Annotated in this window: 49 protein-coding genes; 9 read left to right on the top strand and 40 right to left on the bottom strand. The window is 58.6% G+C overall.

Annotated features, from left to right (window positions below):
- Nucleotides 1–159 precede the first annotated feature (159 nt).
- Entirely contained in the window at nucleotides 160–1,266 is a 1,107-nt protein-coding gene (locus AACY11_RS23200) for a hypothetical protein (protein ID WP_339495776.1), read from the top strand.
- Nucleotides 1,267–1,300: 34 nt separating this feature from the next.
- Here AACY11_RS23200 and AACY11_RS23205 read toward each other — a convergent pair whose 3' ends face one another.
- Nucleotides 1,301–2,281, bottom strand: coding sequence for a diaminopimelate epimerase (locus tag AACY11_RS23205; RefSeq protein ID WP_339495777.1), 981 nt, complete (start codon nucleotides 2,279–2,281; stop codon nucleotides 1,301–1,303).
- Between the two features lie 166 nt (nucleotides 2,282–2,447).
- On the opposite strand from AACY11_RS23205, the gene AACY11_RS23210 reads away from it, so the two are divergent.
- The gene (locus AACY11_RS23210) at nucleotides 2,448–3,599 is read left to right on the top strand and encodes an MFS transporter (protein WP_339466598.1); all 1,152 of its coding nucleotides are present in this window, start codon (nucleotides 2,448–2,450) and stop codon (nucleotides 3,597–3,599) included.
- 377 nt (nucleotides 3,600–3,976) lie between these two features.
- Nucleotides 3,977–7,870 carry an amino acid adenylation domain-containing protein gene (locus tag AACY11_RS23215; protein ID WP_339495778.1) on the top strand — a complete coding sequence of 1,298 codons (3,894 nt, stop codon included), beginning with the start codon at nucleotides 3,977–3,979 and terminating at the stop codon, nucleotides 7,868–7,870.
- A gap of 80 nt (nucleotides 7,871–7,950) precedes the next feature.
- On the opposite strand, the gene AACY11_RS23220 is transcribed toward AACY11_RS23215, so the two are convergent.
- From AACY11_RS23220 to AACY11_RS23230, 3 genes are all read right to left on the bottom strand, one after another.
- Nucleotides 7,951–12,417, bottom strand: coding sequence for a hemagglutinin repeat-containing protein (locus AACY11_RS23220; RefSeq protein WP_339495779.1), 4,467 nt, complete (start codon nucleotides 12,415–12,417; stop codon nucleotides 7,951–7,953).
- A 112-nt stretch (nucleotides 12,418–12,529) separates the two neighbouring features.
- Nucleotides 12,530–14,257 carry a ShlB/FhaC/HecB family hemolysin secretion/activation protein gene (locus AACY11_RS23225; protein ID WP_339495780.1) on the bottom strand — a complete coding sequence of 576 codons (1,728 nt, stop codon included), beginning with the start codon at nucleotides 14,255–14,257 and terminating at the stop codon, nucleotides 12,530–12,532.
- A 108-nt stretch (nucleotides 14,258–14,365) separates the two neighbouring features.
- A complete protein-coding gene (locus AACY11_RS23230) occupies nucleotides 14,366–15,499 on the bottom strand; it encodes an MFS transporter (RefSeq protein ID WP_339433973.1) in 1,134 nt (377 codons plus the stop codon).
- Between the two features lie 101 nt (nucleotides 15,500–15,600).
- Here AACY11_RS23230 and AACY11_RS23235 point away from each other — a divergent pair, with 101 nt between their 5' ends.
- The gene (locus AACY11_RS23235) at nucleotides 15,601–16,368 is read left to right on the top strand and encodes an AraC family transcriptional regulator (protein ID WP_339433974.1); all 768 of its coding nucleotides are present in this window, start codon (nucleotides 15,601–15,603) and stop codon (nucleotides 16,366–16,368) included.
- A 62-nt stretch (nucleotides 16,369–16,430) separates the two neighbouring features.
- Here AACY11_RS23235 and AACY11_RS23240 read toward each other — a convergent pair whose 3' ends face one another.
- The 13 genes from AACY11_RS23240 to AACY11_RS23300 all read right to left on the bottom strand — a co-directional run bounded on the left by AACY11_RS23240 (nucleotide 16,431) and on the right by AACY11_RS23300 (nucleotide 28,993).
- The gene (locus AACY11_RS23240; RefSeq protein ID WP_339433975.1) at nucleotides 16,431–16,871 is read right to left on the bottom strand and encodes a carboxymuconolactone decarboxylase family protein; all 441 of its coding nucleotides are present in this window, start codon (nucleotides 16,869–16,871) and stop codon (nucleotides 16,431–16,433) included.
- A gap of 133 nt (nucleotides 16,872–17,004) precedes the next feature.
- The gene (locus AACY11_RS23245; RefSeq protein ID WP_339433976.1) at nucleotides 17,005–18,573 is read right to left on the bottom strand and encodes a sensor domain-containing diguanylate cyclase; all 1,569 of its coding nucleotides are present in this window, start codon (nucleotides 18,571–18,573) and stop codon (nucleotides 17,005–17,007) included.
- A gap of 337 nt (nucleotides 18,574–18,910) precedes the next feature.
- The gene (locus AACY11_RS23250; RefSeq protein WP_339433977.1) at nucleotides 18,911–19,705 is read right to left on the bottom strand and encodes a DUF6694 family lipoprotein; all 795 of its coding nucleotides are present in this window, start codon (nucleotides 19,703–19,705) and stop codon (nucleotides 18,911–18,913) included.
- Nucleotides 19,706–20,322: 617 nt separating this feature from the next.
- On the bottom strand, nucleotides 20,323–20,829 hold the full coding sequence (locus AACY11_RS23255; protein WP_445261985.1) for a lysis system i-spanin subunit Rz: 507 nt from the start codon (nucleotides 20,827–20,829) through the stop codon (nucleotides 20,323–20,325).
- Nucleotides 20,826–21,143 (bottom strand): DUF6527 family protein, encoded by a 318-nt coding sequence (locus AACY11_RS23260; protein ID WP_339495782.1) that lies wholly within the window; start codon nucleotides 21,141–21,143, stop codon nucleotides 20,826–20,828. The genes AACY11_RS23255 and AACY11_RS23260 overlap by 4 nt, the downstream gene beginning before the upstream one ends.
- Nucleotides 21,140–21,565: a cell wall hydrolase gene (locus tag AACY11_RS23265; RefSeq protein WP_339495783.1), complete on the bottom strand. Its 426-nt coding sequence runs from the start codon at nucleotides 21,563–21,565 to the stop codon at nucleotides 21,140–21,142. Before AACY11_RS23265 ends, AACY11_RS23260 begins: the two co-directional genes overlap by 4 nt.
- A 72-nt stretch (nucleotides 21,566–21,637) precedes the next feature.
- Complete coding sequence (locus AACY11_RS23270) at nucleotides 21,638–22,057, bottom strand: hypothetical protein (protein WP_339495784.1); 420 nt, start codon at nucleotides 22,055–22,057, stop codon at nucleotides 21,638–21,640.
- Nucleotides 22,057–23,253: a hypothetical protein gene (locus AACY11_RS23275; protein ID WP_339495785.1), complete on the bottom strand. Its 1,197-nt coding sequence runs from the start codon at nucleotides 23,251–23,253 to the stop codon at nucleotides 22,057–22,059. The genes AACY11_RS23270 and AACY11_RS23275 overlap by 1 nt, the downstream gene beginning before the upstream one ends.
- A 25-nt stretch (nucleotides 23,254–23,278) precedes the next feature.
- Nucleotides 23,279–23,941 carry a hypothetical protein gene (locus tag AACY11_RS23280; protein ID WP_339495786.1) on the bottom strand — a complete coding sequence of 221 codons (663 nt, stop codon included), beginning with the start codon at nucleotides 23,939–23,941 and terminating at the stop codon, nucleotides 23,279–23,281.
- Nucleotides 23,938–24,294 (bottom strand): hypothetical protein, encoded by a 357-nt coding sequence (locus tag AACY11_RS23285; protein WP_339495787.1) that lies wholly within the window; start codon nucleotides 24,292–24,294, stop codon nucleotides 23,938–23,940. Before AACY11_RS23285 ends, AACY11_RS23280 begins: the two co-directional genes overlap by 4 nt.
- 3 nt (nucleotides 24,295–24,297) lie before the next feature.
- Nucleotides 24,298–27,861 (bottom strand): host specificity protein J, encoded by a 3,564-nt coding sequence (locus tag AACY11_RS23290; RefSeq protein ID WP_339495788.1) that lies wholly within the window; start codon nucleotides 27,859–27,861, stop codon nucleotides 24,298–24,300.
- 58 nt (nucleotides 27,862–27,919) lie between these two features.
- Nucleotides 27,920–28,528: a tail assembly protein gene (locus AACY11_RS23295; protein ID WP_339495789.1), complete on the bottom strand. Its 609-nt coding sequence runs from the start codon at nucleotides 28,526–28,528 to the stop codon at nucleotides 27,920–27,922.
- Between the two features lie 42 nt (nucleotides 28,529–28,570).
- Nucleotides 28,571–28,993 (bottom strand): hypothetical protein, encoded by a 423-nt coding sequence (locus tag AACY11_RS23300; protein WP_339495790.1) that lies wholly within the window; start codon nucleotides 28,991–28,993, stop codon nucleotides 28,571–28,573.
- A 211-nt stretch (nucleotides 28,994–29,204) separates the two neighbouring features.
- Here AACY11_RS23300 and AACY11_RS23305 point away from each other — a divergent pair, with 211 nt between their 5' ends.
- From AACY11_RS23305 to AACY11_RS23315, 3 genes are all read left to right on the top strand, one after another.
- Nucleotides 29,205–29,642, top strand: a complete 438-nt coding sequence (locus tag AACY11_RS23305; protein ID WP_339495791.1) for a hypothetical protein — start codon at nucleotides 29,205–29,207, stop codon at nucleotides 29,640–29,642.
- Between the two features lie 176 nt (nucleotides 29,643–29,818).
- Nucleotides 29,819–30,073 (top strand): hypothetical protein, encoded by a 255-nt coding sequence (locus AACY11_RS23310; RefSeq protein ID WP_339495792.1) that lies wholly within the window; start codon nucleotides 29,819–29,821, stop codon nucleotides 30,071–30,073.
- An 89-nt stretch (nucleotides 30,074–30,162) separates the two neighbouring features.
- Nucleotides 30,163–30,366 (top strand): hypothetical protein, encoded by a 204-nt coding sequence (locus tag AACY11_RS23315; RefSeq protein ID WP_150650869.1) that lies wholly within the window; start codon nucleotides 30,163–30,165, stop codon nucleotides 30,364–30,366.
- Nucleotides 30,367–30,479: 113 nt separating this feature from the next.
- Here the strand turns inward: AACY11_RS23315 and AACY11_RS23320 are convergent, their stop codons facing one another.
- The 15 genes from AACY11_RS23320 to AACY11_RS23390 form a co-directional block, all read right to left on the bottom strand.
- Nucleotides 30,480–31,274, bottom strand: a complete 795-nt coding sequence (locus AACY11_RS23320; protein WP_339495793.1) for a C40 family peptidase — start codon at nucleotides 31,272–31,274, stop codon at nucleotides 30,480–30,482.
- A gap of 40 nt (nucleotides 31,275–31,314) precedes the next feature.
- A complete protein-coding gene (locus AACY11_RS23325) occupies nucleotides 31,315–31,938 on the bottom strand; it encodes a hypothetical protein (RefSeq protein ID WP_339495794.1) in 624 nt (207 codons plus the stop codon).
- A gap of 99 nt (nucleotides 31,939–32,037) precedes the next feature.
- Nucleotides 32,038–32,787, bottom strand: a complete 750-nt coding sequence (locus AACY11_RS23330) for a phage minor tail protein L (protein ID WP_339495795.1) — start codon at nucleotides 32,785–32,787, stop codon at nucleotides 32,038–32,040.
- Between the two features lie 9 nt (nucleotides 32,788–32,796).
- Nucleotides 32,797–33,135: a phage tail protein gene (locus tag AACY11_RS23335; protein ID WP_339495796.1), complete on the bottom strand. Its 339-nt coding sequence runs from the start codon at nucleotides 33,133–33,135 to the stop codon at nucleotides 32,797–32,799.
- Nucleotides 33,135–36,593 (bottom strand): phage tail tape measure protein, encoded by a 3,459-nt coding sequence (locus AACY11_RS23340; RefSeq protein WP_339495797.1) that lies wholly within the window; start codon nucleotides 36,591–36,593, stop codon nucleotides 33,135–33,137. The genes AACY11_RS23335 and AACY11_RS23340 overlap by 1 nt, the downstream gene beginning before the upstream one ends.
- A gap of 10 nt (nucleotides 36,594–36,603) precedes the next feature.
- Nucleotides 36,604–36,897, bottom strand: a complete 294-nt coding sequence (locus AACY11_RS23345) for a DUF1799 domain-containing protein (RefSeq protein WP_339495798.1) — start codon at nucleotides 36,895–36,897, stop codon at nucleotides 36,604–36,606.
- A 17-nt stretch (nucleotides 36,898–36,914) separates the two neighbouring features.
- Nucleotides 36,915–37,304 carry a phage tail assembly chaperone gene (locus AACY11_RS23350; RefSeq protein WP_339495799.1) on the bottom strand — a complete coding sequence of 130 codons (390 nt, stop codon included), beginning with the start codon at nucleotides 37,302–37,304 and terminating at the stop codon, nucleotides 36,915–36,917.
- Nucleotides 37,305–37,307: 3 nt separating this feature from the next.
- Complete coding sequence (locus tag AACY11_RS23355; protein WP_339495800.1) at nucleotides 37,308–37,964, bottom strand: phage tail protein; 657 nt, start codon at nucleotides 37,962–37,964, stop codon at nucleotides 37,308–37,310.
- A 70-nt stretch (nucleotides 37,965–38,034) separates the two neighbouring features.
- Complete coding sequence (locus AACY11_RS23360) at nucleotides 38,035–38,451, bottom strand: phage tail terminator-like protein (RefSeq protein WP_221729490.1); 417 nt, start codon at nucleotides 38,449–38,451, stop codon at nucleotides 38,035–38,037.
- On the bottom strand, nucleotides 38,448–39,044 hold the full coding sequence (locus AACY11_RS23365; RefSeq protein WP_221729489.1) for a hypothetical protein: 597 nt from the start codon (nucleotides 39,042–39,044) through the stop codon (nucleotides 38,448–38,450). Before AACY11_RS23365 ends, AACY11_RS23360 begins: the two co-directional genes overlap by 4 nt.
- Nucleotides 39,041–39,409: a hypothetical protein gene (locus AACY11_RS23370; protein WP_339495801.1), complete on the bottom strand. Its 369-nt coding sequence runs from the start codon at nucleotides 39,407–39,409 to the stop codon at nucleotides 39,041–39,043. The genes AACY11_RS23365 and AACY11_RS23370 overlap by 4 nt, the downstream gene beginning before the upstream one ends.
- A 16-nt stretch (nucleotides 39,410–39,425) precedes the next feature.
- The gene (locus AACY11_RS23375; protein WP_339495802.1) at nucleotides 39,426–39,929 is read right to left on the bottom strand and encodes a DnaT-like ssDNA-binding protein; all 504 of its coding nucleotides are present in this window, start codon (nucleotides 39,927–39,929) and stop codon (nucleotides 39,426–39,428) included.
- 56 nt (nucleotides 39,930–39,985) lie between these two features.
- The gene (locus tag AACY11_RS23380; RefSeq protein ID WP_339495803.1) at nucleotides 39,986–40,582 is read right to left on the bottom strand and encodes a hypothetical protein; all 597 of its coding nucleotides are present in this window, start codon (nucleotides 40,580–40,582) and stop codon (nucleotides 39,986–39,988) included.
- A gap of 49 nt (nucleotides 40,583–40,631) precedes the next feature.
- Nucleotides 40,632–41,579: a major capsid protein gene (locus AACY11_RS23385; RefSeq protein ID WP_339495804.1), complete on the bottom strand. Its 948-nt coding sequence runs from the start codon at nucleotides 41,577–41,579 to the stop codon at nucleotides 40,632–40,634.
- Nucleotides 41,580–41,590: 11 nt separating this feature from the next.
- Nucleotides 41,591–42,319 carry a hypothetical protein gene (locus tag AACY11_RS23390; RefSeq protein WP_339495805.1) on the bottom strand — a complete coding sequence of 243 codons (729 nt, stop codon included), beginning with the start codon at nucleotides 42,317–42,319 and terminating at the stop codon, nucleotides 41,591–41,593.
- Nucleotides 42,320–42,478: 159 nt separating this feature from the next.
- Here AACY11_RS23390 and AACY11_RS23395 point away from each other — a divergent pair, with 159 nt between their 5' ends.
- On the top strand, nucleotides 42,479–43,054 hold the full coding sequence (locus AACY11_RS23395) for a hypothetical protein (protein ID WP_339495806.1): 576 nt from the start codon (nucleotides 42,479–42,481) through the stop codon (nucleotides 43,052–43,054).
- Between the two features lie 15 nt (nucleotides 43,055–43,069).
- Here AACY11_RS23395 and AACY11_RS23400 read toward each other — a convergent pair whose 3' ends face one another.
- From AACY11_RS23400 to AACY11_RS23420, 5 genes are read right to left on the bottom strand one after another with little or no spacing between them, the layout of a single operon-like run.
- The gene (locus AACY11_RS23400; RefSeq protein WP_339495807.1) at nucleotides 43,070–44,158 is read right to left on the bottom strand and encodes a minor capsid protein; all 1,089 of its coding nucleotides are present in this window, start codon (nucleotides 44,156–44,158) and stop codon (nucleotides 43,070–43,072) included.
- Nucleotides 44,133–45,548: a DUF4055 domain-containing protein gene (locus AACY11_RS23405; protein WP_221729482.1), complete on the bottom strand. Its 1,416-nt coding sequence runs from the start codon at nucleotides 45,546–45,548 to the stop codon at nucleotides 44,133–44,135. Before AACY11_RS23405 ends, AACY11_RS23400 begins: the two co-directional genes overlap by 26 nt.
- Nucleotides 45,545–46,846 (bottom strand): terminase large subunit domain-containing protein, encoded by a 1,302-nt coding sequence (locus AACY11_RS23410; protein ID WP_339495808.1) that lies wholly within the window; start codon nucleotides 46,844–46,846, stop codon nucleotides 45,545–45,547. The genes AACY11_RS23405 and AACY11_RS23410 overlap by 4 nt, the downstream gene beginning before the upstream one ends.
- The gene (locus AACY11_RS23415) at nucleotides 46,833–47,294 is read right to left on the bottom strand and encodes a DUF2280 domain-containing protein (RefSeq protein WP_339495809.1); all 462 of its coding nucleotides are present in this window, start codon (nucleotides 47,292–47,294) and stop codon (nucleotides 46,833–46,835) included. The genes AACY11_RS23410 and AACY11_RS23415 overlap by 14 nt, the downstream gene beginning before the upstream one ends.
- Before the next feature lie 32 nt (nucleotides 47,295–47,326).
- Complete coding sequence (locus AACY11_RS23420) at nucleotides 47,327–47,950, bottom strand: putative metallopeptidase (RefSeq protein ID WP_339495810.1); 624 nt, start codon at nucleotides 47,948–47,950, stop codon at nucleotides 47,327–47,329.
- Nucleotides 47,951–48,221: 271 nt separating this feature from the next.
- On the opposite strand from AACY11_RS23420, the gene AACY11_RS23425 reads away from it, so the two are divergent.
- Entirely contained in the window at nucleotides 48,222–48,482 is a 261-nt protein-coding gene (locus AACY11_RS23425; protein ID WP_339495811.1) for a hypothetical protein, read from the top strand.
- A gap of 20 nt (nucleotides 48,483–48,502) precedes the next feature.
- On the opposite strand, the gene AACY11_RS23430 is transcribed toward AACY11_RS23425, so the two are convergent.
- From AACY11_RS23430 to AACY11_RS23440, 3 genes are all read right to left on the bottom strand, one after another.
- A complete protein-coding gene (locus tag AACY11_RS23430; RefSeq protein ID WP_339495812.1) occupies nucleotides 48,503–48,757 on the bottom strand; it encodes a hypothetical protein in 255 nt (84 codons plus the stop codon).
- A 355-nt stretch (nucleotides 48,758–49,112) separates the two neighbouring features.
- The gene (locus tag AACY11_RS23435) at nucleotides 49,113–49,445 is read right to left on the bottom strand and encodes a phage holin, lambda family (protein ID WP_339495813.1); all 333 of its coding nucleotides are present in this window, start codon (nucleotides 49,443–49,445) and stop codon (nucleotides 49,113–49,115) included.
- A gap of 33 nt (nucleotides 49,446–49,478) precedes the next feature.
- A partial coding sequence (locus AACY11_RS23440) for a transposase domain-containing protein (RefSeq protein WP_142001442.1) occupies nucleotides 49,479–49,571 on the bottom strand: 93 nt, incomplete at its 5' end.

Raw genomic sequence — 49,571 nt, forward strand, 5'->3', positions numbered from 1 at the left:
GTCCGTTGATTGCGGCGCAGATGTTCACCTTTCAAAAAGGCACTGACGGTTTGAAGGACCTGACGCCTGCGCCCGAGGCCGTCATCCCGAAGTTTCTGAAACTGACGCAGAGCATCAGCTCGCAATAGCTGAAATCTCGCTTCGAAATGAGCACAGTTCATGACACGAGTCATCATCACACTCGCCAGCCTTTTACTGGCCGCACAGTCCGTATCTGCTGACGCTACCTTGCGAGAATGCCTGGGACGTACCAAATTCCAGTTACCGGAAGCATTCGAATGGGCAACGTTCCCAATTGAGCGCAGCAATATAAAAGGCGCTGGCGGTCATGTTTTTTCAAAAAATATCCACGCAGTGGGTGACTATGTCAGTTACGACTATGACGAACTGACCATCAGAGTCAGCGATGTCACAACACATGAAAAATTTGATAGGCAACGCAATGCCATTGTTCATGAAACCGAAAGTTTCAAGAAAATATTGCAGGGCGATCTGAAAACAAACGAGCGCCTGCTCGCATCGATCAAGCGAATGAATTACTCCGCCGACATCGTCAAAAACCAAGAAAAAGAAATCACGAAACTCGAAGAGCAGATACAACAAACCAAAAAATACGAACATGACATGGGCATTCCGGACGCCCATGTCTTGGGCACAAAAGAAACTCCCTACGAGTTTCTCCTCTGGCGCAACAACCGGGTGTTTTACTTCCATATGAACAAACCGACCGAGAATGCCGCGCAAAGGATCAAAGATCTCGTCGCCCGATTTGAAGCCCGCGACCTCTACCAAGTACCCAACGGCCCAGGCGTTTGCATGCCCTACGGTTTCATTCACGACGACGGCAACACCGGTTTCAGCGTGAAGAACAGCCTGCGTTTCACCAGCACGCCCAACGTGATCATGAGCCTGATCAATGCCTCGCAAAGCGACCCGACCAAAGCTACCCGAGGCACCTACGACACCGACTACCACCCCGGCTACGACGCGGAAAACTGGAAAAAGTCGAAGATCATGGAAAAGTTCTACATCGGCAAACGCATGACCACCCTCGAAGGCTGGCGCTTGGACCCTCGGCCGGAATCCACCGAGCAGGATCGCGCCTGGTTTGCCATAGCCCATGTCGGCGGTTTGGTCAGTCCGTTGATTGCGGCGCAGATGTTCACCTTTCAAAAAGGCACTGACGGTTTGAAGGACCTGACGCCTGCGCCCGAGGCCGTCATCCCGAAGTTTCTGAAACTGACGCAGAGCATCAGTTCGCAATAGCCGCATCACCCGCCATACAAATGTGGGTAACCGGCTAATCAGTTAACCGTGCCGTTCCGAACAAACGCACGCGGTTCAGTTCTCCCTTGTGTGCTTGCAGCAAAATGGGGGCAGTGCCGCCAGGCATCTCCACGTAAACTTCTGCGGCCGTGACCCAGCCTGCACGCCACGCCGCGCAAGCCACCGCACTGGCACTGGTGCCCGATGACGCCGTCGGCCCTTCGCCGCGTTCGAATACCCGCGCGATGATCCGCTGCGCTGATCCGCGCGCGGCCCATTGCAGGTTCACACCCGCCGGACACGGATTGCCAACGCCGGTCGGCATCGCGTAGGCAATCCGGGTCAGGCCTTCGGTCAGCGGTGAAACGCGCATCTGATCGTTGCTCGGCAAAGCGGCCGCATCGCTGAGCAGCGTCACGCAATGCGGATTGCCGATACGCACGAACTGGCTGTGGCGCCACGCGGGATCGAGTAGCGCCAAGGCAGGAACATGGCTCACGTCCCGCCCATTGAGCTCACGGCTTTCGACATTCTGCGCACCGACTGCCGATGGGCCGAATCCGGGTTGGCCGAGGTCAAGCCAAAAGCCTTTTACGCCTTCGACTTCGGCCGGTTTCACCGAGGTTTCCACCGGTTGGCCCTTGTCGTGATGGACGCGCAGCAGCGCCCCATGTGCCGGCAGCACACCTTGCTCGGTCAGCGCTTGGGAGAAAATCGTCAGGCCGTTGCCGCTGCGTTCGGCGAGTGTGCCGTCGGTGTTGACGATCAAGACATCAAACGGCGGCGCGGCCTGAAACGGGCCAACCAGCAACCCGTCGCTGCGGTGGGATTTGCTGCCCTCAGGTGCCTGCCCCTCGGGCCAGTCGCAACAAAGCGCTACAGCCAGATGACTCCACGCCTGCCGTGATGACGCACAGTCGGCGGCGCTGGCGGGTAACTCAATACCGGCCTCACGCAGCGCTTGGGGCGAAATCACCCCATAGAGGTTGCCTCGGGCATCGTAGAACTGCGTCATCACTGGCTCCTGAATCCGCGTTTGCAAAGCACATCACTTTACCGGCTGGCACGATCCATGTGGGAGCGGGTTAGGATGTGGGCTGCACGTCCCGAAGGCCTGCGATCGAACCTCGACGCCCAGTCACTGTCCTTCGGGGACGCGATGTTTTTTGCCAAGGATCGATATGACCAGCCTCACCCCCCAAGACACCTTCGTCCCCGGACGCCTGCAACAGATCTCCACACGCATCGCGTTCTTCATCGCCGGGCTCGGCATCGCCGCGTGGGCGCCGCTGGTGCCGTACGCCAAGGCTCGGGCCGGACTCGATGAGGGCACGCTGGGACTGTTGTTGTTATGTCTGGGCGTCGGTTCGATCCTGGCGATGCCATTGGCGGGGATTCTCGCGGCGCGGTTCGGCTGTCGCCGCGTGGCAACCGGCGGCACGCTGCTGATCTGCGCGGCGTTGCCGTTGCTGGCGACGGTGTCATCGATACCGGCATTGGTCGCCACGCTGTTCATGTTCGGCGCAGGGCTGGGCACGGTGGATTCGACGGTGAACCTGCAAGCGGTGATCGTCGAACGCGCCAGCGGCAAGCACATGATGTCGGGATTTCACGGCTTGTTCAGCCTCGGCGGGATTGTAGGCGCGGCCGGCGTCAGCGCCCTGCTCGGCCTTGGGCTGACACCGCTGGCGGCAATGCTGGTGGTGGTGGCGGTGCTGATTGCCGCGTTGTGCAAGTGCGTGCCCCACATGCTGCCTTACGGTAGCGAAAGCTGCGGCCCGGCATTTGCCGTACCGCACGGCATCGTGCTGTTTATTGGCGGGATGTGCTTCATCGTGTTTCTCACCGAAGGCGCGGCGTTGGACTGGAGTGCGGTGTTCCTGACGCAGGAGCGCGGGATCGAAACCGCGTACGCCGGTTTGGGTTATGCCGCGTTTGCCCTGACCATGACCGCAGGACGCTTGATGGGTGACCGGATCGTCCGCATTGTCGGCGCCACGCGCATTATCCTGTTCGGCGGTCTATTGGCGGCGGCGGGCCTGTTTCTGGCGACCTTCGCGCCGAGCTGGCAAGCTGCGCTGGTCGGTTATGCGCTGGTCGGCGCCGGCTGCTCGAACATCGTGCCGGTGCTCTACACCGCCGTCGGTAAACAAACCGTGATGCCGGAAAGCATCGCCGTGCCAGCGATCACCACACTGGGCTATGCAGGAATTCTGGCCGGGCCGGCGGTGATTGGTTTTGTTGCCCATGCCAGCAGTTTGAGTTTTGCGTTCGGGTTGATGGCGGTGTTGCTGGTGGCCGTGGCCATGGGTGGCAAAGTGTTGAAGGTCTGAACCGAGTGCACCTACCGGATCAGGAGGACTTTTTGATTGTGCTGTTCTAACGCAAAGGTCAAAAAGTGGCGCCCTCCGTCAGCGCCTGCAAAAAATCCCCCTGTCAAAACTCACAAATCAGTTAGTTGACAGCGGCATTTCCTGCACCTAAGTTAAGTGCCGACGTGTTACCAAATGCGTCAAGCCAACAACAAGAAACACCGCCAAGGATTGGCGTCAAGCAAAGGTTCCAGCCCCGCCTGACTCACCTGGCGCACCCCTGAAAAAACTGAAACGGCGCTTGCCGTCGATTCCGCCTCTGTCGCTTTTGCGCCAAGTGGAATGGGCACGCTATTGCCTGCAAAAAATCCGACGCAACGGAAGAAAGGATGACTCTTATGCGTGACGTACACCCGTGCCCGCTTTCCACGGCGCAACAGGAAGTCTGCCTGGCGATCAGCCAGAGCCACAGCAATCTTAACTACCACTTGTGCGACGTCATTGAATTGCGCGGCGAGCTGAATCTGGAGTGGCTCGAAGCCGCCATCCGCACGCAATTCCTGCAAACCGACACCCTGCGCGCGACCTTCGATATAGACCCGGCTACCGGCACCTACGCACAACACATTCAGCCTACCGATGCCCTTCCCGCCAAGGCGTTCGAAAGCCTGGACGTCAGTGATCAAGCCGATCCTTTGAACGCCTACAAAGATCTGCTCGAGTACCTGCTGCATCAGGAAATGGATTTGCAACACGGGCCGCTGACCCGTTACGTGCTGATCTGCCTCGCACCACAGCACTACCGCATGATCGAGTTGGCTTCACACCTGGTGGTGGACGGTTTCAGCCACGGCATTGTGTTCGGCAACATCACGGCCCATTACAACGCGCTCAGTCGTGGCGAGGCGGTCGAAAAACTCGAACTGGCGCCGCTGTCGAGCGTGTTTGATGCGCAGGAGGGCTATCGCCATAGCGACATGTACACCAAGGATCGTACCTATTGGCGCCAGTACTGCCTGAAGATGCCCGAGCCGACACAACTGGTGCCCGGCGATGCGCCGCTGATCAAACTCAATCGTCTGCGCAAGGTGTTCGGCGGTGAAACCCTGTTACAACTGCGCGCGGCGGCGGGCGAACATAAGCTACGCCTGTCGAGCATTCTGCTGGCGCTGTGCGCGACATACCTGCACCGCATGACCGGGCAAAACGAACTGGCCCTGGGCATGCCGGTGGCGGCGCGTCAGCTCAAGGCATTGCGCAATGTGCCGTCGATGGTCGCTAACATCCTGCCGCTGCACTTGTCGTTCACGCCTCAAAGCACTGTGCTGACGGTGGCGGCGAACGTGCAGCGACAACTGCGCCATCACCTTCTGCACCAAAACTATCGCAGCGAAAGCATGATCCGCGACCTGCACACCGAGCGTGGTAACAAGCCGCTGTTCAACACGCTGCTGAACATCGTTGCGTACGATCAAGGTCCGGGTTTTTCCGGTTGCGACACGACCATCCAGAACGTGGCCAATGGCCCGGCGGATCATTTGGGCATCGATATTTTCGACCGCCACGACGATGGTCGGCTGGAGATCGGATTCAACGCCAATGCCGATCTATATGCTGCCGAGGCTCTTGAACTGCACTATCAGCGCCTGACGGCACTGTTCGAACACTTCGCCAATTCGCCCCAAACCCTTGCGGCCGACTACGACTTGTTCCTGCCCCACGAGCAGCATCGCCATTACGCACTGCCTGCACATCAGGAAAAACTCCCGTTATTCGCCGAGGCCTTTGCCGACGCTGTGCGCGATTACGCCGAGCACCCGGCACTGTCGCAAGGCGCACGGACCTTGAGCTATGCCCGCCTCGACGATGACGCCACGCGCCTTGCGGTACATCTGCGTGAGCGTGGTGTGCAGGCCGGGGACTGCGTGGTGGTGATGTTCTCGCGCAGCCTCGAATGGGCAGTGGCCGCCGTGGCCCTGTTCAAACTTGGCGCCTGTTATGTACCGGTCGATCCGGATCTGCCCGAGGCGCGCATCGAACACATTTTCAGCGATGCCAGCCCGACCGTGGTGATCGTCGCACCGGGCAGTCAACTCAAAGTCGAGATCGCTGCCGAAAAACTGCTATGGCTGACTGCCGAAACCCTCGCGCAACTACCGACGGCGACTGAACCTTTGTCGCCATTCGATGCAGGACTGCCGGGCTATCTGATCTACACCTCAGGTTCCACCGGCAAGCCCAAAGGCGTCGAAGTCACGCAGCGCAATCTGGTGCCGATCGCCCGCACCGCCATCAATGCCGCGCAATTAAAGCCGCACGCGCGAGTCTTGCAATTCATCGCTGCCGGTTTCGACATGTCGGTGCTGGAAATCATGATGACCTTGCTCGCCGGCGCTGAACTGGTGATCACCGACAAAGTCAGCAGTAGCCCCGGAAGAGCTTTGGCCACACTGGTCAAGCGTGAAGGCATCAACCTTTTGGTGATGACCCCGAGCCTGCTTGCCTGCCATCAGACCGAAGACTTTCCGCAGGACACCGTGCTCATGCTCGGCGGTGAGTCGTGTACACCGGCGTTACTCGCGCGCTTCTCGCATTGCCGCCTGCTCAACGTCTATGGCCCGACGGAAACCTCGTTCGCCACCTCGATCAACGCCTGCTATGGCACGGGGGATCTGTCGATCGGGCCGGCCACTGCCAACACGCGCCTGTATGTGCTCGACGGCCAGCAGCGCTTGCTGCCACCCGGCGCCTGGGGTGATCTGTTCATCGGCGGCCCGGGCGTTGCGCGCGGTTATCGCAACCGTCCCGACCTCACCGCCAAAGGCTTTGTTGCCGATCTGCTCGACGGCGCGAGCACGATGTACCGCGCAGGTGACCGGGTGTTCTTCGATCACGCCGGGCGCATTCATTACCTCGGCCGCCAGGACAATCAGATCAAACTGCGCGGTTTGCGCATAGAACTGGACGAGATCAAAAACGTTCTGCTTGGTTGCGCTGGAGTCGACGACGCCGCGGTGATGTTGCGTGAACTTGTCCACGGCCCGGCCATTGTCGGCTATGTCGCCAGCAAGGACTCCAGTCTCGACAGTCAGCAGCTCAAACAGGCACTGGGCCGGCATCTGCCGCAGCACATGGTGCCGAGCGTGATCATGTGCGTCGCCCAATTCCCGCTGACGCCCAACGGTAAATTGGCGATGGATCGTCTGCCCGCGGCGGTACTCTACGACGCCTGTGAACTGTCACCTGCGCAGACGCCAGAAGAAGCGGCGATGTGCAAGCTGTTCGCCGAAGCGCTGGACTGCAACGAAGTGTTCGCCAACCAGAGTTTCTTCGACCTCGGCGGCCATTCGCTGCTAGGGCTGCAACTGATCAGCCGGATCAAGGAGCGGTTTGGTGTTGCTCTGGGCATCGCCGATTTCCTCGCAGCCCCCACCCCGCGACAACTGGCCCAGCGTCTGCAAAACAACAGCGGTGACAGCGATCCATTCGACGCCGTTCTGACGCTGCGCAGCGAAGGTTCACGGCCACCGCTATTCTGCATCCATCCAGGCGGCGGGATTGCCTGGCCCTATGCCGGTCTGCTGCCGTTTCTGCCGGAAAATCAGCCGTTGTACGCGTTGCAATCGCCGATCCTGCGCGATCCGACGCGAGTCATCGAATCACTGGATGATCTGGCCGCGGAATACCTTCAACGCATCGTCGACCTGCATCCCGAGGGGTCGTATCAACTGGCCGGTTGGTCGGTGGGTGGCAACCTCGCGCTGCGTATTGGCGCGATGCTGCAGGCGCGCGGGCGTGAAGTGAGCTTCCTTTGCATGTTCGACAGCTACCCGCTGCAAGGTGGCCAGGCTTCGTTGAAACTTGACGACGCGATGATCATCAGCCGCATGACCCGCGCCATCGTCGGCACGCCCCGTGCAGGGCTCAAGGGGCTGAAAAGTGCGATGGAAGAAGTGCTCGGCAGCCGGCATATCGGCGATGAGTTCCTGACCCGTCTGGTAGACGATTCGAAGCGGATGCTGGAGTTGCTCGCACGTACACAGTACGAGGTGTTCAACGGTGATTTGCTGTTCATCCGCGCCACCACCGACATCCTGCGTCAGGACGAACAGCAGCCAGCCTTGTGGGCGCCGTACATCAGCGGTGAGTTGATCCAGCACGACGTTGAGGCGCCGCATGAATGCCTATTGCAGCGGCAGTATCTGGAACAATTCGGCAAGCAGTTTGTCGAGGCGTTGCTGGAGAGCCAGGTAACGAACACGCATGAGGAACAGCAAATCCTCAGCGTGTAAGGGCTCACTGGACACCATTGCGGTGCCCGGCGAGAACCCCATGCAGGAGCGAGCCTGCTCTTGCATGGGGTGGCGGGTCATTAGCCTTTTTCGTCGATTCCTGCTTGCAGTGTCTGACTGTCCAGATGACCGCTCAGGGTGACCGGGCCGATGTTCAGATTGCCGTTCTCAAAGGACACCTTCGCTGCGTTTTCTTCCTTTTTCTGTGGCAGATCCAGCCCGGCTTTTACGCCGTAATCGAGGTTGCTCAGGTCGATACTGCTGACCTTCGCCCCCCCCAGATCAACCTTGCCTTCACTCGCCGAAATCCGCGCGCCGGTCAGTTGCGTGGCGCCGCGAACAGTCAGATTCACACCTTGGCTAGCACTGATGCCGGAGGCTTGTTTCACGCTGTCCTTGTGCGCGTATTCACCCTGCGCTTTCAGCGTTGGCTTGTAGTCGGTGCCGGCAAGTTTTTCCTTGTCGCTGGGTGGGGTTTTCTTCGCTGTCAGACCCAGATCGACGTCGACCTTGGCGTGGGTCTGCGAGTCCTGACGGCTTTCGACACTCAGATTACCGGCGACTTCACCGCCGACGTTCTTCGCCTCAATCCGCGCCCCCGCCAGTTGCGCATCACCCGCACTATTCAACACCACGCTGTCAGCCTTGATCTGGCTGTTCTGCTGCGTGGTGCCTTGCAGGTAATCCACGCCAAACTTGGCCCCGGCATTAAAACCGTGATCGCTGCTGGCTTTTTCATCGGCTGATGTCGGCGTTTTGCTGCTCAGGTTGCCACCGGCATTCAGCGCCACGTTCCAGTTGTTGCGGCTGTCGGTGGACTGCGCCGACTCCTGCACGTAACCACCCTTCTGCGCGTCGATGCTGACGTGGGGTGCGCTGACTTGAGTGCCTTGCAGATGCACCGCATCACCGCTCAGTGCGACCGAGGTTTGGCTGTTGAGTTGACCACCGGTCAGGGTCTGCGAGTTCTCGTTGACTCGACCGATGTTGAAGTTGCCGCTCAGATTACCACCCTGATCACGGCTCTTCTCGCTGCTGGTTTTGCTACCGCCGCCCTTCAAACCACCGCCCAGATTGCTGCCGGTGGCGGTGTGGGTGTCGCTGGCGGCTTGCAGGTCAAGTTTGCCATCGGCCTGCAAATCGATGGCGCCCGCGCTGTCGATTTTCGTGCCTTGCTGGATCTGATTACCGCCGCTGCTCAGTTGCACGCCGTTGCCACTGATGCTCGCCACGTGGGCCTGAGTGTCAGTGGCTTGCTTGCCGCTGTGATCGAGCTGGAACCCGGTACCGAGATCGACGTTGGTGCCATCGGTGCCCGGCAAGGTACCGACCGTCAGCGAAGCGTTGCCGCGCAGGCTGGAGGTGTCGCTGCTCTGGCGATCATTGGCCTGATTGAGCGCCAGGTTGCCGTCAGTCTTGATGCTGACGCCGCCCTGCCCACCGTCGAAACGGCTGCCTTCGAACTGCGCATCGCCGCCCACCTTGATGTTCACGCCCTGGTTGCCGGCATAAACGCCGACCACGGCGGTGGAGCTGTCCTTGCTGGACACACTGCTGCCCCCCGCCCCGCTGCCGGCAACGTTTACGTCTTCACCGGTTTTGGTGTAGACGCGCACGTCGACCTTGGCGTCCACGGCGTTATCGGTGCTGCTGTGGGTGTCGCTTGCCGCATCGGCGACCAGTTTGTCTGCCGTAATGTTCACCTTGCCGGCAGTGGCGTTGTACTCGGTGCCCTGATCGTGCAGCGCTCCAGCCACGTTGACGTCTACATTACCGCCCTCAAAACGGCTAACCACGGCGCTACTGGTTTGCTCGGTTTTGCTGGCACTGTCGTGGCCGACTGCGACGTCGATACCGACGTTCGGCTGACCGACATTGGCCAATGCATCCTTGTCCGGCAGCTTGCCGCCGAGCACGTCTTTGATGGCGCCGGCAATCGGCCGGGCGATGTCTTTGTATTCGACGTTGGCGCCGATGTCCGCCGACCAGTTGCTCTCGTTGTGGCTGCTGCTTTGGGTGTTGCTGGCGGCGCGGTTGTCGATTTCGTTGGCCGCAACATTCAGGCCGCTGCCAGCCTTCACTTGAGCGCCCTCGGTGGCGAGCTTGTCGGCATTGATCGTCAGGTGGCCGCTGCTGTGCACGCTGCTGGTTTGCGCCGTGGTTTTGCTCGTGGTGTCTTGCGAAGTGCTGTGGGCGAAATCGACGCCACTGCCGGCGCGGTCGAGGCCGCCGGTGTAGTAGAAGCCGCCACCCGTGCTGCTCTTGTCGGTGGAGGTTTTGTGGCTGTCCTGCTCGGCCAGCAACGATACATTCCTGCCGCTGAGGTGGGTGTCGCCCGCAGTGGATTTGACCTCGCCGCCCTTGATCGTCAGATCGCCACCGGCCTTCACCTGCACGCTGCCGCCGCTGAGGCTGGAGCCTTGCTGGGTGACGTCATTACGGGTCACCGTTTGCTGCTTGTCTTCGTAATGAATCCCGGCGCGATATTGCTCTGGCGTTTGCTCTTTCGCGTAAGCGTCGAAGCCGCGGGTCTGCGTGCTATGGGTGCTGTCGTGGGTGTTCTGCGCCGAATGCACGTTCACATCCCCCGCCGCATCGGCCGTCAGCGCGCCGTCAGCCTTGACCGTGGAACCGGCCACTTCGATGTCCTTGGCGCTTTTGAGCTTGAGGTTGCTGTCGGACACCAGTTCACTGCGCACCGTGGTGCTGTCCTTGGCGTTCTGGCGCGACTCGTCCTTGGTGATGCCGAAGAACTTGCTGTCCTTGTCGTGGTTGTTGCTGTGCGAGGTGTCCTGTACGCCGTCGATGACCAGCGAACCCTTGTCACTGATCACACTGGCGTCGGTGCCGCCACGCACCTGGCTGCCGCTGATGCGTACGTCGTGCGCCTTGACGATCAGTTTGCCGGCCGCGTTGATTGTGCTGCCCTGATGCTGGGTCTGGCCCTTGTCGGCGTCGCCGGTCTTGCCGAAGAAACCGCCGCCGACCAGATCGCCGGAGTAGCTATTGTCGCTGCTGCGATGGGTGCGCGTGGCAGTGGCGATTTCCACTTGCTTGCCAGCCAGTTGCAGGTCGCCCGAGCTGTCCAGATCGGCGCCTTCGGAACGCAACAACGCAGCGGTTTTCAAGGCGATGTTGCCAGCCTTCAACTGGGTGGCGACGCTGCGCTGCTCTTCGCTGCTGGTGTTCCAATTGGCTTTCCACAGGTGTTTGCGGTGGTTGCCTTGATCGGTCTGGGTGTGGCTTTCGGTGGCGGCGGTCAGGCGCAGATCGCCGCCGCTTTGCACGCTGAGATTGTTAGCGGCCTCGACCTTGGCGGCCTTCAATTCGGTGTCTTTGCCTGACGACAGTTTGGCGTCACGGCTGGCGATAATCTGGCTGCCATGTTGACGCGAATCAGCGTCGGTCTGGGTGCGGTCGTAGGTTTCCCAAGTGATGCCGATGGTGCTATTGCTCCAGTTCTCGCGCTTTTCCTGGAGCTTGCGGCTCTGGACCGTGGTCAGGGTCAGGTTGCGTTTGGCGTCGACCGTAACGTCACGGCCGCTGACATCGGTGGCGGCGAGGGTCAGATCCTTGCCGCTGTGCAAACCCACGTCGCCAGCGCTGCTGCGGATGCCCGCACGCGTCACTTCGAGGCTGTTGGGTACAGCTTCGCCGCTGACGCTGAGGTCACCGGCCGAACGAATCTGCACAGCGTCGCGCCCCGCAACTTGTACTGCACCAACCCTGACACCCGCACCTTCGGCCGTGCTGACGATATTGATGCGTCCAGCCTGCATCGCGCCGAACAGGCTGGCATCAATGCGTTGATCGCCGGTGTTGCCAGCAGGGTCTACGGTTTTCACTTGGCCGCTGGCGTAATCAACCTGATTGCGCCCGACCGTGAGGTTCAATTGATCGCGGGCATTGATCGCGCCCTGGCTGTCGATACGCGGCGCGATCAGGTTGATCGAGCCCTCGCCGTTACGCAGGCCGCCGCTCTGAATCTGCAACTGACCACTGGCATCACGGGTACTCAAGGCCTGCAGTTTGCCGTCGTTCAATTCCGGGCGACCGACCACCAGATTAGCGTTCGGCGTGTTGATGAAACTGCCGCCATTCACCGAGATGCCGTTAGGGTTGGCCAACACATAGTCGGCAGCGCGACCGAAGATTTCCTGCGCACCGTTGATGGCCGAGGGGTTGCGGCTGATCACTTCGTTGAGGATCACGCTTGCCGCTTGACCCCGCAGTTGCGGGTTGGCTGCCAGTTGCCCGGCGAGTTGTGATTGCCCGGCCTGCAACGCGTTGTTGAGCACCAGGCCCTGACGATCGACGTTGTAGTCGAGGAACTGGTTGTGCGACAGACCCGAGCCGTTGGGTGCAACGATGTTGACGATGGGCACACCGCCCTGGGTTTGCAATTGCGCGGTACCGCCGGGGCCCGGGGCGACCACGACTCCGCCGGCCAATGCGCTTGGCAGGTGGATGGCGAAGAACAGGCTGGCAATCGCCCAGCGCAGTTTGCCCCGAGGAGAAAGATGAAATGCAAAGGTAGGTGCTGGCATAAAAACGTCTCCATGGAAGGACGGCATCACGTCGCGCGATTTTTCCTGGCCGTGGCTGTCGCGCTCAGATCCAACGGCTGTTTGTTCACTGCTTGATTGGTTTAAACAAGGGTCATATCTGCACACCCACACGCATCAGCCAGGTGGGCGGCTCGTGCTGCAAACCGTTGGGAATGTTGAGGGCGCGCTGGTAATCGAGGTCCACTTGCAGGTTCTTCCAGCCCAGATTCAGCCCAACACTGGCGCCGCTCAGGCGTTGGCCCTGTGCGCCGTGATCGGCCTTGATCCAGCCATGGTCGAGACCGACACGCGGGGTAATCTGCACCGGCCATTCGCTGCGCAGCGGCAGGCGCAACGTGTTGCGCCAGATCGCACCGCTGGCACCGGAGGCGCTGCTGACCCGATAACCGCGCACCGCCGAATCGTCGGTGCCGAGCAGTTGTTCGATGGCCGGTAGCGGATCGGGGCTGTACTGCACGTTGAGCTGGCTCTGCCACTGCCAGGCTTGCGCGCCGAGCTGACCGTTGCGCCATTGGCTGAGGCCGGCGCGGTACTTGCGAAACTGCGCCTTGGGCAGGTTGTTGACCTGATGCTGTGAGTCGTCATCGGCGCCGAACCAGCGCAGACCCTGGGCGTAATTGACATCGAGGTTCCACACCGCGCGGTCGAGCCAGAACAGATTCAGTCCGGCCTCGGCCACAGTCAGCGTCGGGCTCTGAATGCCCAGCCGGACGTTTTCCAGATAGCTGTCGACGTCCTTGTGCGCCAGTTGCAGGTTGGCGCTGAGCTGACGACTCTGGTCGCGCCACAACACGCGGTCGGCACGCAGACTGATCTGATCGGTGATGCCGGTGGTGTGAAAGGTCACGCTGGGCAATTTGAACGGCGCACGATATTCGGCATGGCTGGCGAACACGCTGTACGTCCAGTAACCGTAAGGGATCGCGTAGTAGAGGCTGGCGTTACGACTGTAGCGATCACCCTGGTTTAACGTGTCGCTGGCGCTGAGGCTCAACAGATCGTTGAGTTCCAACGGGCTGTCGAGGCTCAGGCTGACGCTGTCGCGATCACGCCCGGTGCTGGCACTGCCAAGGTTGTCGAGCCCGGCATTCAAGGCCCAGCGCGACTGACCAGAGGTGCGCGAACGCAAGATGATCCGCGAGGCGCCAGGCTGACTGCCGGGCGCAATGTCGGCGGTGAGATCGATTGAGCGCAAACGGTTCAACTGATCCAGCCCCTGCTCCAGATCACGCAGGTTCAACGGTCCGCCGAGCATCCCGGGGAAGGCGCCACCCAGCGAAACCGGCAGGCTCTGATCGGCCAGTTCGATCGACTCGATGTAGCCTTCGTCGACCATGATGTCCAGCGACTGCCCCGCTGCCGGGGCGCTGCTCAGGTAGGGGCGACTGGCGATGTAGCCCTTCTCGACGTAGATCGCAGTGATGGTCGCCAGCAGATGATTGATCTGGCCGACGCCCATGCACGGCGACAATAGCGGTTTGAGGCGTGCGTTGAGCTTGGCGCTGTCGATCAGCGTGACGCCGCCGATGCGCGTGCCGCTCAGTGGCCAGCAACGCTCATCGGGGGTAACGGTTTGGGGAATGGCTGGGGTTACCGACGCGGGGCCGAACGCGCCGCGCTCCAGTTGCCGCTTTCTTTGTTCCAGTTGCAGTTGTTGCAAATCGCGCTGTTGCTGTTGTTGCTGGCGCAATACTTCCTGGCCCGGCGCGACAGGTTCGGCAGCTTCAAGCGAGGAGGCACACACGCTCAACACAAAGGCCGACAGCAGCGGGCAAAGCGTGAATCGACGACGATAAACAACGTGGAACGAATACGGCACGCAACTTCCTTGCGATCATCAAATGGCGCAATGCCACCCTATCAATGATCGTGATAGTCGGAGCCCTCCTACACAAATGCAAGACGCTTCCTACATCGCTTACACTTCTTAAACAATTGATTTACTTGCGTTGAATGTCAGCAGCAACGCCACGCCGCTGCACACTATCAGGGTTTCCCCGAGTGCCTGCGACCAACCGGCGAGCATCAATCCCGCGCCAATCAGCAGGTAATAAAGCAGCCCTAACAACGCCCCTGCGGTGCCCAGGCGATCCGTGTAATTGACCAGCGCCGAACCAAGGATATTCGGAATCGCCATACCGAACGCCAGCACCACCAGCAACATGGGCAAGATGAACGCACCGCTGTCCTGCATCGCCCAAACACCTGCACCACCGAGCAAACCGCTCAGTGCGGCGAGTCGAATCAATTGCAGCGCGTTGAAACCGCGGCGCAGCAGACGTTTGTTCAGCCATGCTCCAAAACCTGAGCCAAGCGCAAGAATCACGCCGCTGTAGCCGAACATGCTTGCGCTCAAACCAAGACGTTCAAACACAAAGGGGCCGAGACTGTAATAACTGAACAGTGACACGTTGAACAAGGCGATCCACAAGGCCGAGCGCCAGATCCCAACGTCATGCACCATGCGCCCCAGGGTTTGGAACAGGCCCACGCTGGACAATGGTTGCGCACGAGTTTCCGGCAAGGCGCGCCAACTCCACAGCCACAACGCCACTGCAATCAGCAACAGCGCACCGAGTACGCCGCGATAGCCAAACCCTTGAACCAGCCCCGCTCCGGCGAACAGCCCTAGCGCCGGACTGGCTGCCAGAGCCATGCCCACCAGCGAAAAAACCTGCGCCAGTTCCGCGCCTTGAAAGCGGTCGCGCAACAAGGTTTGGGTCACCACAGAACCGACAGCGGCGCCAAATGCCGCCAAGGCTTGGGCGATCAATAATCCCTGGAAACTCTGCACGCTCAAGCCGATCACGCAAGCCACCGCGTAGATCGCCAAACCGGCAAGCATCGACGGGCGCCGACCAATCCGGTCGCACACCCTCCCCCACGTCACCACGCCAAAGGCAAACGCCAGGAAATACACCGACAAGGTCTGCCCAGCCGCTTGCGGGCCAACGCCAAACGCACGGCCGATATCGCCGAGCGCCGGGCTGTAGAGGGTCTGGGCAATTTGCGGAAACATCAGCAGCGCAATCGCCAACACCAATAAATGTCTGTTGTTCATCTCACCGTTACTCCTCATACAAAAACTGCCGAGGAGTCTAGGGAGCAACGGATGACGTATTATCAAAACTCTGACAACTTATCGTTGATATCGGACAAACCATGGCCTGGCTCAATGCCCACACGAATTTTGACCCTGATCGCTATTGCGCGTCGGTCATCGGCATCGCCTCCAGCCTGGGCGGCGATCACGATTCCGGTCTACACCGCCATCAACGCGGGCAACTGCTTTACACCCGCCAGGGCTGCACCCGTATCACCCTGGCGCAGCAGTTGTGTTTGCTGCCACCGTCGCGGGCCGCCTGGATTCCGCCCGGTGTCGTCCATCGCGCGGTGATGCAACAGAGCGTGGATTACCGCTCCATCTACCTGACTCCCGAACTGTGCAGAGAATTACCGCAAGGGGTGTGCGTGATTGAAGTCAGCCCGCTGCTGCGTGCGGTGCTGGAGCCGATGGCATTGGCAGATTTCGACAGCGATTGGCAGCAAGGCAAATTCGTTCATCTATTGGGTCTGTGCGTGAGCGAGATTCGCGAGGCCGCACAACAACCCATGCTCTTGCCCTTGCCCCGGGACAAGCGCCTGACGGCACTGCTGGCGACACCGGAAAAACTGCCACCGGAACTGCAAATGCTGGAACGCCAGATCGGCGCCAGCAGTCGCACCATTGGCCGGATCTTCCAGCGCGAGACCGGTATGAGCTATCAGCAATGGCGCCAGCAGTGGCGTCTGATGCGTGCCATGGAGTTGCTCGCCACCGGGCGCAGTCTCGGTTATTGCGGTTTTGAACTGGGCTTCGCCAGCGACAGCGCCTTCATCGCGTTTTTCAAAGCCATGACCGGTAGCACGCCCGGCCAATGGCTCAAGTAAGCACCTGAAAATGCCTGGCGCCACGCTCAATGACCGCGCCCACAAGGCATAACGGGCAAGCCTCAGGCCTGCGGGGTTTTACGGAAACCCACCGCCAGACGGTTCCAACTGTTGATGGTGCTGATCGCGACGGTCAGGTCGACCATTTCCTTGGGCGAGAACTGCGCCGCGACGACTTCGTAATCTTCGTCCGGGGCGTGGGTCAGGCTCACTTGAGTCAGCGACTCAGTCCACAGCAGGGCGGCGCGTTCGCGGTCGCTGAAGAACGGCGCTTCACGCCATGCGGTCACGGCGAACAGGCGACGTGGAGTTTCACCCCCCTTGATCGCATCAGCGGTGTGCATGTCGATGCAGAACGCGCAGCCGTTGATTTGCGAAGCACGCAGTTTGACCAGTTCAACCAAAGGCTTTTCCAGCGGCAGCTTGGACACGGCCGTTTCCAGGGCAATCATCGCTTTCAGGGCGTCGGGGGAAGCAGTGTAGAAATCGGTACGAGCTTTCATGGTGGGTTTCCGGGGCGAGTGAATGTGTGACTACGTTAGCCCCGGCGCGTGGTTCGACAAATAGCCAATATTCCAGAAGAACAGGAGGCCACTCAGACGTCAGATGACAACCTACAGCAAGCAGGTGATCGGCTTAGCGGTCGGAGCGCATCAGTTCTGCAACAGCGCCATCCATCGACAGCACGGCCGCACGATTGCGCCCGGCATTTTTCGCCTGATACAACGCCGCGTCCGCTTGCTGAATAAACACTTCAGGGTCGTCATTGCCACTTGGAATGAAGGCGTAACAGCCCAGGCTCACGGTGAGGTATTCGGTCGGTGATCCGCTGTGGATGATGTGTTTGTCGATCACGCTGCGACGAATCTGCCCGGCAATCGCCAATGCACCGTTGATATCGGTGTCCGGTAACAGCACCGCGAACTCTTCACCGCCGTAGCGCACCGCCAGATCGGTCTTGCGCTGACAGCAAGCCTTGAGCACTTGGGCGACTTGTGTCAGGCAATGGTCACCCGCGACATGACCATAGGCATCGTTGTAGCGTTTGAAGAAATCGATATCGAGCATGATCAGGCTTAATGGGCTGCTCTGCCGGGCCCCTCGGGCGAATTCGATCTCCAGCGAGCGCTCGAACAGGCGCCGATTGGCCAGCCCGGTAAGGCTGTCGTGGGTCGCGATCTGCTCCAGCGCCTGTTGCGCCTTGCGCAGGTTTTTCTCGATCCGCTCACCGTCGCGCACCTGGTGGATGAACACCCAGCCGAAAAGACCGACGCCGAGCATTACCAGCGCAATGATCACGCTGGACTGAAACGCCCGATCGTACCAACCCTTGAGAATCGTGTCGCGCGACGTCCCGGCGGCAACCACCAGCGGATACGACGCCAGTTGCCGGTAGCCGTACAAACGCTCCACCCCATCGACCACCGAATTGATCATCGCAGTGCCAGACGGGGCTTGAGGCAGCAATGTCTGATAAATGCTGCCTTGCGCCAACGAAGAACCGATCAGGTTTTCGTCAAACGGTCGACGTGCGAGCAAAGTGCCGTCAGTCAGGCCGAGAAACATGATGCCTTTGTCGTCGAGGCTGAAGCTTTCGAAGAACCGGTCGAAGTACGACATCTTGATCCCGGTCATCAACACACCCTGAAAATGACCGGCCCGATCGTTGACCCGTTTGGAGATCGGGATGATCCACTCACCGTTCTCACGACTGCGAATCGCCCGACCGATGTGCGCCTTCCTCGAGGCATTCTGTTGATGAAAGCGGAAATATTCACGGTCGGCGACGTCCTTGCCAATGGGCAAGTCAGGGTACGAGGTAATCACCCACTGCCCCTTGCTGTCGAACAGGAACATGCCATGCAACTGCTCTAGTTGCTGCACTCGCCGAGCGAACGTTTTCTGCAACCGTGGTTTTTGCGCAGCGCCGTAACCATCGTCCTCGATCCAGTCAACCAGACTGGTCAGCACCAGATCCGCCGCCAGGAACGTGTCCTCGGCCTGCTGCGCCATCGCCCGTGTCAGGTTACTCGACGCCACCTGCGCCACTGCCAGGTCCTGACGCCGCGACTGCTCCAGTTGCAGATACAACAATCCGGACAGGCACAAACACACTGCCACGATAAACAGCACCGCAGCTTTGCGTAACGGCAAGCGCTTGAGCGTGCCGGGGACATGATGCGGGTCGTGAACGGGGATAGGCAAAAGCGTGTCCTGGACAGGTACGACAGGGGCACTAAGCCCGAAATCCTTGTGTTTTGTGAGCGTAGTTCACGGGTATGCACGGGGCAAACACCCCGCTCCCGCTCAGTTGTATCGGCGCACAGTGGATTTGGATGATCGCCGTTCGAATATTTATTAACGAGTTTTTATAGCTGCAACGGTAATGTTCACCAGCCTTGCGGCTAATAGCGCCACGTTGCCAAATGAGCTTTTGGAAGAGTGCCAGCGCGCAAAAGACCTCAGGTAAGAGCACCTGAAGCGTTATGCGGATCAATAGACAGAAAAAACCCGCCGTAGCAGGTTTATGCAAGTCAGGCTATCAAGCGGCGCCATACTGATTTTGCAGGGCATCCAGTCGCGCCTGCTCACTCTCACTCAAACCGCTGGCATCAAAAAGCGCCTTGCCATCCGGGCCATCAAGCCGGTAAACCTCAACGGTGAAAATGGCTCCGGCCGGCGCTTCAATCTTGCCCCACTTGCCGAACTTGTTGGGCAAGAGTTGCCAGGTCGCGCCTTCACCAGACTCCAAGCCACCGCTGATTTCATAATTGAACGCGTCGACAAACCATGGAACGGCTCGTTCAGGACTGACAATGGAGCCCTTGAAGTACGCGCGTGAAATTGGATGCGAAGTGCCATTCTGCACCGTCAACTCGATAACCGGCTGAGCAATCTTCGAGTACTTGTCAGCCTGCTGTTCCAGAAGTCTGGATCTCGATACAGCGAACTTCGCCAGCTCGCTTTTTGCAATCTCGGCAGAAGCAGCCTTGGACTTCAGCTCCTTGATTTCCAGCAACGCCTGCTCTTTTTTCTTCTGCTCGGTCGCTGCGCGAATAGTCGTCGCCATCGCATTCACGTCAGCAGCCGTCTTTCCGTCAAGACTTAAACTGTTGTTCTGCTGTACCCCGACCAGCGATGTATTTCCGAGACTCAAATTGCTCAAGGCAATCAGCATCAGGTCTGCCGTAAACTGTTTCTTCTCGTCAGGAGACAGATTTTCAGCAACTTTTTTAGACGACTCCTGCAAGGATCCTTCGGTGGTTGCGTCCAGTTTTGGATCACCACAACCGGCAAGTAATGCCGCGAACAGCCCGATCAAAAACATCCGTTTCATCTTTTTTCTCCTTCTGATAACAAAGCGAATCCGGGTAAAGAGCGAGGTGATCGAACCGTCGCTTCTTTCGATGCGGTACCCATACTGCCGAATAGAGTGATGATAACGCTTATACATGGATAGAACAGATATTGCCCGGGATGCCCCACCGCGCCTACAGCGCTGCTCGTTGCTGAACGCGCGCCTGCAGTTGCCGCCCCCCCTATTAGAAGCTGCATGCTTACACCTCTTGAACAGTCATGCTGAAGCGAAAGAAGTAGAACGAGATTTCTTCTTCCTCAACACCCCTCAACTCGAGTCTGATTCTGTCGAGACCATCGTCAAAAATGGAGATATCACACAAATATCACGCGCATGAAAAAGGCCAATGCTGTGAACATTGGCCTAAGTCATTGAATAATATGGTCGGGACGGAGTGATTCGAACACTCGACCCCTAGCACCCCATGCTTGTAGGAGTGCTAAAAAGCTATACGGAACAGTCCTTTGGAACGGCGCCCACTGCAATCGATGCCTAACCGTGACTAGCCGTATTTCACGAATCCCCGCAAAAGCCCCTACAGACTTTCGACCAGAGAGTCCTTGTCACCCGGCGTCCTGCCGAACGAACACCAATCCCTATTTATTAAGCTCCCGCACATATGCCTGGCACGCCTGCAGAGCGATCAGTCCCCGGTCACCGGCGTCGGTGATGGCGATAATTCTTTGAGCATGCGCTGGGTCAAGTCGGGCTCGTACCGCTGCATGATCCACGCCGCCGGCACCGGGGGTGGCTGGCACACCAGAGCCTTTGGCAGCGTCGGTTGCGTCGATGAGGACTGACAACCGCAGATCAGAAGTGGCAAGGCGATCGCGCAGGCGATCTTGGTCACGTTGGGCATCAGTCATTTTCCTGAAGTGGGTTTGCTCGCTGGCCGCCAGCCGCTGCTCGAGCGCAAGACGCTTGTCCTGCTCGACCTGCTGCGCGGTGGCGGCGGCCGAGGTCATTTGGTTGAGGGCTTCGGCATGCTGCTTTGCCTGCTCGGCCAGTTGCTGGCCGTAGCGCAACTCCTGAAACTGCCAGGCGCTGCCGAAGCCGGCGAGCACTAGCACCAGAGCGCCGATCAGCTTCCAAGGAATCGCTATTGGCATTGCTCATCCTCCCAGTCAGGTATATCCACGGTCTGCCCCGCCAGCGCGTGCGTACAGTCACCGAGAAATTGAATGCGGCCGTCGGTCACGAACAAATGGCACACTCGCTCCCCGTCAGACCACGAATAGCGCACCAGCACGGAAGGTGTGAACGTTGGGCTCTCCAGACTTCCGTTCCACCCCCAACGCGGTTCTGGGCCTGCCCCGTGCATGATCCTGTGCACCATTTCGCAACCTGGGCACTCGAACCACAGGCTGCCCTCCTCAGTAGTCGCCAGCGCGCGCGACAACCTACGAAAGGCCGTCACGGGACATCCCTGAAGAAGACGTGCCCGCCGAGGAACAGCGTCCGCTTCGCCTTCGCCGCCCACGCTGGCGGCGTCTTCATGCTGAGCGCGTAGTAGTGTGTCGCGCCGCCGGTTGGATCGGGCACCTTGCCGTCGATCACTTGGTCAGCCGCGATCCGTGCCTGAGCCAGTTCGCGGAACGGGATCTGCTTCACGCCGATCAGGAACTGATAGTTCGGGTCGGTCTTGTTCCAGCAGCTGAATTGATACGGCTTCTGGCAGACGCCGGCATAGCCCTCGCCCCACCACGATCTGGTCTTGCCGTCGAACACGCGGTTGCGGATCGTCCAGGCCACGGCAATCTGGCCGGCAGTGCCTTCGCCGCGAGCCTCGCCCCACAGGGTGCGGGCAAGGATGTCGCGGTCTTTTTCACTTACTGCCATCACTTTTCTCCAAGAAAAAAAATACCCGCTCAATGGCGGGTTCTTCGGGGTAACTACCTAAAACGGCTCGGTCTAAGCGCGAGCGACCGTTGTCTCATCGTTGTAGAGCGCTGGTTGATCTGGCCAAGTGGGCGCCGTCGGCCAGATCGGTTGACCGGTCACGCGGCCGAGAAACACCCGGTACTTTTTCCACTCGGCCAGCATTGCCACTCGATGGGGTTTTTCTTCAACCTCCTCCGGCAAAGCGTAATCGCCGTCGATGGCGTCGTTGATCGCATCGACTCGCCCCTGCAGGGCAGTGACCTGGGCGGTCGCAAGGCGAGTCCGCGCATTGAGATCGGCCGTCGTTTCGCGCAGCAGATCTTGAGCGGCAATTGCGTCTATCAACGACTGGGGAATTTCCTCGGCAAGGCTTTCACCCTCAGCCAGGTCGGCATCAGTGAACCCCTCTCCGACAGCTCGCCAGCCGTAGCTTGTGATTGCGTAAGGCATCATCTGTCCATCCCATAGCCGGTAATATCGATTGAAAGCGAACCGCCGGTACCGGAGTTGAAGTACCAGAGGTTCCCCGAATCGTCCAGGGTCGTGTCACAGGACACTTTCCCTCCTGGATCCGCCCCGACCATGGTTACGTTGAAGTTGCCGGGCGCGAGGTTAGCCACGGGGGCGCCGTTGTTGTTCATGTTCAAGCGGACGCTTTTTGTAACGTTGATTGGAGCGATGGCCGAGGTGACAACGATGGTTGGAGCAGTTGCCGCTCCATTGGAAAGAACCCGGTACGGCGCTGCGATCAGGTTGTCTCGATAGTTGATCATCCCGTCGTTGCCCATCGTAAAACCAAGCACCCCGCCGCTCGGTGCAGACCGGAAGGCCCCAATGAAACGCCGAGAAGTGTCGCCGGTTTTGGTGCGTGCCGATCCCATATAGGGTGCGGTCGGGACGGTGGCAACCAACTCCACTGCGGGCACTCCAGAACTTTCATAAAGATAGGCGTAATACCAGGTGTTACTGGCCAGCGCCAATCCACTCAGGGTGATATCTGCCGTTACCGTGATTCGACGACCAAGGCCCGGGATGTAGGCGGTACCAGTGGAAAACGTGAGAGAGGTAGGGCTTGGTCTGGACGGGATTAGACCAGAAATCAACGCGGTATCGATGATAGTGCTCAAGCTCGATGCGTCTGCCTTGGACGCCTGCAATTTCCCAAAGGCCGCCAGCACGGTGTCGGTCGCGACGACCGGTGTCTTCACCGTCAAATCAAGGCCAGTAAGGGTTGTTCCGCGAACACCTGCAGCGGTCATGTACTTGTTGGTCGGCCCCTCCGGCAGTCCGTCGGTATTGGTCAGATTGAGCGCGCTGCGCACCCCTGCCTGCGTCGGCGTTTCGCCGAGCACCGCCAGAACCCCACCGAACTGATTGACCAGTGCACGCAGAGCATCGGCCGAATCCTTGACGTAACCCTGCATCGGAGCCAATGCATAGGCGCCAGTGGCATTGGTCGCACCGATGTAGTTTGGTGCGATCGACAGTGCGGTGTCGCTGGCGATATTTGTCACCTCATACCAACCACCATCAGGGCCACGAAAGGCATCACCGACCCGGCTATTGGCAATGAACGCAGTACCCGTACCGACCACTGCATTGGAATTTTGGACGACAGAAACCGTCCCGGACTTGTACCAGGTCATTGTGTATCTCCAGAAATAACAGGGATCAGGCCAGTAATTTGGCGCAGAGGAAGGGTCGGTGGCCCTGATCGGTCCAAGCCGTGAAGGCAAGGCTGTACATCATGATTCGACCATTTGCGTAATCGACACCTAACGCGCAACCGCCACCGGTGCCGTCGTTGTGACAGTTCATAGTGAAGGGATTGAGCGAAACGTATTCCCCTACTCCGAGGCTTTTATTGATCCCCCAAAAGTACCGACGCCCGACACTCAGCTGCTCGGTTCCGAGGTAAGTCCAGTTGCCGGCGGCGTATGTCACAACAACCGCCGGCGCTCCGCTGTCGTAAACCAGCGCACCGTTTGGCCCCCAGAGACGCATGCCATACGAAGCTGTTCCCATTGATGCCCAAGCGGCGACGAAATACTGACCACTCAAAGTTTCGTTTACCTTTGAGGCGTTCATGGCAAAGCCGGTCCAGTTACCCGGCCCGCCGGTGAACCATACCGATATCGGAACCTGAATCGCGCCGGTTTGGGTTGGACGAATGAATACCAAGGGTGGATCCTGGCTGGTTACCGCCCGTGCAAACGTGCCCGTTGCGGTAGCGACACCTGAGTACGCCCCTTTGGTGAGCAGGCAGAGCCTTGGCGCTTCGGAGTCGATCTGGACAAATGAACTGTCGTTGATGCTTTGAAATCCATATGTCACGTCGAGTACCTGATTGCGTATCCCTTCGCGATAATCCTCGACTCAGTCGTGCCGCTAGGGGATGAAGGGTTTTTAGGTAGAACAACCACTTGGCCGGCGGATGTTGATACATACGGGTACGACTTGCTGTTCCCCAATCCGTCCGTTTCAGACGCCTGTACATCCTGTGCTCGCGTCGGAATAATCATGAACACGCAGTTGGCAGGGTTGAAACCCGGAATATTCAGCGTGTAGCTGGGCACGGATCCACTGAAGTCGATCACGCCCTGCCACAGCACCTGGTAAGTAAAGCTGTTGGTGTCCATGGCGAGCTGACCGCTCTCGTCGAAGACACGAAGGCCAAATAGAGCCATTGATCACCCCAAATAGCCGAGACGAACGCGCAGCACGTTATTGGCGTCATAGACCGAGACGTTCAGCGAATTGATCACCAGCCGCCCCTGTCCAGGCACGATGCCGTTGATCTCCAGCGTTCCGTCTTTATTGAGAATCCAGCCTTGCTGGCCAGCGATGTAGTTGATGGAGCTGATGTAGCTGCCGATCTTGGCGTTGGTGATCGTGCCATCAGCGATGAACGCCGAGTTCATGAACACCTGGCCGCCCTGAACCGCAAACGGCACCGATATGGCACCGCCGGCAATAGTGTTGACGATGGCGAACCGATCCGCGGCGACGAGAAACTGGCTTTGGAAAACCCCGTTCACGTTCTCGATGCCCAGACCAATCCCAGCGGCGATGTACTGCCCGTTAGCCGCGACCTGCATCTTCACCGACCACATCGTTTTCAGATTGCCGTTTACGTCAGCAAAAGCGGTGGCGGTTTCCTGAATAGCGGCCGTGTTCTCGCCAACCTTCGCGGTTACCTGAGTGATCGCCTGCGCAGTCGCCTCTTTGTCCGTGGCAACAGTCCGGCGAAGCTCGGTCACGTTCGCTTCGCTCTCGCCAACCTTGGAATCGAGGGTGGTGAGCTTTTGTGCAGTGGCGAGATTCTCGGAAGAACTTACTCGGTCCTGGTTGGCAATGGCGGACGTACTCCCCCACTCTTTGAGCGCACCATCCAGATCACCCTGCCCATCGTCGTCACGCCAAGAAGCACGCAAAGCGTTGAATGCCGTTGAGGTGGCAGTGACCTCTCCGTCGAGCTCAGTAATCTCGGTCGTGTGGGTGGCTACTTGTTCGGCCAAACCATTAGCTGTCTCGAGAAGGTCGCCCACATCCGCCCAATACGTCAGGTTTGGCGGTGGTGTATCAAGCGGGACGTCCTGCACAGCTTGATAGATATTGCCACCCTCAACGATCAACTGCCCTTTGGTGTAGGGCAGTTCAGGGTCATATCCCTTCAGACCATCGAGCGCATCAAGCTGATCCTGCAGGCCCGGAATTTTGTCGATCTCGTCGAGGATGTCTTGCCCCAACTCGGTACGCCCGATCTCCCCCGCGATCATTTCCAGAATCGCTGCGGCGTCTGAGCTCGATTGCCCTTGCACACCGATGCCGATTGGATACCACGGCCCGATGTTGCCGATCTTGTCGACGATGCGCCCCCAGAAGTAGAAGGTCACGCCGGCGCGCAGGCCGAGCATGGAGAAGTCACTCTGCGGATAGGCCAGATCGGTCAGCTTGGTGGCTGCATCGAGTTGAGTCGTCGGCCCGTACCAGATTTCAGTGCGCTGGCTGTCCTCAGCACCTGGTGGGAAACCCCATTTCAGGTAGATACCGAACAACAGCGGCGTGGCCGTCAGGTAGCTGAGCGCCGGCGGCAGACCCTGCTTACCCTTGAGATTGGTCAGGATCGAGTTCCGCCATATCGACGTAATGTCGAAAGCGCTCACCGCGCGAACCCGGGCCACATAGGCACCGGCGTAGATTCCAACCACGTCGACGTTGGTCATGCCGGTACGCTGTAGCTTGATCCAGTTGCCACTGTCTTTGCGCCATTCGATGTCATAGCCGACGGCACCAGGCACGGCAGGCCAACTGATAGTCATGGTGGCCACGGCCAGCCCTTGGACAATCGCAGAAGTCGATACGACCGTGACGCTCGCCGGCGCCGGAACCACCGTGATCGGAATTACGCTGATCGGACGGTCCTCCAGTCGCGCGCCGGTGTCGATGTAGGCGAACTTGCTCGGCTCGTATTGCAGCGCGCTGATCTCGAAGTCGCCCTCGGTGGTGCGCTTGGTGCGCAGCACGCGATAGAGCGGGATTGCCAAGTCATTGGCATCAAGCGCCCATTGCAACTGCGCGATCGGCGGCTCGCTGTAGTTCGTGGTAACGGTCACGTCTCGGCCGTTGACCTTCTGCACCGTGCGGCCTTCCGCACGGCCACCGGGCAAGTTGATGATCAACCGGTCACCGGCCTTCGCCTCGGTATCACGGTCAAGCGTGACTACTCGGCCAGACGCTGACGAAATGCGACCGCCAACTTCCCGACCGGCCAGCAGCGAATCCGCCACCGGAATGATGTGCCCCGGCAACGGGATGACGCCTTCCATGCCGGTCTTGAAAGACACGGTGCGATCTTGGTTATTGCTGAGGATCGCCCACTTACCGCGACGCTGCGCCTCCGACGCCCGAGTGCAGCCAATGGCGCTCAGCTCGGTCGGCCGATCGCCGTACCGGCGCTGCAATTCCAGATCCGCGAACGGAATGACGTCAGTGTCGTAGTTGTTCGCCGGATTGTCATAACTGACCAATGCCCGGGTGTAGCGCGTCTTCGCCGAGGCGCTGCCATAGGAAAACTTGCCGTCGATGACGTTGGCGCGGGTGAAGACATAATCGAAGTCTTGCGCGCGCGGCATGTCGGCCTGCATCACCAACTGCCCCTGCGCCCAGTACGTCATGCCACGGTAAATGCCGGCGATGTCACGCAGCAGCGACCAGGCATCCGCCTTGCCTTGCAAGTTCATGTCACACAGGAATCGGGGCTCGACACCGCCAAGGCCGTTCGGCACCAACTGATCGCAGTACTGCGCGATCCGGTAAAGCTCCCACTTGTCGACCATGAACGGTTTGATGCGCTTGCCCAGGCCAAAACGGTCTTCGGTGCACACCCCGTAGGTGATCCATGCCGGGTTGTTGGTCCACGCCGACTTCATGCTCCCATCCCACGTACCGGTGTAGGTGCGCAGGATCGGGTCGTAGTTGCTCGGCACCATCCAGCGCCGCGCCTTGCACTTGAGGGTCACGGCAGGAATGTTAGTGAACTGTTCGGCATCGAATTCGATGTAGAGCAGCGCGGTGTTCGGATAGCGCAGCTTTGCGTCGATCACTTCGGTGTAACCGGCGATCAGCATGGTGTCGGCGATCTTGTTGCTGTTCTGGTTCGGCGTCAGGCGGCGCACGCGGATCTGCCAGCCCGTGGTGGCGGCCGGCAAGTCGATGCGGCGCGAGCGCTCGTAGCGCGTGTTGGTCTTGCCGTCGACAGCGTCCACCAGCACTTGCTGGTAAGAGCCACCGTCGGTCGCCACGTCGATGGCGTACTCGATGCGGTAGCCGCCGACGTTACCTTCGTCGTCAGAACGCTGGAGCGCCGGCCAGGCCAGACGCATACGCACTGCCGACAACTGGGTGTCGCTGATCGAGCGCACCCACGGCGAATCGCTGCGCAACTCGATGTTCAGCGACGTCTCGTTCTCGACTGCCGGAATGCCCGGGATGTAGCTCTGATTTACCGAGCCCGGCCGCCAATCCCACTTCACGTTCGGGAAGTTGTAATTGCCGCTGGCATCGCGGATCGGCGTGTTGTCCAGGTAGATGTCGTAATCGGTCGGGACGCTGTCGAACTCCCCCTCGCCCACGGCGATCAGAAGCTTGGCCAGGTTCGTCGAGCGCAGGCTGTCGCTGGCTTCGACCGGCGACTTCGGCTTGCTGCTGCCGCCCTTCTCACCGTGGATATCGATCTGTGCTGCTGCGCCCATGCTTTCCTCCAGGCATAAAAAAACCGCCTTGCGGGCGGTCGTTGTGTTGCTGTGCTGATTACACTTTGTCTTCAGCCAGGATCGAGGCCGAGATGATCATCCCGCCCCACCGGCGCTCGCCGATGCAGATCGGAACAGGGTTACCGCTGGCCGTGGTGTTCTTGGCGCTGCCGAAGGCGTAGGACGGGGAGTTTTCGGGGGATGCACTTTGTTTCAAGCCCGAAGCCTGTGGGCTGAGCATCTGGATCACGCCGCCGATCGCCATGGACGCACCGGCCGCATACAAAAACGGTGACGCGGCTGCAAAGGGTGTGAACGACAGTACATAGGCTGCGGCGATCATCACTGTGCCGATGATGGTCTGCAGCCCGCCGGCACGCTTACTCCCGCCAATCACCGGAACGATGCGAATCTCCCGGGTACCGCCGAGATCGAATCCGTCCATCCCGATGTTTGCGCGATTCCGGAAGATCGCAAACTTAAGTCCAAGGCGCTCCAGTCGTTTGATTTCATCGGCGAAACCATCAATGGTCGCATTGAGCGCGCGGAACACCTCCACGGCCGATCCGCCGTCCAGCAGGAATTGCTTGCTTCGAAAGAACTTCTTGGCGAGCGAACCGGACATCATCACTTTCGTCATCGGTGTATAGGTAATTGCTGAGCACATGCCATTCTCCAGACAATAAAAAACCGCCCGGAGGCGGTCTGTTCAGAGAGTCGTGGGCAGTATATCGATCTGCCCATCGCCCCCGGTGAAAACTCGGTATTTCTTGACCGCGCCGCCTTTCACGATCGCTTCCCGCTCCACTCGAGCTGCGCCCATGGAGCAGATGCCAGAGCCGGTGTAAGCCGCGCCGACTGAAATCGAATCAGGCGGCAGATAGAACGATGCCTTCTGGCCTGGGTCGAGCTTGGCGGCTTGTTTACCATCGATGAAAACCGCCATTGAACAAAGGCTTCCCGTCTGCCCAGAGTCACGGATCACTTGCAGCGTCCCGTATGCCCCTGATGGCTTGGCTTGGTAGGCCGACAGTTGACTGGCCGGCGCCTGCTTCGCTTCATTGGAAGGCACTGGTGAAGTCGCACACCCCGCCAACAGCGTCACCGCTAACGCTCCTACGATCAATTTCATGCAGGTCACTCCTGTGGGAAAAAGATGCACGATATCACCGCTTGAATAACCTAATGAGCGCCTGGACGAACAACTTTTTGACGACAAGTTCCTGCAAGCGCCGAAATTCGCAACCTACCTTGCAGCAGATAGTTTTCTATTTCGCCCGTGATTCCCCAGTCTATGCTGAAGAATTCAGCACACGTCGCTAGGCTGGCTCATGGAGGAAAAGATGAAGCAGGCATTGATCACGAACTACATGAATAACTGGGACGGTAACGTTCGAACTCTTGAGGACAATGCGCCTAGAGCGTGGGTCACGAACAACCTTCAACTGGTTTATGACGACGAAGGACCCGATATACGGGCTTATCTTCCCTATGACGGCGCGCGTGAAGTCGCATGCATTGAATTCTATGTGGATAACCAAGGCGGGTATTGGATTAACCACGTCGACGTCCACTCGGTCCATCATCGCCGGTACGGTATTGCAACAGCCATGTATCGGTATGCACTTCAACAAATTGGACCGATTTATGCTTCTAATGCAGGCCCGACGGGCTGGGCAGGTGATGACCGCGAGTTGGTTGGCGAGGGATACAATTTTGTCCGGGCTCTGATAATTAGGACATATATGCGGCCAGGCTGGTATAGAGCTCCGATTGCTTAACCAGCTAGTAATCGCAGCGGGCGCGACGCCGTGTTCATTTGCTGATGATGCCAATGTACTACTCGCAGCGCCTGTACGAATCCCCAGTAACGCCCCGCCTACCACCGATAGTAGCCTCTTGCCCTCACGGAAAGACTGCATGCCTAGAGCAGTGCAAGCAAATGGGGATAACCGAAATGTCCGTTAGAGATGAAATGCTTGATGAGTTTGAGGCCCAAGACGGCGTGAATTGCGCCATTTTAGAAGTTCTGAAGAGAGTTTCTTCCATCGTGGCGTTGAGACTGCCGCCAGATTTGCGGGCCGATTTTCACGAAATGCTTGAGAGCATACCTACAGAATTTGAACCTTTCCGGGAAATGCCTGTGAATGCTCAGGAAGCATTCACTCACGTAGTCAGCTCAATCTCAGACACTGTCAAAGAGGTGCTCTGACACAGTCGAAGGATTCCCCAGTCCTTTGCCTGCAAGCCCAAGGACTGGGATTGCGCCAATTTCGGCGCGTTTATGACCTGGAGGTCAAAATGGCAAAAAAACCTGAAAACGCCGGAAAGGCTTGGAGCGCGGCTGACGTAGCCGAACTGAAAAAACTGGCCAAAGAAAACACTCCAACCAGGGTAATAGGGCTAAAACTAGGCCGTTCAGAGGATTCCATCTACTCGAAAGCTGCAGAGGAAAATGTAAGCCTCAAACCGACGAACCAGTCTCCTTACAATCGCCAGAAGTAAGGTAGGCAACGCTTGATTCATATGCCTGGCGCTGTTCATGGCTCCATTCATGATCATGCTCCGCCAGAGAAAGCGCCATCGAGTCCAGGCACTTGAGTAGTTTTGATTTGTCGTTATCCATTTTGGTTCTCCTGCGGCCCAGCCGCGTTATGTGACTGTGAATCTTTGTGCCTGAGAATCAGACGTGTACGATCCAGCCAAGGCCCACCGAAGACAATGACCTCAGACGGCCTGCCATACAGGTGGTGAAGCAGGAACGGCCCGGGGCCGAACGTCGCCGCATCCTCACCCGGCAACGACGGATCGGCGCCGAGGAAGATCCCGGCGTGGTTCGGGTAAACAGTGCGCCCCACTTCCATTACGATCATGTCGCCGCGCTGCGGCTGGTCGACGCGGTAGAAGCCTGCGGCCTCGTAGTTCGCTTCGTAAAGGCTGGTGTTGTCCTTGTTCTCCCACCAACCATCGGCGCGCTTGAAGGCCTCGAACTCCAAGCCCCACTCGCGTTTGTACCAGTCGGCGCAGACCTGCCAGCAGTCCCACGCGCCGTGCACGAAGGGTCGCTTGAGCAGCGGAGTTAGCGGCTCCGGCAGCACTTCCCTGAAGTCTCCTTCGGGCCAACTGAGAATCCACCATGGCAAAGCCGTAGCGCAGCACATGGCAAGGTCTGCCGGAGAAGGTCGGCTCGTCGCGTCCGGGTGGCTGTGAAATACCCCAAGGACTTCCCCAATATCCTCAGCCGCCGCGTACTCCTCCGGTGGAATACTGAACTGCTCAGACCTGTCCTTGGCCGCGTTCGTGCACCTGATGTATCTCCGCGACCTGCCGTCACGAACCACAAGCCCGCACGCCTCATTCGGATACGCTTCTGCAGCGTGATCGGTAAATGCCTTCAGGAGGTTCTTCTGCATTTTTATGAGCCCAATAAAAAGGGCGCCTAAGCGCCCTTTGTTATGCTGTTTTCTTGGTGTAGCGCCTGACGGATTTTGTCACCGCATCCTCGTCTGACCATCCGATAGCTTTCCGCTCGCAGATAACGTGCAGCGGAATTCCTGTTTGCTCTGCCCACCTACTGGCGCACATTTCGGTATCACCAAGACGCAGCGTAAGGTTCGTCCTTTTGTTTCTGTTCTGTGTTTGCGTTGTTGCCCAAACACAATTGCCCGGCGAATAGCCCATGCTTCCATCAACACGCTCAATGGTGTGCCCTTTTGGCCGCGAACCCATGTCACTGACGAACACAGCGAAATCTTTCCACTCATCGCATACGCGTATGCCGCGAGCCCCGTAGTTTGGAAAATCTTTGCATTTTTCGTTCTCGCATCGATCTCGCATATTGGCCCAGGTCTGATAAAGCTCATGACCAAACAGCCCATGCGTCGTAGCAAGTTCTTTCTTTAGGCAGCCGCATGAAAGTGTGGCCCCTCTGGTTAAAGCATCCGCGCCAACAACCTTGACAGTTCCGCATTCACAGCGGCACATCCAGTGCGCTTTGCGCCCTACGGATGGCGACTCTTCAGTCACAGTCAAGCGGCCGAACAACCTGCCGAGCAGGTCTGTCTTTTTGCCTTTCATTTCACACCCCTACAGTATGAAGCCCTAACTAATAGAGTGCGGCAGGCCGGTTAGGGGCCGGCTTTTCGGGGATCAACCTAGCCGCACAGGCCTATTCTATCAGCTCCTTGCGATCAAACTCACAGCGGGAAATCCACCGAACGGCAGCGGGTTACCCTCACCGAAGCGCGGGATGCAGCCCTTTCCCAGTGTGGCGTCGCATTCATCCAGTTCTGGGTTTTCGGTGATGACGCCGTCCTTTGTGACGTAAGGGCCGGTGTACCCACAGTTCGGCCCGCGATACCCACCGGTGAGACACCAATGGCAAAGCGTTGTGGCCTGCCGGCCGATTGATTCATTGCCAACGTCGCCCGGGCTAGCCAGCTCCCAACTGACGTTTTCCCCGTCCTCGTTCGTCTTCTGGTCGATGTACCAGACCTCGATCGTCTCTTGGGTTGGGTCTGCCGTCGGGTTGCCGCCTGGGAAGTTCACTGCGTCCAAGTAGGTGCCTAGCGTGTGACGCATGGTCAGCTTGAACTCGAGCAGATCCTCGAACGCCAGACATAGCGCGGTGATGCGCCCGTTGACGTTGCCAACCGACAGTGTCGGCCGAACCGCAGTGCCGTCGCCGTTCGCCTCGATGCCATCGATCTGCATCGGCCAGGCGCTGTACTCGTTGCCCTGCCAGTAAATCGCTTTGGCCGGCAGCTGGTCAGCATCGGCGCCGGCGGCAATCAACTCGGCCGGAGTGTGCGGTATCGCGTGCCCGTGGAAGCGCAGCGCGTCCGCGCCATAGTCCGTGCCGTCCAATTCAAAGAGCAGCACTTCGCTGCCAGGTTCAAGCACCTGGATGTCACTGATCAGCGGCATGATTGCCCCTTATGGTTGGAATGCCCGTTCGAACGTGGCAGTGAGTTTGAAGACCCCGCCGCCCATTGGCGTGGGAGCGGGATTTTTGCAGGTGAACAGCCCGAGCTCGCCGAGCGGTGTTGTCCAGAGGAACGCCTTTGCCCCGGCGTGCCGGTCGAGGAAAGCCATGATCTGCTGCACCTTGGCCTTCTGGCCGACACAGGTGATCGGGTAGGAGTCCTCTTTGTTGTTCGGGCCGTCGCCGACGTTCTGCGCGTAGCCGTTGCCGAATTTCGAGGTGCGCACCCGATAATTGATATCGGGTGTTTCCCCGCGCTCGGTTGGCCAGGTGAATTTCTCGATGGCCATCAACCCCTCCCATTTGTCAGGCGCCAGATCGAACCGCCTGGCTGTAGCGCTCGGGCAATTGCGGTTTCCGCTTCAGTTTTTGCAGCCCGCTGGATACCTTTACCGAGCTGGTTCGATACCTCTTGCGAAACCCCGCCGCCCTCGCTGCCGGACGTCTGCACCGAGACAGCCACAGGGAAGTTGTAGGTGTTGCCGCCACCGGTACCGGATATTGCGGCCAGCGCCGGCACACCACCGGAAGTCAGTGGCGTTACGCTGCCGCCATTCGCGCCAGTCATGAGGTAAGACCTGCCGCCCTGATTGAAAAGCTCGGGCCCCTTTTCGTTCACTTCGTAGAAAGTGTTCGGATCGACACCGCCGCCAACAGCACGACCACCACCGAAAGACACGGATGCAGAACTGGCATCAAACTGACTACCAAAACTCTGCGCTCCAGACTCCGCCGCGCCAGCCGTTGCAGCACCTGTAGCGCCGCTTCCACCAGTGAAATAACTCGTCGCTGCACCCACTACACTGCTCAGCAACGCCGAACTGGCCTGCCGAGTGGCAATGCGCGCCATATCCGCCAGAATCGATTTGGTGAAGTCGGCGAACGACAGCTTCCCGGTCATGGCGAAGTTGACGATCGCGTCCTCCATCGAGCTAAAGGCGTTGGTGAAAAGGCTTTTGGTTTGCCCGGCAACATCTCGCGCCGACTCCAGGTAGTTCTGCCACGCCGACGATGCGCCTAAGCTCCAATCACCCTGAGCCGCCGTCATCTCGTCGTAATTGGCTTGAACCGTATCGTGCAGATCCTGTTGAGTGGTTTTAAGCGCTGCCAGCTTCCGGGTGTACTCGTCTAGGCTCATGCCTCGCGAGCCATCGCCATACTGGTTGGCCAGATCGAGCTTCTGCTGGTTGAAACGGTCGTCGATGGCGTTCTGCTGATCTGTCAGCCCGCGCTGCCGATCACCCTGGCCAAGCCCTGCCGCAGCTCTCTCCCCCTGCTGACGCAACGTTTCGACTTGCTGCTGCAATGCGTTGGTGTAGGTCTGAACCGCCTGCTCCTGCTTCCTGAGCCGACCTTGTTCATTCTTCGCCAGCACATCCAGTTCGCTGTCCGCCGCCTTCTGCGCCTTGACCATGTCAGTGCGCGCGTCGGCGATCTTCTGGTCGAGTTGAATACGCTGCTCGGCGGAGGTGCTAACCTTGGCCTTCGCCGCTTCAAGCGCCGCAATCTCGGCCTCATAAGCGGACGTGACCTCATCCCGCTCGTTGCCGATCAGCGCCTCGCGCTTCAATAGATATTCCTGCTGCGAGATCAGTCCGGCCTTCTGCGCGGCATCCAGTTGTTTCTGGGTGTTCGCGTATTCGGCCTGGATTTCCTTGAGGGCATTCTGTGCGGTGTTGTAACCGGTAAGGTCGACAGCGCTGGCAGACGGCCCCTTCTGATCCTTGTTCTTGTCCTTGATATTCTGAAGCGTTTTCGCGACGAAATCGGCCTGGACTTTGGGGTCGTCAGGGTTGGCCTTTCTCAGCACCTCAACATCACGCAAATAGGCTTTCGTAAGCTTGTCGCGTTTCTCGGCGTTGGTCAGATTCGAGTCGCTGATCTGCTTGAGTCGCTGCTCGGCTTCGATACCCTCTTTCTGGGTTCGAACTTCATCTTCTTGAACCTTTACCCGCTGCTCGCCGGTGTAAACCATGAGCTGGAGTTGATAAAGCTCCTGTTTCGAATCCGCCAGTTTCTTTGCTGCGTCAGTGTCGTAAGGCGCAGCATTCACGGCGCTCTGTGCGTAAGCAACACTTTGCTTGAGTTCGGCGATACGTTTTGCCGGCCCTTCGTCACGCCCGATGTTCTTGAGCGCATCGAGCGACTTCTTGGCTTCATCAGTGATGCCCTTCCAGGCCTTTTCGATGGTCCCAAGGTTTTCGGTGATCTCGTTCGATCGACTTTTGACCGTATCGGCGTAACTGTCGGTCAGCAGCTTCGCGGCACCAATGGTGTCACCCTGCTCCTTGAGCGCGACGATCTGCGTGTAAACCGAAGCAGTCAGGAAGTGATACTGATCGTTCAGCTCTTTCGCCGCAGCGACCGGGTCTTTGGCGATCTTGACGAACTCGGCAATAGTCGCTTCGACCGACTTTCCGGTGGCATCCTCCATGGCTGCCGCTGCATCAGCGATATCCTTGAAACTTCCGCTGGCAATCACGCCAGACGAAGCTAGCAGCGTGAGCGATACAGCGGCTTCACCAGTGGTGCCATTGGTGGCACTTACCTGCTGGGCCAGATCTGCCAGTTGCCCGGCAGTCGTTCCAGCAGCATTGCCGGTAAGAATCAGAGCCTTGTTGTATTCGTCAGCCTCTTTGCTGCCCTGGCTATATCCGTAAATCAACGACCCGACGGCGGCGGCTGCCGCAACTACCGCGAGCGCCATGCCTGCGGCTCCCAACGTTACGCCGCTCATTGCTGGACGGATTGCGCCTACCGCGCGCTGCGCGTTCTCAGCCGCTTCGGCCGCCGTGTTAGAGCTTTCAGCAAGATCGGACAGACTCTCCCCTGCTTCGCCCGCATTCTCGGCGACCCCCTTCGCATTTGTGGCGATATCGGCGAGCGATTCGCCCAATACCGCAGCACCGGCGCCGCCAGTGAAAAGCGAGCGAAATTTGTCCTTCAGCGCCTCAAGAGTGGCACCTACACCACCGAACGAATCTTTGATCTGCCCGCCTTGCTGGATGAGCACCAACAAAGGATTTTGCCCGCCGGCCAGGCTGGTGAAAATGTCCGTGAATTGCGCAGGCAATTGGCGCAGAGCCGCTTCGGTCTGCTTCGAACTGACGCCAGTCTTTTTCAGGCCGTCATCAAAGTCACCAAGCTTCTGCCGTGAGGCATCGATGCGGGTCGAATACTCGCGAAAGGTGTCCGCGTCGATCAGGCCGGCCGCCTTGTACTTCTGAAGTTGTGCCTGCTGCTGATCCAGCTTATCGAGAGCCGCGATGGCGGGATTGATTTTGCCTAGGAGCGCTTGCAGCCCTTCTGCTTGCACGCCCGTGGCAGCCGCTGCTTTCTTGGCCGCTTCCGCCTGCTTATCAGTCGACCCAACCAACGCGTCGGAATCGGCTTTCAATCTGCGGGCGAGTGCCGCAAGACTAGCTGCCGACGACCCAGACGCATCCATCGCAGTCGAGCTTGTACCTACACTGGTAGTCAGGCGCTGGTAATACTCGCTCGAATCCAGAGAGGCCTTGGCCATCGCCGTCAGACGCTTCATAGCGTCGTCGGTGGACTCGGACAGTTTGCCTTCGGCCGTGGCCAGACCAGTGGACGCGGTAGCCGCTTTATCGAAACCAGCCGCCACACCATCTGCTGCTTTCTCAGCCTTCGCGCCGGCCTGCGCCAAGCGCTCCAGATCAGTAGCCGCCTGGACTGCCTCACCTGAATCTACGGCAAGGCCTAATTGCGCAATTGTGCCCGACATGAGTGCTCCATTACTTCGATTCGCTCATGACGAGCAGGGCCTCGACCTCCATTGCCTGAAGGTCTGGGAAAATCTCTCTGAGTTGTTTTCTGGATGTGCCGACGAAGTCGGAGACGTCTCGAAGAGCTGTGTAATCAAGGCCGGTAGCCCCGCCCATGCCGGTTCGCCACTGGGTGGACATGGCGTTGAAGAGCACGAAGGCCGGCCAGTTTTCAGCCAGCACTTCGCACTCTTCTTCAGGGATGTCAGAGAGCGACAACCCGAACGCCGCCAAGTCCGCTTCAGATGGGCCCGGCTGGTACATCAGGCGGGCGACCTTCGTCAGTTTCCCAATCGAACTGCTGAGAAGGCCTTTTGGTAGGCATCGACAATCGCATCGCCGGCGCCTGCGGACGTTTCAACGAGTGCGCGAATCGATTCAGGGCTCAGCTTGTCTTCAAAGCCCCAGCCCGTGACCAACTGGGTCACCTGCTCGACCTGGCGTTCGACGTGCGAGTCGGTGATCTCGATCAGAGTGAGGTCGTCACCCTTGGACTTGAAACGCTCCTGATCTTCCTTCGCGCTTTCCTGCCAGCCAGCGAAGAGCTTTGCGAGCTCCTTGCGATCGCGATACTTGAACTCAAACGGCACTTTGATCGTGGTGCCACCGACGCGAGGAATGTCCACGTCGGCTTTGAAGGTAGGATTTTGGGCAATCTTAAACTTGGCCATGGGTTACACCGCCGCCGCGTAACGGGTCGGACGGCCAGTCAATGCGACGCTGATAACGCGAGTCATCAGGTTGTTGCGCGACATGGTCGGAGTCGACGTGATCGACACGTAGCCGTTGTAAACGATGCTGCTGCCGCCCGGCAGGTTCAGGCGCAGAACACGGGGCTGCTTATCATCGTCGGCGGCCTCGCAGACATCGACATAGGGTTTGGAAGGATCGTCAGCGACCGTGATGGAAAGCGTGATCGGGTTCTTGGTGGTCGGCATCTGCCGATCATCATCGTCAGCCAGGAAGCCGTAAGTCAGGAACTGCTGATCGCCACCAGTGGAGTTCAGTTCGGTGATCTGCGAGATCTCGGTGAACGAGGTCACTTCGCGCGCAGAGCCGACACCTGAACCTGCTGGGTATTGCTGCACGTTGGTGGTGTTCACACCGCCCAGTGCGAAGGTGCCGCTTGCGATGTCCGCAACCCGAACGGCGCGGCCGTCGAGGCGCGTCCATCCGGAGTTGACTGCGATGATGTCGCCTTCGGCCAGGCCGTGTGCCAAAGCTTCGGCCACTGCCGGGTTTGCGTTGCTCAGTGTGGTGAACGGGATTGCAGTGCCGTAGGCGGAAGCAATTTCGAAAGTTGCGCCATTGGGCATTTGAATGCCAGCCATTGGTGTTTCCTCTTCTCAGAAATGACAAAACCCACTCAATGGCGGGTTCTGGGTTTGCCCAATGGGCGGATTAGTTGGTGTCGGCGCGGTACTGAAACGACACGGGCACAGTGAACGTCGTGTCGTCAGGAATGCCAGGGCCGGGGTCGACCGGCGTCATGGTCACCACTGTCAGCGCGCCCTTTGTGTTCCGCTCGTACAGCGGGAACAAGGCGGCGATCTGGTCAGCCAGCGCGCCGGCCGCGCCACGGTACTTGCCGGATGGAATGACGATGCTGACCTGAAACACGCCGGTGTACAGCTTGTGGTCGCCGGCAAGCGTGTTGCTTGCGGTGTCGGCTGGCAGAGTGAATGCTCGCAGGTAAGTGACGCCGTTGACGGGCGTGTAAGCCTCGTTCTCCACGACGACCTTCAGCGGTACCGGCAATGCTTTAGCCCAGTTGATCAGCCTGGCTTCGAATATCGAAGCGATGAGGTTATGGCTCATACCTGGTTGTTCCTGATGGCCTCCAGCACGATCTGCTGGAAGCGGGCCACGGTAACGCGGACCATCCCGCTCGGTGCCTGGGTCGAATGCCCAAACTCCAGCGGGATGGCGTATCCAAGGCTGTTGGTGATGTAGCAGGTGTCACCCGCCTTGAACTCGATCGCGCCGGCAACGATCCGCGCCGTTGATTTGGCCCCGTTCGGGTCGACTTCTTCGGTCGTGGTGCTATCCGGCGAACCAATGTTGAACATCCAGTTGCCCCGGAACCGGCCTCCGACGTAGCCACTCGGCGCGCTGATATCCATGCCGTCGTGAAGCTTTCGCCCGGGCTTGAGCCGGCCGGCCTTCGTCAAATTGGCCGGATCATTCCGCAGTCCGCTGTTGTGATCCTCGACAGCCTTGTTGTACTGACTCGCGACGGCGTTCTGCGCCCAGATCTCGGGGTTTCCTACCGGTGACATGCGAATGAGGCTGTTGCCAACCTCGATGATGATCTCGCGAAGGCTGGCGTCGATGGCCTCCTTGGCCTGCGCCGCGAACTCGGCGAGACTCAAAGCGAAACTGCCGGACTGGCCGGCGCCCGCGCGGCTCACGACCGCACCTGCAATTCGTAGAGAATTGGTGTGCCGGCCGGGTTGATCTCTTTCAGAGGCGGGACAATTGACCAGGTGCGGCCTTGGACGATGACCTTGTTCAGCAACTCAGGCACCCACTCCAGCCCCTGCGCGGCGATCTTCAGCTTCTTGTCGCCCTGCTTGATGAGGCTGTTGTTCTGGAATTCTTGGCCAGTGAAGTCGAGCAAGATACCTTGGGCGGTTTGCTCAATGACGGTGTCGACCGGTGCGGTACCGGTTTCCGGGTCGTACTCACCGGCGGCGGTCGCCCGAATAATCACGGGCTGGCCGAACTCTGTAATCATCTCCAGAGCCATCACGGCCATTTCGTCGTAGAAGGCCATGGTGGCTCCGTTTCAGCTATGCGCGCACTGCGAACAGCCCGCGCTTCTGTAGGTAGTCAGCAAACTGGGTTGCACTCGGCCGGTCTGGCGCCGCAGGCAATAGTCGGCCACTGGTGTTCGGGATAGTCGCGTATTCGCGAGTTACAGCGCCCTCGACTCGCTCAAGCGTTACCGCGCCTTTGCGCTTCTCGATCGGGTCGACGTCGTCAGTGTGGATCTCGGCGGCCAAAGCCATCTGGCCGTACTGGATCCGCGCCGGCAGATAGTTGTCAGGCTTGATTTCGTAATCAAGCTCAACGCCTCGGCGCGGCCAGGACAGGGCCTGCTCGCTGTTAGACTTTCGCCCCTTCCACGTCCTGCCGTCCATTGCCAGCGCGGCCCGGCGCAGCAGCGCTTCCTGTGCTGGCACATCTGCCGGGATAGTCACGCCAAACTTCACGGCGTACATGGCCAGGTCTTCGGCGGATGCGTAGCTTTCGGCGTCAGGCTTTCCGGTACCGTCCTCGATGATGAGAGTCATGAATCAGCTCGCTGTGGGGTTCTGGATCGGGCGCCGAGTTGCCGGCACCCGCATCGTTACGCCTTCGGAAGTTCCGAGACCAACTTTTCCAGCGACTCTTTCGAGGCGTTGGCCCGATAAGGTACGCCGGCAGCGTCGAGTTTAGCTTTCAGTTCGGCGATTTCCTTCGCCTCCTTGGTCTCGTCCGTTTCCAGCCGAGCCTGAGCGGCCTGATCCAAGAGGTCGTCCACCTGCTTCTGTAGGAGTCGCGCCTTCTCGGCTTCAGAATCGCGTTCACCCGCCAGAGTTTCCATCTGAAGGCGGATGCCGTCGAGCGCATAAAACAGGCGGATTGCAAGCTCACCGGCTTCTGGCTTTTCAACTTCACCAGCTTCAAGACCATCGATAACAGCACGGACTGTGTCGCTTTCAGCGCGCAGCTTTCCGATAAGGCCTTCCAGTTCACCTTTATCGCCACCAACAATCAGCGCCCGCGCAACGTCCTTCACCGCCACTTCGACGCCGACACTCTCGTAGGCATCAACCACGTTCGGCCACTCGCCAACAACCAGCACGCTGGTCACGCCGGCTTCTGGCCGCTCGAAGTGCTCCGGGTTGCGGTAGCGCTTTTGCGGATCAAAATCCGATTTCTGAGCGGAATAGATGAGTTCCATGAATATCTCCAGGGCGACCACTGAAGGCCGCCCGCTGTAAGTGAGCCGATTAAGGCGCGGACAGATCGATCAGGACGCCAGCGGTAACCTTGTCGCTGGTCGCGTACTTGGTCCAGTTGGCACCAGCACCGATTGCAGCCAGGTTCGGGTTCACGCCACCAGTGGAGTCCTTCCAGCTGTAGCCCAGCAAGTCCAGGTTAAAGGTGCCCTCGGCACGGAAACCCATCGCCAAGTTTTCCTGGTTGTCGATGTTGTACGAACGGAAGCCCGGCGCCTGGGATTCGGTGATTTTGATCGCTCCCGCCTGGAGACCGAAGATGGTTTCTGCTGGGATGGTGTCCGACACCAGGACCGGCTTGCCCATAGTGCCTGGCTGGCCACCGTAGATAACCACGCCGGCTTCTTCGTAGACCTTCTCGGTGATGGCCTGATCGACCATGTCGAAATAGGTGGCCGAGTCCATGGTCCACAGTGCGATGCGTCCGAAGCGGTCACCGAACTTGCGCATGCCCTTGGTCAGTGCTTTCTTGCCGTCGGTGGCAAAGCTGGCGGTAGCGACCATGTTGGCGTTCGCGCCAATGGCAGCTTTCAGTGCGGCCATTGCGTACTGAATATAGCCTTCCAGCACTGCGTCGGCGTAATCCATGCCGACCAGTTCGGAAAACTCTTCCGGCGAGCGGGCGCGGCGCTTGAACGCCTCTTCAGTGGTTTCGTAAGGGCCGTATTTGAACGGGACCTTCACGCCGACCATTTCGCCGGAGCCAATCTTCTGTCCGGCAACAGCAGCGGTGGAGTTGACATCACGATGAGCGATAGCGCCGCCGAGCTTGTAGAAAGCACGCTTGCGCAGATCGCCCTCGATCAGTTCGTTGTCCAGAATCAGCGCGCCGTTGGAAGATGCGTTGAAGACGTCGATCACGTCCTGGATTCGCTCCAGATAGGCGGTTTGGGCAAGGTCGTTGTAAACGATCATGTCCGAGTTGACGGTAGTCGCCATGGGTTACTCCATTATTTGGGCAATTTCAGGTAAGCGTCCTGGCCGTTCTTCGTGATGAATTCACGCTTGGCCACAGACGTCATTTCGGAGCGCTTCAATGCGGCATTACCGCCACCCCCGCCCGGGGCATTGGTCCCTGAAGCCCTTGGCCACAGATGAGGTGCGCTTTCGCGCAGAGATTCCGCCCATTCGAGCGGGGTCAGAGGGGTCTTGCCGTCTTTGCCGAGGATGGCCTGGCCATCTTTGTCGACCGCTACGGCATCGCCATCTTCGTTGAGTGTGAATTGGCCTTTGGCGCGCAGGATCAAATCGTCTGCTGCTTCTGGCAGCGCTCCAGCCTTGATGGCAGCGGAGCGAATAGAGTCGCCCAGGACTTTGTCCCGGAACTTTCCGGCGAAGGATTCAGCCTTGTCGGCGCGTTCCTTCTCGGTCTTCAGTTGTTTGTCGAAATCGCCCCGCAGGCGCTCGGTGCGTCTGGTGAAGACTTCGTCAATCTTGCCCTCAGTCAGGAGCTTGGTTTCTTCGTCCTGCCCTGCCTTCGCGAGCAGGCCCTTGACTGCATCAATGTTCAGTCCTTCGAACTGGCTTTCGAACTGGCTGAGCCGGCCAGTCGTGTCTTTCAACTTGCCCAGCAATTCGGTGTTTTTGGTCTTAAGACCCGAAACGGATGTTTCAACGGCAGTCGCGATAGCGGCCTTGATTGCCGGGTTTTCCAGGTCGATTTCGTTTTCTTCTGCCACGTTGATGCACCCCTTGGGTATGTGTTGCCCGCTTTGCAGGCATAAAAAAGCCCCGCAAATGCGAGGCCTGGATGATGTTTGGAATTACTCTACTGGCGTATTTGATCTGGGTAGAATGCAGTCAACTCGCCAAACAACTAATGGAGTAGCCCCCACAATATGAAATGGGAAACGATTAAAAAATACGCTCGTAACGGCTATATCAGAGCGGCAGGGTTCCTCGGACTACTCACAAGTATCGCAGCGTTCTACCCGATTTTTTACCCCTCAGGTCCCGAGCACAATCCAGCATTTCTTGGACGCTGGGAGAGCCAGTATCACTATCCAATTCCAGGAGGGACGTTTACTTTTAATGGCGTCACCGAGTACTTCCGAAACGGAAAATACAACGTAAACGGGACCTTTGAATTTTCTGGCACTGCCGCTGATAAACCATTTTCCGTTGTAGTCCTCGCACGGGGCGTAGGCGCGTGGACGGCGGACAAGAAGTTTCTGACTTTCACATTGACGGGTCTACGTACAGAGCAAGGACGCTATAAAAGCGGCGAATTCGACATGCCAATTCCCTTGCTTGAAAAACTCTCCGGAATCTCCTTACCGGATATCAACAAACACTACCTGCCCGGTAGCTCGGATGAGTTAAAGATCATTTCTCAAGAACCGCAACGGATGGTGTTTGAAGGCAAAGATCCTATGGGGAATCCGTTTGTAGTGGTGAGCACTCGACATCCTTGAGTTCGCTGCGACCGGTCAGTTAATGCTTGCACGCTCAAACGCTAGCGGCTCCAATCGTTTCATCTGTGCCAGACTCAACGGCGCAAAGTTTCGATCAAGCTGTAGCTCTGCGAAGCGCTCAACGGTAAGCCCTCCCTCCCGGAACAACTTGCCTCTGACAGGCCCGATTGCCACATCCTGAAACGCCGCTGGCTGCTGCTGAAGCCAGTGGTAATAGTCGAGGCTCGCGCTGACCTGCCCTGCTCCATCTGCGCCCACCGCTGCCCGCGTAGCACCCTTGGCGAACATAACGCTAAGCTTGGTCAACAGCACAAACGTAGTACGGCAATTCGGGTGAAACGGAGGCCTCGGCCCGGAATCGACCGGGAACCGTCGCTTATCCATCGATCTGCACTGCTGGCTGGTCTTGCTGTCCAGCGTGGCGACCATTTCAACTTCGGAGACGATATCCGTGTTGGCCTTGGCCACCGCCATGCGCGCCTGAGACGACACATGTTGAATCGCGGTGTGCACCACCGTGCTGGCATTGCGGTTGGTGGTAGCGAGAATGCCGTCCTTGTATCCGGCCGACTTAGTGCCGCGGATGTTGCGGATGATCTGGAAGTTCGTATGCCCTTCGAAGAAACCCTGCCGGATCGTGCCGGTTAAGCGCTCGCGCTCGGCAGTGGTCCAACCCTTGATGAACGACTTCAGCAGCTTACCGCCGCCAGTGCCGCGCACGCTGAGTGGATTCGTCAGCACCGCCGCCCTGATGGCCGCAGCCGTCGGCGCTGAAACATCAAACGACACGCCGACCGGCGCGGACTTGGCCAAGTTCGTAGCCTCAAACTCGGCTTCGTAGTTGGCGATGTCGATCAGGTCGAGGCTCAGTTGCTCGCTATACCGGTCGAAGATGCCCAGCAGCAGGCTATCCACTTCCTTCAGCAGCGCCTCAAGCCGTTTGACGTTGTACTCGGTCAGGTCCGATTGAGTGAGCCGGTCGCGGATCGAGCGATCAATCTCCTTGAGGAAAGGGGCAAACTTGCCGACCTCCCCTGCCTTCAGCTTTTCGAGGAAGACTGCGTGCCGGATCGTGGCATCAAGGATTGCTTGGTTTGCCGCCATTTGGTGTTACCTCGTCATCCAGGCCCAAGCCGTCGCTCTGCTCTTGAAGCTCGCCATCAATCTGCTGGTCAGTGCGCTCCGGGGCAATCAAGCCCAGCTTGCGCAAATAGGACCGCAGGTCAGCTTTCGCGAATCCGCCGTTCTGCCACAAGCCAACCAAGGCCGTGATCATTTGCGGATCAGCCGTCAGCTCGACGAACTCCTGATTGATTTGGTACGCGACCTTGTCGGTGATGCCCATGTAAAGGCCGCACCACATGAGCGCTCGGGTGTAGGCCTCGCTGACGTTTGCCACGCAGCCGGCCAACACCGATGTCGACGCAGACTGATCGCCGCGGGACTCGGTAGCCGTTTTTGCCGCCAGTGACGCAACGACCATTCGGGCGCCCAGCTCGATCATCATCTGGTTCTTGTCGGCCATGGCCTCCTTCACCAGAGTGTTCGGCAGTGGTTGCGCGTAGCCGAACTGGCCGCCGACGGGCAGCATCATCGGCGCCCGGGAACCGACGTAAACGCCATTCTTCTCCATCCAGTCGCGCCACTGCTCATCCAAGCCAGAGATCCACGGTTGAGCCTGGCCGCACCAGAAGACACTGTCTTCGTAATCAGCGCTGTTGCGGTAATGTCCCAGGTTGATCATTGCGATGTCGTACAGCGGCGACTCATCGATAGTTGGATCGTTGTTCTGCGCGCCTATGAAGGTAAACGGGATTTCCTTGAGGCGTCCGGTAATGCCTTCCGGCGCGAATGTTTCGGTCACTTCAAGAGGTCCGCCACCTCTCGGACCAGAGCGGCGCCAAACTCGGCAGACGAATCCTTCATCCTCAAGCGCAAGTTCGCGGAACTGCTCGACAGCTTTGAACCCGAAACCGTCCTCGATCTCGAGCATCTCCCGCAAAACGACCAGCGTTAACACGTTGTGCCCGTCCACCATGCCGGTGCGCCAGTTGATGATGTCCTCAGCGCAGTACGACAGGATCACCGAATGACCACCGACACCCGCATCCTGGTGGTAATCGACGTACAGGCCGTGACGACCCGCCTCAAGAACCTTTTCCAGCGTGCCTTGCGAGTGCTGGTAGATGCTCACCCCGGATCCGTTGGCGTTGTCCTGCAAGTACTCCAGCTTCTTCGGCGCAGTGAGCGTTGGGTCTTTGTGGAAGGCCAAACCCAGCAAACCGTTGCGCGTGTGCCCAGTGGCGTTTTTGAACACGGCTCGCTCGCGGTAAGCCTTGTTGCGGTCAGCGTTCTCCGGCGACTTGTCGTGAGCGTTGATGTACGGCAGCCGCGACACCACGCGGTGCTGGCCGGCGCAAACATCACGCACAGTTGCCCAGCGATCCAGCACTTCGATGTAGTCAGCCCGCTTGAAGGAGACGTCGTTGCTCATCGGGCGTATCCCATTGTGATAGCGGTGACCGGTTTGATGATCGGGTACTCGCGGTGAATGAAGTAACCGCCGCCGTCGTTGGCGTGGTCGTTTCCTTGACTCTTGTCCGGCTCGCCGTTCGGCGCCCAGATCTGCTGTTCGAGGCCGTCGGCGTAGGTCGGGCATGTAAACGGGTTCACCAGGTAACGCCGCTCGCCCTGCGCGTTGCAGAACATGGCGTTCATGGCGTTGATTCGGTCCTTCACCGGTGGGTTTGCCGCTGGCGCGATGACCGTGAAGCCTGCCTGCTTGAGCATGGCGATATCGGTGAGGCTGGCATTGACCGACTTGCGCGAATCACCGGAGGCGTCCGGGTAAATCCGGATCTCGCAGGTCTTCTTATAGTCGTTGCCTGTGTGCTCCCAGTAGCGTTCCTTGATGCGGCGGATCATGTCCGGCGTGTCGTAGCCATCCATCAACTCATCCACCGCGCGGGGCAGACCCTGATCTCGTTTGACGTGGGTGATCGCTGCCATCTTGCCGACGTTGAAGTCCATACCGATAAACAGCGGCTCGCCGGGCTGCACAGTGTCGAAGCACTGGTTCAGTTTGCGGTCATAGGCGTGGTAGATCGATCCGGACGTCAAGTTGACGAACTGGCCGTTCAGGTAAGCGCGGATGAGTTGCTCGGGGTACGACTCCATCAACGAGGCGATGTAGTCGTCAGGCAGGTTCAGCTCGTTGTCGAAGGTGCTGGCCTGGATCAGGCCATACATTTCCTTCAGCGCTGGCTTGTCGCGTAACTGCTTTACGAACTGGAGGAAGACGAACTTGAAGCCTTCAGGCGTCGTTGTCACGTCTACGCCGTTTTTCAACCCGGGCAGGTTATAACGCATCCGGGCAATGATCTTTCGCCAGGCCTGCTGCGCCTTGATCGACGTCAGCACGTCCAGCTCGTCGACCAGAGCGTGACCAATCTTGAAGCCGACGATGGTCTGCGGCTTCTCCATCGACCGGCAAATCACAGTACCGCGATACTGCCGGCCGCTGTAAATGTGAACCTCATGATTCGCTTGGTTGATCTTGGTCTTCAGCCCCCAATCGTAGGCCACCTCCTCCATCGTTGGATAGAAAATGTCTCGAATCTGCGGGTAAGTCGGTGCGAAGTAACCAGCGTTGACGCCGGGCCACTCCATGAAATGCTTGCTCAGTGCTGAGCATCCGACCCAGGTCTTGCCTGAGCCGAACCCTGCAACGAATGCGCGAAACTTGTGGGGTAACAGGAGGAACTGCGACTGCGGAACGTTAAGGCTCGGCATTCGGCTTCCTCGCATCCACTACGTCAACCTGAATGCGCGTCGGAATCGCAGGCTCATCGTCTGGCTCGTCCTTCCGATTGCGATTGACGTAGACATCACCCACTTCCTTTGCGGCCTGCTCGAGGATCTGCATGGCCAGGCCGATGTTCTTCATCGTCTCGGCACGCTCAACAAACCGGTTCATTGCGCGGAGCCGAAACGCTCGGTTGGCGATCGGTATCTCGGCGGTTTCTTCACGAAAACGCTGGCGGGTGTCGTTGAATAGGGTTTGCCACTTCACCGCAAGCCCCTTGCTGCATGCCTTGGTCGGGTCGTGGCTTTCTACTTGTTGGCGGGTCAGAACCACACCGAATTCGTTCTTGACGGCCTCGGCCACCTGAGACGGTGTGTCAAAGCACGCCAAGGCCTGAACGATGAAGCTCTTCACCTCATTTTTCAGGGCTGCCATAAATTCTTTATCCGTCTAGGGCCTGTCTAGAATCAGGCCGACTTGAGCAGACAGGTTCCGCAGGCCCTCGATATATTCAATTTCCCCACCTCAGCAGGATTGTTTGCAGCGTCCACCAGTTCTTGAACCGCCGGGCTCGCACCGTAGCGGCGGACAACACCGACGAACTCTTCAACGTCGTGTCCACGCATCTCAAGCTTGGGCAAGCCTTCCTGGGTGAATGCTGGCTGGCCGTACTTATCGGTCGCTTGAGCTATGTGATACAGCTCGTGTTCGACCAAGGCGCAGAAGTCAGCATCAGAACAGTCGGCGCAGTAGTCGGCAGCCAGAGTGATGATGTAGGCCGGCACGTCGCCGAACCAATCCAGCATCTGCTGCTCCATCCGCGCTTTCTGCCAGCCACCGGCGCGGAACGCTACCTGCTCAGCCTGGCCGACCACAGTTCGGCCCTTCTTCGTGAAGGCAGAAGACGCCCACATCACACGGATGTCCGCATCGATCAGATGGGCGTGCTCTTCGTTGTGGATGCTTCCGGTGTCGGCGAGGATTTCGGTCTGGAGCCATTCCCACACTTCAGGCGCAGGTGTCAGTCGGATACCGAAGTCGGACAGCTCGCTCAGCTCAAGCAGTGACGCTGGAGGGTATGGCCTGTCCATAAGTCACCTCCAGCTTGAAATAGTGGCGCGTTGCCGGTATTTGTAAAGATTAACTCACTCAGCACAAGGAAGAAGCAATGGAACCGAGGTACAAGGTTAAGCGCCGAATCTCAGTAGAAATCGGCGGGGCAAAAAACGGCTTGAGAACATCCACTTCCTCACCGCCGGGCTTCTCCGTGTACGACACTCAGGAAAAGAAGTGCCTTCCAGAGTCCTACTCCTCGCAAGCGGACGCTGAGACCCATTGCGATCACTTAAACAAGGATAAAAAATGCTAATACTCACAGACAGCAATCGAGCCTTTCTTAACGAGATCCGCGCCCTGAATACCGACGAGCAAGGCCAAGAAGTCTTTGTAGGCCTTACACGCAAAGATTCTGAGCGTTACCTTGAGCTGGGGGAAATAGATAAACATCTGTCCACGAAAGAAAAGGATGAATATCTTAAGCTTGATGAACAGTACAACCATGCTCGAATGCAGGTTATTGGGGCTGAGCACCTGTTGCGGACTGAGAACCCACCAATCCACTGACTAGCAGTGCGGCGGCGAGATCAGTTCCCGTCGCCGTCAAGCAGCACATCAATCAGCTTTTGCTCACCCAAGCGCATAGCGCCCAGACATTGCAGGTCGTCGCACTTTGGGCCAAGGCCGAACACAGTCACCTGACCTTTCGGGCCGAGCAGCGTCAAGGCGCCTACGGTGCATTCAGGATGCACGCCCGCATCGAGGTCGTCTGCGATCTTGTGCAGCGTCTTGGCGGCATCGCGCCAGCCCTCACGCTTGAACTCAACGAGCTTTGCGGTCATGCCGTCACCCGCTGTAACCACTCTTCAATAATCCGGCGCCTACCTATCTATGTCCGCCTATATCAAAATCATGGTCTATGGTTGAATTCTGATCATTTTATCGAAGGGTCCGGAAATGATTGAGCGCATCACAGAGGGACTAGTCGTTCAAGCCGTTAGAGAATGGGCGGCCCGACGAAATCAATGCGAGGCGAACGCAGTCGCTAGCGTGCAAAAGAGAATGATCTCGCTCAGGGGCAATCTCTCCGGCGCAGAATATGAACAGGCGCTTACAAAAATTTACCTTGAGTACAACGAATCCTAGCCAACAGGAGTGTCGTGACACAATTTGCTGATTCGCGAAATGTGTCGCGACTTACTCGGTCTTCCGGCTCGGCAACTTGAAGTCAGTCACACGATCCGCGATGTTCCGGATCTTCTCCACACCCAGGAAGCCAACCCAGCCGCCGGCGAAGGTGGCCATGCTCTGGGGTAGGCCGAAGAAATCCAGGCCGCTGATGATGGTCAGTGTAAGGCCGCCGCAAATGGCGCCCTCCACCAGCATCTGGCGACGTGTGCCGCCACCGTAAGTGATCCGCAAGACGGCCATGGCGCAGGAAAGCGCAGCCGCATAGAGGATCGGCGAATGCTGGCTCAACCACGCAAGCGCTATCGCCCATGTGTCTGGTTTGTCTGGCATGTTGGACATCTGTAAGCGTATGGGGAATACGCCTTGCGTAGATCAGCCAGGCATCCATTGATGCGGCAGTAGATGCTCGATCTCACTGGCTTTCTGCGTCGGCAATCGCGTCAGTACATCCTTGAGATACGCGTA

Source organism: Pseudomonas sp. RA_105y_Pfl2_P56, assembly GCF_963970845.1.
GTDB lineage: Bacteria > Pseudomonadota > Gammaproteobacteria > Pseudomonadales > Pseudomonadaceae > Aquipseudomonas > Aquipseudomonas baetica_A.

Excerpts from the sequence above, each read along its gene's own strand:
- AACY11_RS23200 (WP_339495776.1), top strand. The coding sequence starts at position 160 with ATGACACGAGTCATCATCACACTCGCCAGCCTTTTACTGGCCGCACAG.
- AACY11_RS23205 (WP_339495777.1), bottom strand. The coding sequence starts at position 2,281 with ATGACGCAGTTCTACGATGCCCGAGGCAACCTCTATGGGGTGATTTCG.
- AACY11_RS23210 (WP_339466598.1), top strand. The coding sequence starts at position 2,448 with ATGACCAGCCTCACCCCCCAAGACACCTTCGTCCCCGGACGCCTGCAA.
- AACY11_RS23215 (WP_339495778.1), top strand. The coding sequence starts at position 3,977 with ATGCGTGACGTACACCCGTGCCCGCTTTCCACGGCGCAACAGGAAGTC.
- AACY11_RS23220 (WP_339495779.1), bottom strand. The coding sequence starts at position 12,417 with ATGCCAGCACCTACCTTTGCATTTCATCTTTCTCCTCGGGGCAAACTG.
- AACY11_RS23230 (WP_339433973.1), bottom strand. The coding sequence starts at position 15,499 with ATGAACAACAGACATTTATTGGTGTTGGCGATTGCGCTGCTGATGTTT.
- AACY11_RS23235 (WP_339433974.1), top strand. The coding sequence starts at position 15,601 with ATGGCCTGGCTCAATGCCCACACGAATTTTGACCCTGATCGCTATTGC.
- AACY11_RS23240 (WP_339433975.1), bottom strand. The coding sequence starts at position 16,871 with ATGAAAGCTCGTACCGATTTCTACACTGCTTCCCCCGACGCCCTGAAA.
- AACY11_RS23250 (WP_339433977.1), bottom strand. The coding sequence starts at position 19,705 with ATGAAACGGATGTTTTTGATCGGGCTGTTCGCGGCATTACTTGCCGGT.
- AACY11_RS23265 (WP_339495783.1), bottom strand. The coding sequence starts at position 21,565 with ATGGCAGTAAGTGAAAAAGACCGCGACATCCTTGCCCGCACCCTGTGG.
- AACY11_RS23270 (WP_339495784.1), bottom strand. The coding sequence starts at position 22,057 with ATGCCTTACGCAATCACAAGCTACGGCTGGCGAGCTGTCGGAGAGGGG.
- AACY11_RS23275 (WP_339495785.1), bottom strand. The coding sequence starts at position 23,253 with ATGACCTGGTACAAGTCCGGGACGGTTTCTGTCGTCCAAAATTCCAAT.
- AACY11_RS23285 (WP_339495787.1), bottom strand. The coding sequence starts at position 24,294 with ATGGCTCTATTTGGCCTTCGTGTCTTCGACGAGAGCGGTCAGCTCGCC.
- AACY11_RS23290 (WP_339495788.1), bottom strand. The coding sequence starts at position 27,861 with ATGGGCGCAGCAGCACAGATCGATATCCACGGTGAGAAGGGCGGCAGC.
- AACY11_RS23295 (WP_339495789.1), bottom strand. The coding sequence starts at position 28,528 with ATGTGCTCAGCAATTACCTATACACCGATGACGAAAGTGATGATGTCC.
- AACY11_RS23300 (WP_339495790.1), bottom strand. The coding sequence starts at position 28,993 with ATGAAATTGATCGTAGGAGCGTTAGCGGTGACGCTGTTGGCGGGGTGT.
- AACY11_RS23305 (WP_339495791.1), top strand. The coding sequence starts at position 29,205 with ATGAAGCAGGCATTGATCACGAACTACATGAATAACTGGGACGGTAAC.
- AACY11_RS23310 (WP_339495792.1), top strand. The coding sequence starts at position 29,819 with ATGTCCGTTAGAGATGAAATGCTTGATGAGTTTGAGGCCCAAGACGGC.
- AACY11_RS23315 (WP_150650869.1), top strand. The coding sequence starts at position 30,163 with ATGGCAAAAAAACCTGAAAACGCCGGAAAGGCTTGGAGCGCGGCTGAC.
- AACY11_RS23320 (WP_339495793.1), bottom strand. The coding sequence starts at position 31,274 with ATGCAGAAGAACCTCCTGAAGGCATTTACCGATCACGCTGCAGAAGCG.
- AACY11_RS23325 (WP_339495794.1), bottom strand. The coding sequence starts at position 31,938 with ATGAAAGGCAAAAAGACAGACCTGCTCGGCAGGTTGTTCGGCCGCTTG.
- AACY11_RS23330 (WP_339495795.1), bottom strand. The coding sequence starts at position 32,787 with ATGCCGCTGATCAGTGACATCCAGGTGCTTGAACCTGGCAGCGAAGTG.
- AACY11_RS23335 (WP_339495796.1), bottom strand. The coding sequence starts at position 33,135 with ATGGCCATCGAGAAATTCACCTGGCCAACCGAGCGCGGGGAAACACCC.
- AACY11_RS23340 (WP_339495797.1), bottom strand. The coding sequence starts at position 36,593 with ATGTCGGGCACAATTGCGCAATTAGGCCTTGCCGTAGATTCAGGTGAG.
- AACY11_RS23345 (WP_339495798.1), bottom strand. The coding sequence starts at position 36,897 with ATGTACCAGCCGGGCCCATCTGAAGCGGACTTGGCGGCGTTCGGGTTG.
- AACY11_RS23350 (WP_339495799.1), bottom strand. The coding sequence starts at position 37,304 with ATGGCCAAGTTTAAGATTGCCCAAAATCCTACCTTCAAAGCCGACGTG.
- AACY11_RS23355 (WP_339495800.1), bottom strand. The coding sequence starts at position 37,964 with ATGGCTGGCATTCAAATGCCCAATGGCGCAACTTTCGAAATTGCTTCC.
- AACY11_RS23360 (WP_221729490.1), bottom strand. The coding sequence starts at position 38,451 with ATGAGCCATAACCTCATCGCTTCGATATTCGAAGCCAGGCTGATCAAC.
- AACY11_RS23370 (WP_339495801.1), bottom strand. The coding sequence starts at position 39,409 with ATGGCCTTCTACGACGAAATGGCCGTGATGGCTCTGGAGATGATTACA.
- AACY11_RS23375 (WP_339495802.1), bottom strand. The coding sequence starts at position 39,929 with ATGACTCTCATCATCGAGGACGGTACCGGAAAGCCTGACGCCGAAAGC.
- AACY11_RS23380 (WP_339495803.1), bottom strand. The coding sequence starts at position 40,582 with ATGGAACTCATCTATTCCGCTCAGAAATCGGATTTTGATCCGCAAAAG.
- AACY11_RS23385 (WP_339495804.1), bottom strand. The coding sequence starts at position 41,579 with ATGGCGACTACCGTCAACTCGGACATGATCGTTTACAACGACCTTGCC.
- AACY11_RS23395 (WP_339495806.1), top strand. The coding sequence starts at position 42,479 with ATGAAATGGGAAACGATTAAAAAATACGCTCGTAACGGCTATATCAGA.
- AACY11_RS23400 (WP_339495807.1), bottom strand. The coding sequence starts at position 44,158 with ATGGCGGCAAACCAAGCAATCCTTGATGCCACGATCCGGCACGCAGTC.
- AACY11_RS23405 (WP_221729482.1), bottom strand. The coding sequence starts at position 45,548 with ATGAGCAACGACGTCTCCTTCAAGCGGGCTGACTACATCGAAGTGCTG.
- AACY11_RS23410 (WP_339495808.1), bottom strand. The coding sequence starts at position 46,846 with ATGCCGAGCCTTAACGTTCCGCAGTCGCAGTTCCTCCTGTTACCCCAC.
- AACY11_RS23415 (WP_339495809.1), bottom strand. The coding sequence starts at position 47,294 with ATGGCAGCCCTGAAAAATGAGGTGAAGAGCTTCATCGTTCAGGCCTTG.
- AACY11_RS23420 (WP_339495810.1), bottom strand. The coding sequence starts at position 47,950 with ATGGACAGGCCATACCCTCCAGCGTCACTGCTTGAGCTGAGCGAGCTG.
- AACY11_RS23425 (WP_339495811.1), top strand. The coding sequence starts at position 48,222 with ATGCTAATACTCACAGACAGCAATCGAGCCTTTCTTAACGAGATCCGC.
- AACY11_RS23430 (WP_339495812.1), bottom strand. The coding sequence starts at position 48,757 with ATGACCGCAAAGCTCGTTGAGTTCAAGCGTGAGGGCTGGCGCGATGCC.
- AACY11_RS23435 (WP_339495813.1), bottom strand. The coding sequence starts at position 49,445 with ATGTCCAACATGCCAGACAAACCAGACACATGGGCGATAGCGCTTGCG.